Genomic DNA, 43298 nt, shown 5'->3' with positions numbered 1-43298 from the left:
GTTCGGCACGGTCTGGGGGATCATGGAAGCGCTGCAAAGCATCGGTCTGACCGGTTCGGCCAGCCTTGAGGCAGTCGCCGGCCCCATTGGTCACGCGCTGGTTGCCACCGGCGTCGGCATCGCCGTCGCTGTGCCTGCGGTCCTGATCTACAACTTCTTTCTGCGCCGCCTCAAGCTGGCCGTTGCCGACATGGACGACTTCGCTCACGACTTCGACGCCCTCGCCCAGCGCAGTGCCTTTGCCGTATCCCGTCAACCTATCGCCAGCAAGCAAGGCCATGCCGTGCGGGAGGCAAGCTAATGTCGTTCTCCACTCAAGACAGCGATGAAGTGCTCAGCGAAATGAACGTCACGCCGCTGGTGGACGTGATGCTCGTGCTGCTGGTGGTGTTCATCGTCACCACGCCGCTGATGACCAACGCGATCAAGGTCAACCTGCCCAAGACCGATTCGGTCGCCCCGGCCGAGAAGAAGGACCCGGTGGTGGTCAGCGTCGATCAGAGCGGCAAGTTCTTTCTCGCCAAATCGGAAATCGCCCCCGAACTGCTGGAGAAAAGCCTGCAGGACGAAAAGGCCAAGGACCCGGACATCCGCGTCCAGTTGCAGGCCGACACCGACGTCAACTACGGCCAGGTGGCCAAGGCAATGGCGTCCATCGAGCGGTCGGGCATCACGAAGATTTCCGTCATGACGGCCAAATGAATTGAGGGTTTCGCCCGGCGAAACCCTCTGACCCGCCTCTCCTGAAACGGTTGTCCGTGGGCTGAAAAGCCCTTGGAGGGGAGCGGCTTGCTGGAAAACAACGCAGTGGAACTCCCGCACGGCACAACCGCGCAGGAACAGAGGGCTCACAAGGCCATTTCAATAATGTCTGGACCAAGTCGGAAATAACCATGCTGATGAATCTTCCCGGATACACCCTCAAGCCACTGGCCCTCGCGGTCCGCCGTCACCCTCGCGCGCTGCTGTGCGTCCTGGCGATGGGCATGAGCGGTGCCCATGCGGCTGACGCTGTCGAAGCAGACACCGCCACCGAGTCCGTATCCGCTGCCGCCGTCGTGCCAGCCACGACTCAGTTGCAACGCGTTGAAGTGACCGGTTCGGCGATTCGCCGGGTCGACGCCGAAACCGCCGTGCCAATCACTATCCTGCGGGCCGATGACCTGAAGAAACAGGGCGTGACCACCACCCAGGAAATGGTCCAGCGCATTACCGGCAGTCAGTCGATCAATAACAGCGCAGGCTCAATCGGTGCAGGCACAGGTGGCGCATCCTTCGCTGACATGCGCGGCATTGGTCCCAATAAGACACTGGTGCTGCTCAACGGACGCCGTCTGGCCAACAACGCTATATCAGGCGTCGGCTCGCCGAACGGCAGCGCGATCGACCTGAACATGATTCCGTTCGCTGCTATCGACCGGGTTGAAGTCTTGCGTGATGGCGCATCGGCGCTGTACGGCACCGACGCCATTGGCGGGGTGATCAACTTCATTACCAAGAAGACCCTCACCGATGGCTCCTTGACACTGGGCGGCGAAACCCCGACCCACAGTGGCGGCGGCGCGACCAAAGACATGAGCGCCAGCTGGGGCTTCGGTGATCTGGAAGAAGACCGCTTCAACGTGATGGGCGTGGTCAACTACAACAAGCAGCAGAACCTGGACGCCAATGACCGCTCGTTTGCACGTGATTTTGTACCAGGCCGCGGCCTCAACCAGACGTCCGGCACGGCGTACCCCGGCAACTATTTCCAGGGCGATAACTCTTCCAACCCGCTGGGCACTAACTGCTCCGGACCTAACCTGATCGCCCGCAATGGCATCTGCCGGTTCAGCACCCGCGAGTACATCGACCTGATTCCGCAGACCGAAAAGACTTCGTTCTTCGGCAAGGCCACCGGCAAGCTGGCCGACGACCACAACGTCAGCCTTGAATACTTCTGGGCGCGCAACAATAACCACACAGATATTGGTCCGGCACCGCTCACGGGCCTTTCTCTGGATTCGTCCTCGCCGTTTTATCCAGGCAACGGCATCACCCCGGCGCCGACTAATTTCACACTCGACCCCACGCAACCAGTCGACACCGCATGGCGCGAAACCGCAGCAGGACCTCGTGGTTCAAGTGACCAGAACACCAGCCAGCGCTTTCTGCTCAACTTCGACGGTCTGGTGGGCGGTTGGGATTACAACGTAGGTGCTTCCTACAACCAGAACAAGGTGCTGTCCACTCTGACCGATGGCTACGTCAGTGACGCGGCGATGATCAATGGCTTGGCCAACGGCGTGATCAACCCGTTCGGGCCGCAAACGGCGGCCGGTCAGGCGCTGATTGATGCCAACGAATACCACGGGCAATACTCCAGCGCCGTAGGCCGCGTGGCCGGAATCGACGGACGTATCAGTCGGGAGATTGGCGACTGGTTTGGCGCAGGCCCGGCTGGCTTGGCGCTGGGTGGCGAATACCGTAAAGAGAAGATGCATCAGCAGTACGAAGCCTTCGTCAACGACGTCAGCAGCCTGGGCGCAGACGCGGCGGGCAGCGTATCGGGTGAGCGCAGCGTGAAAGCCGAATACGCCGAGTTGAACGTGCCGGTGCTGGACAGCCTGGAATTGAGCGCAGCGGTTCGTCACGACAAGTACAGCGACTTCGGCAGCACCACAAACCCCAAATACTCGTTCCGCTATCAGCCAGTCAAGCAACTGGTGGTCCGTGGGGCCTACAGCGAAGGCTTCCGTGCGCCGTCGCTCTATGAGCTGTACGCGCCACGCAGCACGACGTTCAGCCAGGGTTATTACAACGACCCTGTGTTGTGTGCGGGCGGCACCGTGCAGCCCGGCGGCAACGCCGGCCGTGACTGTGCGCAACAGTTCCTCAATAACAGCGGCGGCAACACCGAACTGGCGCCGGAAAAAGCCCGTAACGTGACGCTGGGCTTCGTGTACCAGCCGGTCAGCAACCTCTCTATGGGCCTGGATTTTTGGTGGATTCACATTTCCAACCAGATTCAGTCGTTCCCCGAGTCGGCCGTCTTCGATGACCCGAGCACTTATGCCGATCGCTACGTGCGCAATGCTGACGGTTCTATCGCCAACATCGTGACCGGCAACGCCAACCTGGGGATCGTCAAGACCAGCGGTGTGGACGTCAGCCTCGATTATCGCTTTCCGAACACGCCTTATGGCCAGTTCGGTCTGGGCATGACCGGCACTTACGTGACCCGTTATGACTTCCAGAACATCATCGACGGCCCGTACACCGACAAGGTCGGCGACTTCCAGGGTGACGGTGTGATCGCACGCTGGAAGCACGTGCTGGTAGGTTCCTGGTCGTTGGGCAATACCCGCGCATCCATCACCAACCGCTTCACCACCGGCTACAACGATTACGACCGCACCACTAACGCACGGGTCGCCTCGTATGCGCTGTGGGACCTGTCGGTCGGGCACACTTTCGACAAGGTGCTGGACGTCGATGCGGGCCTGCGCAATATGTTTGACCGCAATCCGCCGTTCTCAAACCAGGCCTACAACTTCCAGTCCGGCTACGACCCACGTTACGCCGACCCGCTGGGCCGCACGCTGTTCGCACGCATGACGTATCACTTCTGAGGGTGAAGACGCGACCCACACCCGCTCCGTGGGTCGCGTCTGGTTTGCGAGCTCGCCCCCTCCGGCCACAGGTTCATCCACCTTCCCCGGCCGGAGGTCTTTTTCGCCGCATGGCGTCATAAGTGCGCACGAGGATAGCCCCATCATGTCGCGTCAAACCCGTTTTCTGCGACGCCTGCTGCTGAGCGTTGCGGTGTTGTGCACCTGCTGGCAGGTCGCGCTGGCCACGCCGACTCATGCCTTGACTGTCTATGGCGAAGCACCCAAATACCCGGCTGGCTTCAAGCACTTCGATTACGTCAGGCCGGACGCCCCCAAAGGAGGAACACTGACCCGCTCAGCCGAAGAAATCGGCCAGTTCAACTACCTCAACCCTTACGTCGATCAAGGCATCGGTGTCGTGCAGGTGGACACTTGGGTCAACTCGCCGCTGGCGTATCGGTCGCTCGACGAGCCGTATACGGTCTACGGACTGATCGCTGAAAAGATGGAAGTGGCCCCGGACGGTCTGTGGGTTCGTTTCTACCTCAACCCCAAAGCACGCTTTGACGACGGCCAGCCGGTCACTGCCGAGGACGTGCGCTACACCTTCGAATTGATGACCACCAAGGCCAGTTTCAGCTATCGCCCGATGTTCGCCGATGTGAAGGACGTGACCCTTGAAGGGCCGCTGCAAATTCGTTTCGACTTCAAGAACAACCTCAACCGCATGCTGGCCCTCGACATCGCCAGCCTGCACATCCTGCCGCAGCACTGGTGGAAAACCCGGGACTTCGCCAACGGCGGCGGTTTCGAGCCACCGCTGGGCAACGGGCCGTACCGCGTCGCCAAGGTCGATGCCGGACGCAGCGTGGTCTTCGAACGGGTCAAGGACTGGTGGGGCAAGGACCTGCCGGTCAGTCGCGGCCTGTACAACTTCGACACCCTGACCGTGAATTTCTACGGCGACACGGAAATCGCCCGGCAACTGCTGCAGGCCGGGGCGTTCGATTACAACCGGGAGTTTTCTTCGTCGGGCTTTACGGTGGGCTACAGCGGCCCGGCCATTGATGACGGGCGCTTGCAGAAAAACATCCTGGCCACCCAACGGCCTGTGGCTGCGCAGGGTTTTGTGTTCAATCAGGACAACCCGATCTTCAAGGACCGCCGCGTGCGACAGGCGCTGTCGATGCTGTGGGACTTCGACTGGATCAATCGCAGGGTGATGCGCAGTTTCTACCTGCGCCAGCAAAGCTATTTTCCGAAAAGCGAAATGGCTGCTACCGCACTGCCGGACGAAGCAGAGCTGAAGATTCTCGAGCCTTTGCGCGGCCAGGTCCCGGACGAGGTGTTCACCCAGGTCTATCAGCCGCCCAAGACCGATGGCAGCGGCTACATCCGCGACAAGCAGGTGCAGGCCCTCAAGCTGCTGGCCGAAGCGGGATGGCACCCCAGGAACAACAAGCTGGTCAATGCAGCGGGCGAGCCGATGGCGTTCAGCTTTCTCGACGGCCAGGGTGGCTTTGACCGTTTGATCCTGCCGTACAAGCGCACGCTGGCGCAGATCGGCATTACGCTGGATTTCCTGCGCATCGACTCGGCGCAGTACATCAACCGTCTCAATGCCCGCGACTACGACATGATCGTGGTCACCTTCCCGAAGAGCGGCAATCCGCTGATCTCGCCGGGCCGGGATCTGTACAACCTGTACGGCTCGCAAAGCGCCACCGAAGTCGGCAGTTCCAACGCGATGGTGCTGCGCAACCCGGCTGTCGACACCCTGATCGACGGACTGGTGGCCGCCAACAGCCGCAACGACATGGTGCATTACGCCCGTGCGCTGGATCGGGTGCTGCAGTGGGGTTACTACATGATCCCCAACTACTTCTCCAAGGGCACGCCGCTGGTGTACGCCAACCGTTTCGGCAGGCCCGACACCGCGCCTGTCTACGACGTCGGCCTGGAAACCTGGTGGCAGATCAGCCCGACAGCGCTCACCAACGCACAAGCCGCCGAGCTGAACGGCAAGACCCTCGCAGCGAAGGAGCATTGAGATGCTGGCATACGTAATACGACGCCTGCTGCTGATTATTCCTACGCTGCTGGCCATTCTGATTGTGAACTTCCTGATCGTGCAGGCCGCGCCCGGCGGGCCGGTAGAACAGGCTATCGCACGCATTCAGGGCTTCAGCCCCAACGGCGTAGGAGGTGGTGGCGGCGAAGTGGCCTCCAACGGCACCGCCAGCCGCAGCACACGCGGTCTGGACCCGGCGCTGATCGAGTCGATCAAAGAGCATTACGGTTTCGATAAACCGATGCACGAACGCCTGTGGCTGATGCTCAAGAACTACGCGCAACTGGACTTCGGCAACAGCTTCTTTCGCGGTGCGCCGGTGACCGAGTTGATCGCGCAGAAGCTCCCGGTGTCGCTGTCACTCGGGCTCTGGGCGACGCTGATCACTTACCTGATTTCCATTCCGCTAGGGATTCGCAAGGCAGTACGGCACGGCAGCGCGTTCGATGTGTGGAGCAGCACGCTGGTGATCATCGGCTACGCCACGCCTGCGTTTCTGTTCGCGATTCTGCTGATCGTGGTGTTTGCCGGTGGCAGTTATTTGAGCTGGTTTCCGGCGCAAGGGTTGTTCTCGGAAAACGCCGACAGCCTTGGCACCTGGGGCAAAGTGAAGGACTACCTGTGGCACTTGGTGCTGCCGGTCACGTCGCTGGTGATCGGCGGCTTTGCGACGCTGACCATCCTGACCAAAAACAGCTTTCTCAACGAGATCAGCCGCCAGTACGTGGTCACGGCGCGGGCCAAGGGGTTGACGGAACATCGCGTGCTGTACGGCCACGTGTTCCGCAACGCCATGCTGCTGGTCATCGCGGGAATTCCGCAGGCGCTGATCGAGGTGTTCTTCGCCGGTTCGCTGCTGATCGAAACCATTTTCGGCCTCGACGGGCTTGGGCGCATGAGCTACGAGGCGGCGGTGTCGCGGGACTACCCCGTGGTGTTCGGCACGCTGTTTCTGTTCACCCTGTTCGGCCTGCTGATCAAACTGGTGGGCGACCTGTGCTACATGCTGGTCGATCCGCGCATCGATTTTTCCGCGAGGAGCGCCTGATGTTCGAGTTCTCTCCCCAGAGCCAGCGACGCATGGCGCTGTTCAAGGCCAACCGGCGCGGCTGGTGGTCGTTGTGGGTCTTCGTCGGCCTGATGCTGGTGTGCCTGTGCGGCGAGCTGATCGCCAATGACAAGCCGTTGCTGCTCAGCTATGACGGCGAGCTATATTACCCGGCGTTTCACACCTACATGGAAACCGATTTCGGCGGCGAGCTGCCCTTCGAACCGGATTACAGCAGCGACTATGTGCGCCAACTGATCGCGGCGAAGAACGGCTGGATGATGTTCGCGCCGATTCCGTTCAGCTACGACACCATCAACTACGACCTGGAAGCGCCCTCGCCCAGCCCGCCCGACGGCCGCAACTGGCTGGGCACCGACGAACAGGCGCGTGATGTGCTGGCGCGGGTGCTGTTCGGCGCACGGATTTCGATTCTGTTTGCGTTGCTGCTGACCGCGATCAGCACCGTGATCGGGGTCTGCGCCGGGGCGATTCAGGGTTACTACGGCGGCATGACCGACCTGATCGGCCAGCGCATTCAGGAGATATGGTCGGGTTTACCCGTGCTGTACCTGCTAATCATTCTGTCGGGCTTCGTGTCGCCCAACTTTTGGTGGCTGCTGGGGATCATGGCGCTGTTCTCCTGGCTGTCGCTGGTGGACGTGGTGCGCGCCGAATTCCTGCGCGGCCGCAATCTGGAATACGTCAAAGCAGCCCGCGCGCTGGGCCTGACCGATGCCGCGCTGATGTGGCGGCACATCCTGCCCAACGCCATGACCAGCACCCTCACCTATTTGCCCTTCATCGTGACGGGGTCCATCGCCACCCTAACCGCGCTGGATTTTCTCGGCTTCGGCATGCCTGCGGGCAGCGCCTCGCTGGGTGAACTGATCGGCGAGGCCAAGCGCAATCTGCAAGCCCCGTGGCTGGGCCTGACCGCCTTCGTTGCGCTAGCACTGATCCTGTCCCTGTTGGTGTTCATCGGTGAAGCCTGCCGTGACGCGTTCGATCCCCGGAGCTGACATGCACGACAACCTGATTGAAATACGTGATCTGCGCGTTGCCTTCAACGGCCAAGAAGTGGTGCATGGCGTGAGCCTCGACATCCGGCGCGGGGAATGCCTGGCGCTGGTGGGCGAATCCGGCTCGGGCAAATCCGTGACGGCGCATTCGATCCTGCGCCTGTTACCGGGCAAGACGGTCAGCACCCAGGGCTCGATTCGCTACGACGGGCTGGATCTGGTCAGCGCCAGCGACAAGCAACTGCGCAGCCTGCGCGGCAACCGGGTGGCGATGATCTTTCAGGAGCCCATGAGCTCGCTGAACCCGCTGCACACGGTCGAGAAGCAGATTGGCGAAATCCTCGTCACCCACAAGGGCCTGAAGGGCAAAGCCGCCTTGAGTCGTACCGTTGAACTGTTGGAGCTGGTGGGCATTCGGGATCCGCTGTCGCGCCTCAACGCCTATCCGCATCAACTGTCAGGCGGGCAACGCCAACGCATCATGATCGCGATGGCCCTGGCCAACGAGCCGGACCTGTTAATCGCGGACGAGCCGACTACGGCGCTGGACGTGACCGTGCAGGTGAAGATCCTGGAGCTGCTCAAGTCCCTGCAACAGCGGCTGAACATGTCGCTGCTGCTGATCAGCCACGACCTCAACCTGGTGCGCCGCATCGCACAGCGGGTCTGCGTGATGCGTGAGGGCGAGATCGTTGAACAGGCTGACTGCGAGACCCTGTTCGATAGCCCGCAACACCCTTACAGCCAGTTACTGATCAACGCCGAACCCGACGGCGAGCCGGTGCCATCGACGCACAGCAACACGCTGCTGTCGGTACTGGATTTGAAGGTCTGGTTTCCGTTGGCGAAATCCTGGTTCAGGCGCGAGCCGCAGTATGTGAAGGCCGTGGATGGCGTGAGTTTCGAGCTGCTCAAGGGCAAGACGCTGGGCATCGTCGGCGAATCGGGATCGGGCAAATCGACCCTGGGTCAGGCCATTCTGCGGCTGGTGGATTCGGAAGGCAGCATTCGCTTCGGCAACAAGGAACTGAGCCTGCACAGCCAGCACTTGATGCGTCCGTTGCGTCGTCAGTTGCAGGTGGTGTTTCAGGACCCGTTCGGCAGCCTGAGCCCGCGCATGACCGTGGCGCAGATCATCGCCGAAGGGTTGGTCACGCATGGTATCGGTACGGCCAAGGAGCGTGAGCAAACGGTTATCCGCGTGCTGGGCGAAGTGGGGCTGGACCCGGCCAGTCGTCATCGCTATCCACACGAGTTTTCCGGCGGGCAACGCCAGCGTATTTCCATTGCCCGCGCACTGGTGATGGAGCCGGACCTGATCCTGCTGGACGAGCCGACCTCGGCGCTGGACCGCACCGTGCAGAAACAGATCGTCGCACTGTTGCGTGACCTGCAGGTTCGTCACGGGCTGACGTACCTGTTCATCAGCCATGACCTGGCAGTGGTACACGCCCTGGCGCATGACCTGATTGTTATCAAGGACGGCAAGGTGGTCGAACAAGGACCCTCACGCGAAATATTCGCCGCACCGCAGCAGGCTTACACCCAGGAGTTGCTGCGCTCATCAGGGCTGGTGTTCGCTTGAGGGCAACTTGCGGGCGCACCCATCGTGCCCGCGCTCTGATCCTCATAGAGAAATACGGTGCCGCCCGTGGGAGCGGACCGGGCGGCGCTCCGCTTGTCCGCGAATACTGCGTTTCTGGCGCTGTATCTCTTTCGGATGTACTCGCTTTCGCGGACAAGTCCGCTCCCACGGCCACAACGGTGCATCTTCAGATACATTGGCCGAACACAACGATCTCAAGCACACCGACCATGCCCGCGCTCTAAGTCACATGGGGTCAGTGGCGCAGCAGCTTGCGAAGGGGGACGCCGTCTTTCATGACTGGGGATTTGATCACGATGTAGCTGAAATACTTGGAAATGCCGATGTTCTTGTCGAGCAGCTCTTCGATCACTTCCTGATAGTGCTGGATGCTGCGGGTCATGAAGCGCACCAGGTAGTCGTAGCCACCGCTGATCAAGTGACACTCCAGCACTTCGTCCACATGGCGGATGTTGGCTTCGAACTTGGCGAAGTCTTCGCGTTTGTGGTCGCTGAGGGAGATTTCAGTGAATACCGTGACCGACTCGGTGATCTTCGCCAGATTCAGGTGCGCTTTGTAGCTGGAGATGTAACCCGCCGACTCCAGACGTTTAACGCGTTGCAGGCAGGGGCTCGCTGAAAGCCCGACGGCATCGGCGAGGCTGACGTTGGTCATGCGCCCGTCTTTCTGGAGCTCTACCAGGATATTGATATCAATCCGATCCAGTTTGACCAAGCCTTCCATTACCTACCTCGTGTTGTGCCGTTCACAGTGCCTACCTTCTAGCAAAATCAGCGCCGTAAGGACAGCTGATGCTGAGCGACAAGGTCGGCCATGCTGTTGATGCAGAGGTCGGCAGTGCATGGCTGGCGATGCTGCGCCCGGTTTCGGCGAATCAGGCAAAGTCCGCCCCCTTCCAGTGCAATGGCTGGCGGACGAGACACCATCAGGGTTTCAACAGCATCCAGGCCCATCTCGGCCAGCCATTGCGGGTCGTCCAGTGGATGGGTCGTCAGCGACAACAGACTGTCGGGCTCAAGCCCCAACCGCTCGCACAATAGCCCGCGATCCTGCAGATCACGGTCAGCATAGACCAGCAAACGGTAAAACTTGCGCAAGTACAGCATGGCACCCGGCGCATCCTCGAACAGCGTCCAGGCCGGCACTGAGCGCGCGAAGGTCATGCCCTCCTCCCAACTGGTCTTGATGCCCAGCCGCTCAGCCAACTGACGATGCGCAAAACATAACAGGCCGCTGAAACCCAGCTCGTCGAAACGCGGATAAAGGGTGCCAATGACGGTGTTGAACTCGGCAAGCGCATGCTCCCTGTCGGGTGCGCCGGACACGTTTTCCAGCAACGGCTGCAACGCCGTCCACACGCCGGAGTCCCGATCCACCAGAACTTCATCACAATCGATCAGCAGTGCGCGGTAATCAATAAGCCCCATGGCAGGCAACGTCTCCTTTCCAACGGCAGAACCTCAATGCCCGGACGCTGCGTCTTGCGACACAACGACCGGACCTGGGCTCAGTTGGATTTCAATACTCGTGCCAGCGCGGCGTCGAGAATGGTCATTGCTTCATCAATCTGTTGCTCGGTGGTCACCAGCGGTGCCAGGAAACGCAGCACGTTGCGGTACACGCCGCACTTGATCACCAGCAGGCCGCCGATGCGTGCCTGATCAATGACTTTCGAGTTGAGGTCGGCATCCGGACTGCGCTCGGCGTCGCTCTTGACGAATTCCATCGCGAGCATGAAGCCGGTGCCACGCACATCACCGATCACGCTGTAACGCTCTTTGAGCTTGAGCAGGCCGGCACGCAGGTGCTGACCCAACTGCTCGCCACGTGCCAGCAGGTTGTCCTGTTCGTAGGTGTCGATCACCGCCAGCGCAGCGGCGCAGGACAGCGCATTACCCCCGTAGGTCCCGCCCAGACCGCCCGGAAGCGGTGCATCCATGATGTTGGCACGACCCACCACACCCGACAGCGGCATGCCACCCGCCAGGCTCTTAGCGACGGTGACCAGATCGGGCTGGATACCGGCGTGCTCGAAACCGAACCATTTGCCGGTACGACCGAAACCGGTCTGGATTTCATCCAGAATCAGTACGATGCCGTGTTGCTCGGTCAGGGTGCGCAGCGCTTTGAGGAACTCGACCGGTGCGGTCAGAAAACCACCATCGCCCTGCACAGGCTCGATGAGAATCGCCGCCACGCGGTCAGGCGCAACCTGAGTTGCCAGCAGTTCGTGCAGTGCGGCCAGCGCCATATCACTGGTGACACCACGATAAGCGTTCGGGTATGGCGTGTGGAAAATCTCGGGGGCCATCGGGCCGAAGTTCTGTTTGTACGGCTGGCTCATGCCGGTCAGCGTGGTGCCCAGAAGCGTACGGCCGTGAAAACCGCCACGAAACGAAATCACGGCCGGACGGTTGGTGTGAGCCCGGGCGATCTTCACCGCGTTTTCGACCGCTTCTGCACCCGAGGTGAAGAACACCGCCTTGTGGTCGATACCGCTCTGACCGGCCACCAGCAGACTCAGGCGTTTGGCCAGGTCAACGTAAGGCTGGTACGACGCGACCTGAAAGCACGCATGAGTGACCTTTTCCAGTTGTCCCTGAATGGCCTTAACCACGTTCGGGTGGTTGTGGCCGATATTCAACACGCCGATACCGCCCACGAAGTCCAGGTAACGCTTGCCGTCGACATCCCACAGCTCGGAACCCTGCGCACGGTCGATCACCAACGGGTGAGCCGTGACGATGCCACGCGGCACGAACTGATCACGCTGACGGAGCAGATGAGGTGTTTCGTCGACTTTGCTGTTCATGGTTTTACCTATAGTGAGCCAGGCAACCGGCGGGTGGCTGCGATGCTGTTCAGGTTAAGCGTTCGGCGAAATGATCTACGCCGAACTTCGCCTCTCAGAAATCCATATCCACTGTTTTTTACCGTGCAAACGGCAGATTCCTTCAAGCCCTCAAAGGCCCGGTTAATCTGCCGCAAAACGCCCTTTTTCAGTGTGCAGACCGCTTGAGAACGGGTGTTTCGACAGATCGTGCTTCGCGGTTGCGGCAAGATGGAACCCCACTCTCATCCTCAGGAAAAGCCCATGCCCGCCTTCCTTTACAAAGCTGATCCTGCACGCGCCGAACGCTGGCGAGTGTTGTTCGCCGAGCACGCGCCGGATATCGAATGGCGGGAATGGCCGAATATCGGGAACCCTGACGACGTTCATTACCTGGGCGCGTGGCTGGCACCGGACGATCTGCAACAGGTGCTGCCGAACTTGAAAGTGCTGTTCGCCCTGTCGGCGGGCGTCGATCAACTGGACCTGAGCCGCATCCCGAAGTCGCTGCCCGTGGTGCGGTTGCTGGATCCGGGGATCAGCCGAGGCATGTGCGAATACGCGACCTTTGCCGTGCTCAGCCTGCACCGCGACATGCTGCGCTATCGGCAACAGCAGGTCGAAGGACACTGGAAGGCGCATCCACTGATTCCTGCGCACAAGCGTCGTGTCGGCGTCATGGGGCTGGGCCTGCAAGCGCAGCAGATTCTGTCGAGCCTCAAGCCGTTCGGTTTCGAGCTGTCCGGCTGGGCACGCAGCGAATATCGCATCGAGGGCGTGACCTGCCATGCGGGGGAGGAACACCTGCCGACCTTTCTTGGCCAGTGCGATATTTTGCTGTGCGTGCTGCCATTAACCGGGCAAACCGAAGGCATCCTCAATCGCACGCTGTTTGCGCAACTGCCCCAAGGCGCTGCACTGATCAATATGGGACGTGGCAGGCATCTGGTGGAAAACGATCTGCTGGCAGCGCTGGACAGCGGCCAACTCAGCGCGGCGGTGGTGGATGTTCTGCAGCAGGAACCCGCGCCTGTGGATCATCCTTTCTGGGGCCATCCGAATATCCTGATGACACCTCACGTAGCGGCCATGACCCAGCCGGAAAGCGCATTTCCAGGTCTGCTGGATAACATCGAACGTTTCGAGCGCGGCGAAGCCATGAACGGCCAGGTGGATCGCGGCCAGGGTTACTGAACGTTCAACCGCTTCGCTTACCGACAGGCAGAGAGGGTTTGCCTTACAATGGCGCTCGTTCAACCGAGAGCCTTGTCATGACCCGCACCGCCGCCCCGCGCAAACCCCGAGCACGCAGCCAGGCCAGGATCGACGCGATCCTGGACGCAGCCCGCGCGCTGCTTGCATCGGAAGGGGTCGCCAGCCTGTCGATCTACAGCGTGGCCGAACGAGCGGGCATTCCGCCTTCGTCGGTCTATCACTTTTTCGCCAGCGTACCTGCGCTGCTGGAAGCGCTGACCGCTGACATTCACGCAGCCTTTCGAGCGTCCTTGCAAGCTCCCATCGAACATGACTCGCTCGATAGCTGGCACGACCTGTCGCGGGTGGTCGAGATGCGCATGCTGGATATCTACAACGCCGACGCCGCCGCCCGCCAGTTGATCCTTGCGCAACACGGCCTGACCGAAATCAACCAGGCCGACCGCCAACACGACATCGAACTGGGTCACTTGATGCTGGAGGTGTTCAACCGCCACTTCCACCTCCCCGCACTGCCGGACGATGTGGATGTGTTCGCACTGGCGATGGAACTGGGCGACCGCGTGTATGCCCGCTCCGTCCAACTGCACGGCGAGATAACGCCGCGCATGGCGGTAGAGGGAATGCGGGTGTTTGATGCGTATGTGGGGTTGTATCTGCCGCCGTTTCTGGTGAAAAAAACTGTTTTGGTTGGTGATTGATTCTGCGTTCAGGTCATCGCTAGACAGGCCACGCGCAAACACATCATGTTAAAACGGAGCCTCTGACGCATGAGGCAATACAATTTCTTCACCCGCTCTTATATTTCTTATTGAAACAGCCCTGTAGTACCGCTCCTGTATGACAACCTCCATTTCACGCGTGCTCCGGTATGTCAGGCCGCCAGCGCCCATGAGGCCATAACGGTAAGCTCGACCACTGATTCTCGCGGGATAGTGGCTCATGTACACGCCATAAGTCTTTGGCTTAGCGCCAGTCGCAGTAGCGGCAACCTGCGCAAAATCATCTGCTATATGTCGAGTCAGCGATAAATAGAAGCCTCTACCCTCACTCAGGCCCGCTGAGCTGTTCATGAATGAGGAGTCAAGACCTCGCATGAGGAATGCGCCGTTCTCCTGCGTCGAACCGTGAAACCCTATCAATGTTTTTAGCTGATTGAACTCATCTGAAGACGGTCTCAGATCAGGCAGGGAGCGAGCTCTGGCGACTCCACTGCTCACTCTGGCGGATGACTCACCGACATGACTAAGCCGATCAATCATTTTCCCCCTATGCCTTGAACTTCGACCAACGATTTTAGCTAACAGACTTCTTACCCGCGCCCATCCGGAAGCATGGCCAGTGGGATCAACCTTGTTGACTGGATCCATCCCGCAGTACGCATACGTATTTACTCCTCCTTTGCCAAAAGGGCTAAGGCTGTCCGGGCTGTTGAATCGCATTAACTCCGGATTGAACGCACGGTAACCATTGCCCAACAGGTAATGTCCGGTCACCGGATCGCAGTGTTCACCATTGAAACCCATTAACGCGGGCAGGCCGCTCTCTGAGTGATGATGCCCATACGGCGTATAAACCGACGATTTCACTTTGGAGTCGGCTACTGTTTGCAGCACCGAGCGCTGTTGATCTGTCGCCAGAAGGTCGGTGGTACTCTCGTCGGCGATACGCTGTACCTGGGCGAGCAACATGCCCTCGCAGTGGAAAATACTGCGCTGCACAGCGCTTTCAATGAAAGTCGCCAAGCGTTTCTTCTGGTAAAAGCGCAGCACATCCGGCTGGGCAGCTGGAGTGCTGCTCGCCAGACGATCCAATGCGTCGTAGCGATAGCGGCATGAAGAGGCCATGTCGAGTCCTCCAGAAGAAATGAGCCACTAGCATGCTGCAAACTTTACGCGACGTGTACCTGACAGAACTGCCAGCTCCAGGCGTAAAAAACCCCGAAGGGTCTTCACCGTTCGGGGTCGGGTGTGGATGCATGTTCACAGCTTGGCGATCGACACCTCGGTGGATTTTACGAAGGCAATCACTTCGCTGCCCACGACCAGTTCCAACTCCTTGACCGAACGGGTGGTGATCACCGACGTCACAACGCCGGAAGCGGTCTGTACGTCGATTTCGGACAGTACGTCACCGTGAACGATTTCCTTGATGGTGCCTTTGAACTGGTTGCGAACGTTGATGGCTTTGATAGTCATGGCATGTCTTCCTGTGGGGATTTGGATTAGGTGGCCCAGCGCAGTTGCGTGGGCAAGGGTGAAGAAGGTTCGGGTTCAGGCGGCGAGCCGGGAATGGCCAGCACCTGATTGAGGACTTCGGTTTCCAGCGCCGCAAGACGATGCGAGCCACGTGCTCTGGGGCGTGGCAGATCGACCAGCAGGTCGAGGCCGATACGCCCTTCTTCGATCAGAATCACGCGGTCGGCAATGGCCACCGCTTCGCTGACATCGTGGGTGACCAGCAGTACGGTGAAGCCGTGCTGGTGCCAGAGTTTTTCGATCAGTTGCTGCATCTCGATGCGCGTCAACGCATCCAGTGCACCTAGCGGTTCATCAAGCAACAGCAGGCGCGGCTTGTGAATCAGGGCCCGCGCCAGTGCGACGCGCTGCTTCTGACCGCCAGACAGCGCCGCTGGCCATTCATGGGCACGCTCGGCCAGACCGACCGCTTCGAGGGCGTCGAGCGCCTGCCCACGCCAGTCGCCGGTCAGGCCGAGACCCACGTTGTCGATGATCTTTTTCCACGGCAGCAAGCGAGCTTCCTGAAACATCAGGCGGGTGTCTTCGCGGGCATCGCCAAGCGGTGCGGAGCCAGCCAGCAGTTCGCCCTGAGTCGGGCTGTCGAGCCCGGCCAGGAGGCGCAACAAGGTGCTTTTGCCACAGCCGCTGCGGCCCACGACGGCCACGAACTGCCCGGCCGGAATGTGCAGGTCGATGTCCTTGAGCACTTCACGCGAGCCGAACGCTTTCTTGATGTTCTGGATCGCCAGCGGAATACCACGCAGCAGGTGCGCCGGTTGTTGTTTCAGATTGCTCATGCGGCACCGCCTTTGCTGACTTGATAGGCCGGATGCCAGCGCAGGCAGACCCGTTCCAGACCCCGAGCCGCCAGATCGGCCAGTTTGCCGAGCACGGCGTACAGCACAATCGCCAGCACCACGATGTCGGTTTGCAGGAATTCACGGGCATTCATGGCCAGATAGCCAATGCCGGAGCTGGCCGAGATGGTTTCAGCCACGATCAGCGTCAGCCACATGAAGCCCAGCGCGAAGCGCACACCGACCAGAATCGACGGCATGGCCCCGGGCAGGATCACGTGGCGGAACAGGCTGAAACCGGACAGACCGTAGCTGCGCGACATTTCTACCAGCGCCGGGTCGATGTTGCGAATGCCGTGGTAGGTGTTCAGGTAGATCGGAAACAGCGTGCCCAGCGCCACCAGAAATATCTTGGCCGTCTCATCGATGCCGAACCACAGGATCACCAGCGGAATCAGCGCCAGATGCGGCACGTTGCGAATCATCTGCACCGAGCTGTCCAGAAGGCGCTCGCCCCACGCGCTCAGGCCGGTAATAAAACCTAGCGCCAGGCCGATACCGCCGCCGATGGCAAAACCGAGGCCGGCGCGCCAGCCGCTGATGGCCAGGTGGGTCCAGATTTCACCGCTGGACACCAGCGTTACACCCGCCTCAATGACCGCGCTGGGTGCCGGAAGAATGCGCGTGGACAGCCAGCCGGCGCTGACCGACAACTGCCAGACCGCCAACAGCAGAACAGGCAGCGCCCAGGGGGCCAGTCGATGGATGATGCGTTGCGAAGCGCTTAGGCTCATGGAGTGGTCTCCTCGAAGGGCCTGTCAATCACTGTGCTTGAGCAACAGCAGCGGGTGGCGTCCAGACCACGTCAGCAATGCTGAGCGGCTTGGGGATCAACTTGAGCTGGTAAAAGGTGTCGGCAATCTTCTGTTGAGCCGCGACCACGGGCGGCGTGATGAACAGCGCGCCGTACCCCTGACGCTTGACCGAGGTCAGCGTGATGTCGGCTGGCAGCCCGAGCAATGGCGCAACCTGCTTGGTCACTTCGTCAGGGTTGGCCTTGGACCACTCGCCCACCGCGCGCACTTCTTCGATCAACGCCTGAATCACCTTCGGGTTTTTCTGCGCGTAGGGTTTGGTCGCAAGGTAGAACTGATGGTTGTCGACAATGCCGGAACCGTCTCTCAGCGTGCGCGCCTGCAGTTGCTTCTCGGCAGCAGCCTGGTAAGGGTCCCAGATGACCCAGGCATCGACACTGCCACGCTCGAAGGCGGCGCGGGCGTCGGCTGGCGGCAGGAATACGGTTTGAATATCGGAATACTTCAGGCCAGCGTCTTCCAGCGCACGGACCAGCAGGTAATGCACGTTGGAGCCCTTGTTGAGGACGACTTTCTTGCCTTTGAGGTCCTTGACCGACGTGATCGGCGAGTCCTTGGGCACCAGAATCGCTTCGCTGGTCGGCGCGGGCGGTTCATAGGCGACGTACAGCAGATCGGCACCTGCCGCCTGCGCGAACACCGGAGGCGTTTCGCCGGTGACGCCGAAGTCGATTGAGCCGACGTTCAAGCCTTCGAGCAACTGCGGGCCGCCGGGGAATTCGGTCCATTGCACTTTGACGCCCTGCTCCGCCAGGCGCTTTTCAAGCGAGCCCTTGGCCTTGAGCAACACCAGCGTGCCGTATTTTTGATAACCGATGCGCAGGTCCTCGGCCTGAGCCTGGCTCAAGGCACCGAACGTAACAGCAGCAGCCAACAGAGCGGCCAAACCTCGACGCAAACTCACAGTGCGCATGGCGCGCTCCTCTACCGGGTATGGGTTGGCGGAAACCGCCGGAATGAGGGAGACAGTAACAGCGATTTTTTATATCTATAAATCTCATTTATTCATTTGGTTATTCCATACGGAGATATACAGAGCGCTGCTTTGAGAGCAGCATGAATCTGAACATACCGTATCGCTTCATCGTCGGACGCGGAGCGTTCTGAGAGGCGTTACCACGCAGAGCATGGGAACGATCGTGCCCACTCCGCGTGGGCAGGCAGCCCGTGACGCTCTGCGTCACTTTCCTGAGTGAACGCAGTAGCAACGAACATGACCTTCCTCAAACACCGCCCATAAAAAAGGGCCGATCAATCGGCCCGAATACCCCACGCTTGGTGAATCTGGAATCAACGGTTCGGCTGAGGCGTCAGGCGCAGGTATGGCGTAACGGCCTTGTAGCCTTTTGGAAAGCGCCGTTTTATCTCTTCCTCGTCCTTGATCGACGGCACGATCACCACATCCTCACCGTCCACCCAATTGGCGGGCGTGGCGACTTTGTAGTTGTCAGTCAGTTGCAGAGAGTCGATCACGCGCAGAATTTCGTGGAAGTTACGCCCGGTGCTGGCCGGATACGTGATAGTCAGGCGCACCTTCTTGTTCGGATCGATCACGAACAACGAGCGCACCGTCAGCGTATCGCTGGCATTGGGATGAATGAGGTCATACAGATCGGATACTTTGCGGTCAGCGTCCGCCAGGATCGGAAAGTTGACCTGGGTGTTCTGGGTGGTGTTGATGTCGTCGATCCATTTGACATGCGAGTCGACAGGGTCCACCGACAGCGCAATGGCTTTGACGCCGCGCTTGGCAAACTCGTCTTTCAATTTGGCGGTGAACCCCAGCTCTGTGGTGCACACCGGCGTGAAGTCTGCTGGGTGAGAGAACAACACACCCCAGTTGTCGCCCAGCCATTCATGGAAGCGTATGCGGCCCTCACTGGATTCCTGTTCGAAGTCAGGGGCGATATCGCCAAGTCGCAGTGTCATGGTGTGGCTCCTTGTCTTGTTCGATTGAGTCTTTCAGTTAAGACCTACTGTGCCTGCGGGTGAAGTAAATTAAAAAGAATGGATATAGCGGTGGTTAGATCAATAAAGAATATAAAAATACAGGTAAAAGAAACCCCGCACGGGGCGGGGTCTCTTTGACGCTCAATACACTTACATGAAGTTGTAGGTGTAGTTGAAGATCAGACGGGTCTGATCGGTGTCAGCAGTTGTTGCGCTGTCGCCGCGGAAAGTACCGTGACGCAGAGTAGTGCCGAAGCCCTTGAGTGGACCGCTCTGGATGACGTAGTCAACACGCATGTCGCGTTCCCACTCGGAGTGAGAGTCACGAGCACGGTTCACGTCACGGATATCATCACCGCTCAGGTAGGCAATCGCAGCTTTCAGACCTGGAACACCAACCTTGGCGAAGTCGAACGAGTACTGACCAAACGTGGTGTTTTCACCCGCGCGGTTGAAGCCGTTGATCATCGAGTCAGTGAAAAGGTAGAAGCTGGAGCCGCCGTTACCCTCCAGGCTGCCAACGCCGTTGTTTTTACGAACGTTGCCTTGGCCGAGGTAAACCATGCCGCCGTCGTCGCCTACCTGCTGGTGACCAACCATAAGTGCGTGGCCGCCCAGAGTGTAGGTGAACATGGCAGACCAGGTCTGGTTATCAACTTCGCCCGGAGTCTTGGCATAGCCACCGTTGTTGCTGAAGCTATAGCCAGAGGTGTTGCTGCTGTTCTTGCCATCAGCGCTGCTGTTGAAATAACGCAGGTCAGTCTTGAAGGACTGGTTGTCGTTGATCTGGTAGACGTGAACCAGACCCAGGAAGTGCTGCTTGTAGAAGTCTTCCAGGTTGGCGTAGTAGTACTGCAGGGTCAGATCTTTGGTGACTTTCCAGTCGGCACCGGCAAAGCGGAACTCGTCACTGGTCTTGGCGGCACCGGCTACGGACAAGTCAGTCCAGTTGCTCGAAGCACGGCCAATGGATTTGCTCAGCTGACCAGCAGTGAAGGTCACATTGTCCAGATCCTTGGAGGTCACGATGCCGCCTTGGAAGGCTTGCGGCAACAGACGGCCATCGTTGCTGACCAGAATCGGCAGGTTAGGCGCGAGAGCGTTACCCACTTTCAGCTCGGTCTTGGAGAAGCGGATCTTGGCGTTGGCGCCGGCACGGCTCCAGTCGCTGACAGAAGAACCGTCAGTGTCGGTCGGAACAACGGTGTTAGCCGTGTTGGCGTTGTGGTGCTGAATGCCACCACCCAGATGCAGCCCCATTACTGCCTGTACATCAAGACCGAAACCAACGGTGCCTTGAGTGTAGCCCGACAGGTAGTCGAACTTCAGGCCGGTAGCGGTTTCACGCTGGTCCGAAGCACTAACGCCTTCACGAAGGTCGTTGTTGAAATACAGAGTACGAGAACTGATAGACGCTTTACTGTCTTCGATGAAACCAGCTGCACCGGCCTGTTGCGCCAATACACCAACGGTTACGGCCAGGGCCAGGGTGGACTTCTTCATTGCAACGCTCCTCGTGAATCTAATTTTTTATTTCCACAGTGCCGGGCATTTTTGCCCTGACCCGTGGATTCGCGCAGGTGACAGGCCCGACCCTGAGGTCAATGGTTTCTGTACACCCCGACTGCATGACTAGACCGCGCATGTCGGTGGCTGGACGGTAGTGAAAACCCTGAAGATCAGAAAGGAATCAATTAAGCCCCAATCAATAACTTTTCGGCATATGTCACAACTCGTGTCAATCACGACGTCACGGAGTGTATCGACCTCATTCACTAATTCACAAAGTATATTTTGCGACCGTTCGTCAGATCGTTCTGTTTCGTGCAACCAAAAGGCCAGTTCAAGACCCGCCAGTCACGCCCAACCCAAAGAAAGCCTTTAGCCATCTCAGCTAAAACCCTTACAGATCGGGAGCTTCGGAGAGAATAGGGAGCAAATGTTACAGTTGTCACCGCTCTGCAGACGCGCCCACGCCTGCTTCAAATATTTCATGAAGAATGATTTTTAAGGTGCCCACAGCTCCATTTTTGCCCTTTGATACGCCCTCGACACAGGCGCATGGGTGAACAAATACGGTGTTTTACTGTCGTGCGCCGATCCTGTGAGCCAGTTGGCAGATGCAGAATAGACGTGAATGTGCAGATTGCCCGCTCCGCTTTCTCTAAAAAGAGACAAACCGTTTCTAAGCTAATGCACAAAAGTTATTTATTTGTAGATTCTTAGATCATTTAGTCTCCGAACTCAGCCACTTTCCCGGCCCGCCTGATTCGGAGCTTCACCATGAAACTGCATTTTTCCCTGCGTCTGCTCACAGCGCTGTCGCTGACAGGCGCGGCCTTCTTCGCCCAGGCGGCCGACTTCACCGTGGCCTATCAAACCACCGTTGACCCGGCCAAGGTGGCCCAGTCCGATAATGCGTATGAAAAAGCCACCGGCTCGAAAATCGCCTGGCGCAAGTTCGAGAACGGTGCGGACGTCATTACCGCGATGGCCTCCGGCGATGTGCAGATTGGCTACCTCGGCTCAAGCCCGTTCACCGCAGCCGCTACACGCAAGCTGCCGGTGGAAACCTTCCTGATCGCCACCCAGATAGGGGCCGCAGAAGCGTTGGTCGCACGCGACGGCTCGGGCATCAATTCGCCGCAAGACCTGATCGGCAAGAAAATCGCCGTGCCATTCGTTTCCACCGGCCACTACAGTCTGCTGGCCGCGCTCAAGCACTGGAACATCGACCCGGCCAAGGTGACGATCCTGAATCTCGGTCCGCCTGCCATCGCCGCAGCATGGAAGCGCGGCGACATTGACGCCACTTACGTGTGGGACCCGGCCCTGGGTGTTGCCAAGGAAACCGGCAAGGTGCTCATTACCTCCGGTGAACTGGCCAAGGTCGGTGCGCCGACATTCGATGCCTGGATCGTGCGCAAGGATTTTGCTGCCCAGCACCCCGAGGTGGTCAGTGCCTTCGCCAACGTCACGCTCGACGCTTACGCGCGCTATCGCCAGGACCCGAAAGCCTGGATCGCCGATGCCTCCAACATCGACAAGCTGACTCGACTTTCCGGGGCCAAGGCGGCGGACATTCCAGACCTGTTGCAAGGCAATGTCTATCCATTGGCTGCTGAACAGACAGCGCTGCTGGACGCCCCCACCATCGAAGCGGTGACCAAGACGGCCGCTTTCCTCAAAGAACAGGGCAAGGTCGATGCGGTGCTGCCTGACTACTCGCCTTACGTCACGGCCACGTTCATCGCCCACTGATCAATCCTGAAGGAGCCAAGGGTCATGGCCTTACTGAAGCTGGAGCGCATCGGCGCACAGTATCCGGGCGCAGCACACCCCGTACTGACCAACATCAACCTGAGCCTGGGGCCGGATCAACTGTTAGTGGCGCTGGGCCCTTCCGGCAGCGGCAAGACGTCGCTGTTGAACCTGATTGCAGGCTTCATCAAGCCTGACAGCGGACGCATCACACTGGACGGCACGCCTGTCGAAGGTCCCGGTGCCGAGCGCGGCGTCGTGTTCCAGGACGATGCGTTGTTGCCGTGGCAAAACGTGCTGGCCAACGTTGCCTTTGGCCTGGAGCTGGCAGGCGTCGGTCGGGCCGAACGGGAAGCGAAGGCGCGCGAAATGCTTGCATTGGTGGACCTGAGCGGCTTTGAGCAGAGGCGTATCTGGGCGCTTTCCGGCGGACAACGCCAGCGCGTCGGTCTGGCGCGGGCGCTGGCCGCAGATCCTCGGGTGCTGTTGATGGACGAGCCATTCGGCGCGCTGGACGCCTTCACACGTGAAAGCATGCAGGAGTTGCTGCTGCAGGTCTGGCGGCGCACGGCCAAGCCGGTGTTCCTGATTACCCACGATATAGAAGAGGCCGTGTTCCTGGCCACGGACCTGATCCTGCTGGCGCCCGATCCGGGTCGCATCGCCGAACATTTGCGCCTGGACTTCGGCCAACGCTACAGCGCAGGCGAATCGGCGAGGGCGATCAAATCCGATCCACGCTTCATTGAAACCCGCGAGCATGTGCTGGCCAGCGTCTTCTCCCAACGTGTGCGGGAGCAGCACGCATGAACAGTTATGAACTGAGCGACCCGGTTAAACCCCGTGCCCCGGTCCGCAAGCCGCGCCTGTACCTGAGCACCCGGGCCATCAGCGTCGCCACATTGGTGGGGCTTCTGACCCTGTGGTGGGCCGTGACCGCAGCCCAGTGGATCGACCCCCTGTTTTTGCCGCCGCCCTCGGCCGTACTGGAAAAAGCCTGGCTGCTGCTGACCAAGGGCTACATGGATTCCACGCTATGGCAGCACCTGGGCGCCAGTCTGCAACGTATCGGGCTGGGCCTGGGGGCAGCGATTCTGACGGCGATTCCGGTGGGGATCGCCATCGGGCATAACCGTATTGCCCAAGGCATTCTCGATCCGCTGATCGAGTTCTACCGCCCTATTCCACCGTTGGCTTATCTGCCGCTGATCGTGATCTGGTTCGGCATCGGCGAGTTTTCCAAAGTGCTGCTGATTTATCTGGCGATCTTCGCGCCCATCGCGATTGCCACCGCAACCGGCGTGCGCACGGTCGATCCCGCCCGAGTCCGCGCCGCGCAATCGCTGGGTGCCACGCGCTGGCAACTGATCCGCTACGTCATTTTGCCCAGCGCACTGCCGGACATCCTCACCGGCGTTCGCATCGGGCTGGGTGTGGGCTGGTCGACACTGGTCGCCGCCGAGCTCATCGCCGCCACCAGCGGGCTGGGCTTCATGGTGCAGTCGGCCGCGCAGTTTCTGGTCACTGATGTGGTGGTACTGGGGATTCTGGTGATCGCCATCATTGCCTTCGTGATGGAGCTGAGCCTTCGAGCGCTGCAACGCAGGCTGGTGCCCTGGCACGGTCAACATCATTGATGTCGGCAGGTAATTGCACACTGACCACGCCGACAGCTCGGCGCTTTAAAGAAAGAGATCGGCCATGAGTTTGCACATCACACCCCTCAGCTTCGCCCTCGGCGCGCAAATCAGCGGTATAGACCTGAGCCGCGACCTGAACGGCGAACAACGCCATCACGTCGAGCAGGCATTGCTTGAACATCACGTGCTGTTCTTTCGTGACCAGCCGCTGACGCCTCGACAGCAGGCACGCTTTGCGGCGAATTTTGGTGATCTGCACATTCACCCGATTTACCCGAATGTGCCGGAGCAGCCGGAAGTGCTGATTCTGGACACCGCCGTGACCGATGTGCGGGACAACGCCGTCTGGCACACCGACGTCACGTTCCTGCCGACGCCAGCAATGGGTGCAGTACTGAGCGCCCGACAGTTGCCGCCTTTCGGTGGCGACACGTTGTGGGCAAGCGGCATTGCGGCCTATGACGCGCTGTCGGAGCCGCTGAAGCGCCTGCTGAACGGGCTGACTGCAACCCATGACTTTACCCGTTCGTTTCCGCTGGAGCGCTTTGGCAGCACACCGCAAGATCTGGTGCGCTGGGAAGAGGCACGGCGCAAGAACCCGCCGCTGTCGCATCCGGTCGTTCGCACGCATCCGGTCAGTGGTCGTCAGTCGTTGTTCGTCAACGAAGGCTTCACGACACGGATCAATGAGCTGGAACCTTCCGAGAGTGAGGCGATTCTGAAGCTGCTGTTCAGCCACGCCACCCGACCGGAATTCACCCTGCGTTGGCGCTGGCAGGAAAACGACGTGGCGTTCTGGGACAACCGCTCAACGCAACACTACGCAGTGGACGATTACCGCCCCCAGCGCAGGGTCATGCACCGAGCGACGATTCTCGGGGACGTGCCGGTGTAAGGCATAAAGTGCATCAGCTTGGGGTGACGCGCCGTTTCGATGCTCAAATTGAGTGCATAAATCAGAGCGCCAGTTGCATGATCGGGGCGGCTGAACGAAAAGATTCGACAAGTCCGGGTTCTTCAAACCCGCTAAACGGCGCTTTTCAGACCCTTGAGCAGGTTTTATCACTTCTTTTGCAAAAACTGGCACGCGGCCTGCAATAGGTACTACATCACCTGTTTTGGGGACCTTGGTACAGGCAGGCCGGGGAATCCCCTCTTTTATTCCTCCCGGAGACTGACCTCCAGTCTCCAGCGCCCGTCCACCTTCTCAGTGCGCCAGTCGCCATGAAGTGGACGGGCTGCCAGGAGCGTCAGCACCAACCCCTTCTCTCCTCGTTCCAGCTTCCAGCGCGCAACCTTGCTGTCGAACCGCAATTGGCCGCTCCACGGCCGTCCCGAAGCATCGAGCCTGAGCACTACTGCGCCGTCCACCGTGCCGCCCTCATAGCGGGGCTCTTCGTCGAACCACAACGCCAGGCCCGTCGGCAGCTCTTCAATCTGCTCCAGTTCAACCGGCACCGGTTGCTGCAAACGACCAATGATTGTGCCGACGGTAAAGCCGACAATCGCCATCGAACCAAGAACACGCGGCCATAGCTTCGGTCTGGGGTCCTCTTCGGGGGTAGAATGCAACCCGTCCTTTTGTTCGGAGCCGTGCATGTTTCACGTCATCCTTTTTCAACCAGAAATTCCGCCGAATACCGGCAATGTCATCAGGCTGTGCGCCAACAGTGGCTGCACCCTGCATTTGATCGAACCCTTGGGTTTCGAGCTGGACGATAAACGCCTGCGCCGGGCGGGCCTCGACTATCACGAGTATGCCACGCTGCAGACGCATGCCGACTTGGCCAGTTGTCTGGAAAAACTCGGTAACCCACGGCTGTTCGCCTTCACCACCAAGGGTTCACGGCCGTTTCATGACGTCAGTTTCCAGCCGGGCGACGCTTTTCTGTTCGGCCCGGAAAGCCGGGGCCTGCCTGCCGAGATTCTCGACTCGCTGAGCGGCGACCACCGCCTGCGCCTGCCCATGCGCGAAGGCTGCCGCAGCCTGAACCTGTCCAATACCGTGGCCGTGGCCGTCTACGAGGCGTGGCGACAGCATGGGTTTGCGTAACGCTTGAATCGGACGCGGAGCCTCCAGAGAGGCGTTACCACGATGGAGCGTGGGAACGATCCACAGCGTGCATCACTTCACGCAGCAGGCATGCACAAAAAAGCGCCCCGAAAGGCGCTTTTTCATTCAGCCGTAACGCTTACTGAACAGTCGGCGTTTCGCCAGCTTCCTGCATGCGTTGCAGTTCCTGTGCGTACAGCGCGTCGAAGTTCACCGGGGCCAGCATCAGCGCAGGGAACGAGCCGCGGACAACCAGGTTGTCGATGGCTTCGCGAGCGTAAGGGAACAGGATGTTCGGGCAGAAAGCGCCCAGGGTGTGGCTCATCGAACCGTCGTCCAGGCCCTTGATCAGGAAGATACCGGCCTGCTGCACTTCAACGATGAACGCAACTTCGTCGCCGTTGTTGACGGTCACGGACAGGGTCAGCACCACTTCGTAGAAATCGCCTTCCAGCGGCTTCTGACGGGTGTTGAGGTCCAGGCTGACGGTCGGCGTCCACTCCTGGCGGAAGATCGCCGGGCTTTTCGGTGCTTCGAAAGACAGGTCGCGAACATAGAGACGCTGCAGGGAGAATTGCGGAGCGTTTTCTTCTTCGTTGGCCACGGCGCCGTTGTTCGGTTGATCGGTCATTTCGGATCCTTCTCAAATAAAGCGATTAAGTTGGGGAATCAGCCCAGCAATGCGTCGAGCTTGCCAGCGCGTTCCAGAGCGAACAGATCATCGCAGCCACCGACATGAGTCGAGCCGATCCAGATCTGCGGTACCGAGGTGCGACCGGCCTTCTTGGTCATCTCGGCACGAACCTGCGGCTTGCCATCGACCCTGATTTCCTCGAAGGCCACACTCTTGCTCTGCAACAACTGCTTGGCACGTATGCAATACGGGCAGTAGTCGCTGGAATAGACGATGACTTGGGCCATTTTCATTTCACCAAAGGAAGGTTGTCGCCGCGCCAGCTGGAGATGCCGCCGGACAGCTTGGCCGCCTTGAAGCCGGTCTTGAGCAGTTCACGGGCGGTGCTGCCTGCATGCTGCCCCATTGCGTCGACGATGATCAACGTCTTGTCCTTGTATTTCTGCAGTTCTGCGGTGCGGGTCAGCACTTTGTCCTGCGGAAAGTTCAGGGAGCCGACGATGTGGCCGTTGGCGAAGTCCTTCTTGGAGCGCACGTCGATCACCACGCCCTGGTCGCTGTTGACCAGTGCGGTCAGCTCGCGAGTGCTCAGGCTCGCGCCGCCTTTGCTCAGTTCATAAGCGATCAGCAGTCCCAACAGAATGACGAAGGCACCGGTGATCAAATAGTGGTTAGTAGCGAATTCAAGCAGATGAGCAACCATCGGTAGGTTCCAGGGCGTTAAAATGTCGGCCAGTATACACAGCACCCAAGGTGGGCCAAAGTCCGTACGGCAGTGACGCCGTTTGAACTTGTCCTTAAAATGCCGATCCCTTGTTCTTTACTTCAACCAGCCTCGAGTGGGTTCTATGACTGCCACCCCAAAACCTCTGGTCCTTATCATCCTGGACGGCTTCGGACACAGCGAACACCGTGAAGGCAACGCGATTCTGGCCGCGAAGATGCCGGTCATGGATCGCCTCTACAAGACCATGCCCAATGGCCTGATTTCAGGCTCCGGCATGGATGTCGGTCTGCCGGACGGGCAGATGGGCAACTCTGAAGTCGGCCACATGAACCTGGGTGCCGGCCGCGTGGTGTATCAGGATTTCACTCGAGTGACCAAGGCGATCCGCGACGGCGAGTTCTTCGAGAACCCGACCATCTGCGCCGCCGTGGACAAGGCGGTTGCCGCTGGCAAGGCTGTACACATCATGGGCCTGCTGTCCGATGGCGGCGTTCATAGCCACCAGGATCATTTGGTCGCAATGGCCGAGCTGGCCGTCAAGCGCGGTGCCGAGAAGATTTACCTGCACGCGTTCCTGGATGGCCGCGACACACCACCGCGCAGCGCGAAGAAATCCCTTGAGTTGATGGACGAAACCTTCGCTCGCCTGGGCAAAGGCCGCACGGCCACGATCATCGGCCGTTACTTCGCGATGGACCGTGACAATCGTTGGGATCGCGTTTCCAGCGCTTATAACCTCATCGTCGACAGCGCGGCACAATTCCAGGCAGACAGCGGCGTTGCAGGGCTTGAGGCCGCTTACGCTCGCGATGAAAACGACGAATTCGTCAAAGCCACTCGCATCGGAGAGCCTGCCAAGGTTGAAGATGGCGACGCGGTGGTATTCATGAACTTCCGCGCCGACCGTGCTCGCGAATTGACCCGCGTATTCGTCGAGGACGATTTCAAAGACTTCGAGCGCGCCCGCCAGCCGAAGGTCAACTACGTCATGCTGACCCAGTACGCCGCCAGCATCCCGGCGCCGTCTGCGTTTGCAGCAGGCAGCCTGACGAATGTGCTGGGAGAGTACCTGGCCAACAACGGCAAGACCCAGTTGCGCATTGCCGAAACCGAGAAATACGCCCACGTCACCTTTTTCTTCTCTGGCGGCCGCGAAGAACCGTTCCCGGGTGAAGAGCGCATCCTGATTCCGTCGCCGAAAGTGGCCACCTACGACCTGCAGCCGGAAATGAGCGCGCCGGAAGTGACCGACAAGATTGTTGACGCCATTGAGCATCAGCGTTACGACGTGATCGTTGTGAACTACGCCAACGGCGACATGGTTGGCCACAGCGGCATCATGGAAGCGGCTATCAAAGCGGTTGAGTGCCTGGACGTCTGTGTCGGCCGAATCACTGAAGCGCTGGAAAAGGTCGGTGGCGAAGCATTGATCACCGCAGACCACGGCAACGTCGAACAGATGACCGACGACCACACCGGCCAGGCCCACACTGCACACACCTCCGAACCCGTGCCGTTCGTGTACGTTGGCAAACGCCAGCTGAAAGTCCGCGAAGGCGGCGTTTTGGCTGACGTTGCGCCGACCATGCTGCACCTGCTGGGCATGGACAAGCCGCAAGAGATGACGGGCCACTCGATCCTCATAAACGAGTAATCCGCTAAAAACCGGCACATAGCCATCAGGCAGTGCCGGTTTTTTGTGTTACAGGTCCTAAAGCAGTACACGCGGGACGTTTTTTTTGTACACCATGCCGGGCATACTAGGCCTGACATTTTTTCTCACAATTCCTCGGTATCGCCCACCCTCATGCTTCGCGCCTTGATCGCCCTTGTTCTGATCTGCCTGCTCAATCCGGCGTTTGCCGAAGACGAGCGTGTGCAAACCCAAAAACAGATTGATGCTGCGCGTCAGGATGTGGCCGAGTTGCAGAAAGTCCTGAACAAGCTTCAGGAAGAACGCACAGGCGTCCAGAAGGACCTGCGCACCACTGAAACGGAAATGGGCAAGCTGGAAAAGCAGGTCGAGGTCCTGCAAAAGGAACTAAAAAAGACCGAAGCCGAGCTGACAAAGCTCGACAATGAGAAAAAAAAACTGAATAGCGCCAAAGTCGAGCAGCAGCGCCTTATCGCCATCCAGGCCCGCGCCGCCTACCAGAGTGGCCGCCAGGAATACCTCAAGCTTCTGCTCAACCAGCAACACCCCGAAAAATTCGCCCGCACCCTGACCTATTACGACTACCTGAGCCAGGCCCGCCTGGAGCAGTTGCGCAACTTCAATGAAACCCTGCGCCAGTTGGCAAACGTCGGCAAAGACATCGACCTGCAACAGGCGCAACTGCTGGTTCAGAAGAGCAACCTTGACAGCCAGACCGAAGAGCTGGCCAAGGTTCGCCAGGAACGTCAGCAGGCGTTGGCTAAACTCAATCAGGACTACAAGGCCCGCGATCAGAAGATGCAGGCCCGTCAGCAGGACCAGGCCGATCTGGCCAAGGTGCTGAAGACCATCGAAGAGACGTTGGCCCGGCAGGCCCGCGAAGCCGAAGAGGCACGTCAGAAAGCGCTATTGGCGGCCAAGGAAGCGGAAGAGAAACGTCAACGTGAAGCCGAGGCGGTCGCTCGCAACAACGACACAAAGAGCAGCAGCAAGGACGATGAACCCGCTCCGCGCCGCCCGGTCAAAAGCCCCGGCGCGCTGGTTTCCAGTGCCGGTGTTTCGTACGGCGGACCTTTTGCCGAGGCCAAAGGAAAACTTCCTTGGCCCATCGATGGTCGACTGCTTGCACGTTTCGGTGAAGCGCGTGGTGATGATGCGCGGACCAAATGGGACGGCGTCATGATCAGCGCATCGGCCGGGAGCCAGGTACATGCGGTGCACGGAGGGCGGGTTGTATTCGCCGACTGGTTGCGCGGCGCCGGGCTTCTGGTCATTCTCGACCACGGTAATGGCTATTTGAGCCTGTATGGACACAATCAGAGCCTGCTCAAGTCGGCAGGCGACATTGTAAAAGCCGGTGAAGCGATTTCCACCGTAGGCAACAGCGGCGGTCAGGACACATCAGCGTTGTACTTTGCTATTCGTCAGCAGGGTCGCCCCAGCGATCCAGCCCAATGGTGCCGCACTCAAGGATAAGTCGGCACCAATACCCGTAGGAGCTCGTTAGACATGCTGCATTTGTCCCGCCTCACCTCGCTGGCCCTGGCGATTGCCATCGTTATCGGTGCGCCTCTGGCGCAAGCTGCCGAAAAAACCACGCCAGCCACGACAGCAGCAGTTGCTCCGGCCAATGCCACCGCCAAGCCCCCGTTGCCGCTTGAGGAGCTGCGCACGTTTGCCGAGGTCATGGATCGGGTGAAAGCTGCCTACGTCGAGCCGGTGGATGACAAGACTCTGCTGGAAAACGCCATCAAGGGCATGCTTAGCAACCTTGATCCGCACTCCGCTTACCTGGGCCCGGAAGACTTCCAGGAGCTGCAGGAAAGCACCAGCGGCGAGTTCGGCGGCCTGGGCATCGAAGTCGGTGTGGAAGATGGCCTCGTGAAAGTGGTTTCGCCCATCGACGACACACCTGCCTCCAAGGCGGGTATCGAAGCTGGCGACCTGATCGTCAAGATCAACGGCGCGCCGACGCAGGGCCAGACCATGCAGGACGCGGTCGACAAGATGCGCGGCAAGATCGGCGAGAAAATCACCCTGACTCTGGTACGCGACGGCGGCACGCCGTTCGACGTGACGCTGGCGCGCGCGACCATTCAGGTCAAGAGCGTCAAGGCGCAGATGCTTGAAAATGGCTACGGTTATATCCGCATCACCCAGTTCCAGGTCAAGACCGGCGATGAAGTGGGCAAGGCGCTGGCCAAGCTGCGCAAAGACAACGGCAAGAAGATGAGCGGCCTGATTCTGGACCTGCGCAACAACCCTGGCGGCGTATTGCAGTCGGCGGTGCAGGTGGCGGATCACTTCCTCACCAAAGGCCTGATTGTCTACACCAAGGGCCGTATCGCCAACTCCGAGCTGCGTTTCTCGGCCGACCCGGCAGACGCCAGCGAAGGCGTGCCTTTGGTCGTCCTGATCAACGGCGGTAGCGCCTCGGCGTCGGAAATCGTCGCCGGTGCCTTGCAGGACCAGAAACGCGGCATCCTGATGGGCACCGACAGCTTCGGCAAAGGCTCGGTGCAAACCGTGCTGCCACTGAACAACGACCGTGCGCTCAAGATCACCACGGCGCTGTACTACACGCCGAACGGTCGCTCGATTCAGGCGCAGGGCATCAACCCGGACATCGTGGTGCGTCGCGCCAAGGTCACTAACGAAGTCGATGGCGAAAACTACAAGGAAGCCGACCTGCTCGGCCACTTGGGCAACGGCAACGGCGGCGCAGACAAACCGACCCTCAAGGGCGGTGCAGCAGCCAAGGCACGTCCGCAGGACGATGATTTCCAGCTTAGCCAGGCACTCAGCCTGCTCAAAGGGTTGAGCATTACGCGCGGCAACTGACGGATGCGTATTCTCAGTTTCATGCTGCTGGCGTTCTCGCTGGCTGGTGCTGCCCACGCAGCGCCAGCCGAGTCTGGAACACAACCTGCAAAAGCCTACCTCAGCCTGATCATCGATGACCTGGGTCAGAATCCGGACCGCGACAGCCGCACCCTGGCGCTGCCCGGCCCGGTCACACTGGCGATCATGCCCGATACACCCCACGCCACCGAATTCGCCCGCCAAGCCCATCGCGCGCGCAAGACGGTCATGCTGCACATGCCGATGGACCCCGCCACCGGCCCTTATGCCTGGCACCCCGAACTGCCCTTGCCGGAACTTGAAAGCCGCCTGAATGCTGCCCTGCTCAAAGTGCCGTACGCAGCCGGCATCAACAACCACATGGGCAGCCGCATGACGGCCGAACCCGTTGCAATGGCGTGGCTGATGGAAGAATTGCAGCGCCGCCATATGTTCTTCGTCGACAGCCGCACCAGCGCCAAGACCGTTGCCGCCGCCCAGGCGCAACGTATTGGTCTGGCCAGCGTGTCTCGCGATGTGTTCCTGGACGATGAGCGCACTGCCGAGGCCATCACCCGGCAGCTACAGACGGCAATCAAGCTGGCGCACAAGCAGGGCTCGGCCGTGGTCATCGGCCACCCCTACCCCGTCACACTGGATGTGCTTGAGCGCGAATTGCCCAAGCTCAAAGCACAAGGCGTGGAGTGGATCGAACTGCGGGAGATGATCAGCCAACGCGGCAACAAGGCTATGGCCGGTCATGGCAAAGACGGGACCTATCGCTAGGCTCTACAGGTAACGGTCACGGATCTTTTTCAGCAGGCCTTCGTCACGCATCGTGTCGAGTGCCCGCTGCAAGCGATCAACCACCTCTTGCGGCGTATCCTTGTTCAAGGCCAGGTAAAGCTCGGCGGTGTGAAAACGCAATACCGTCTTGAGGTCGTTGATGCCTTCCTGCTTGGCCAGATAAAGGCCCACGGGGTCAGCAGTGGCCCAAAGGTCAATCTGCCCGCTCACCAGTTTGCGAGCGTTGTCCTGATCACGCAGCATCACCACCGGATCAAGCCCATTGAGCGTCAAGTACTCGGCGACCGCGTCGCCCTTGTACGCACCAATCTGATAACCCTTGGCCTGCTCCAGGCTCGACAGCGTCACCGTGCTGTTGGCGGGCGCGAGCAAGACCCAGTCTACCGGCCCGATAGGCCCGACCCATTTGAAGAGTTTTTCCCGCTCCGGCGTGCGGACGGTGGAGAACACCCCATAACCGTGCTTTTCCAGCGCAAGCTTATAGACCCGCTCCCAAGGAAAGCGCAGGGTCAGGTTGTAGCCCACACCGGCACGCTTGAACATCTCACGAACCGCATCGACCGCAATCCCGTTGATGTTGCTGTCCTGAGCGAAATTCTTGCCATCAACCGCCATGTTGTAAGGCGGGTAATTTTCGGTCAGCAGAACGACTGAATAGGCTGAAGAATCGCCGCCTCGGGCGACCTCGCTGAGCAGAACACCCGCTCCGATCAGTGCAAGAAAAAGACGTTTGAACATGTTCCGGCACTCGATCCTTGACGACGCATGCAGAGTGCCGCGAACCCGATGCAGTGTCTAGCCCGGTGCTCTTCGATGTAGCTTATAAGCAATAGTGCAAAGCACAGACGCGGCCCTGAACGAAAACGAGCATTGTTCCGTTCAAGCCATTGGCTCGAAAAAACAACGCTCGTTACGGCCCAACCACTCAGCGCATCACGATCCCGCGGCTGGCCATGTAGGCCTTGGCTTCAGGCACCGTGTATTCGCCGAAGTGGAAAATACTCGCGGCCAGTACGGCACTGGCGTGGCCTTCAAGCACGCCAGCGGCCAGATGCTCAAGGTTGCCCACACCGCCCGAGGCGATTACCGGAATGCCCAGCGCATCGCTGATGGCGCGGGTGACGCCCAGGTCGAAGCCATTCTTCATGCCGTCCTGATCCATGCTGGTCAGCAGGATTTCGCCAGCGCCCAGGTCTTCCATCTTTTTCGCCCAGAGCACCGCATCCAGCCCGGTAGGCTTGCGCCCGCCGTGGGTGAAAATTTCCCAGCGCGGCGTTTCGCCCGGCCCGGAAACTTTCTTGGCGTCGATGGCAACCACGATGCACTGCGAACCAAAACGGGCGGCGGCTTCGCCAACGAACTCGGGATTGAAGACAGCGGCGGTGTTGATCGACACCTTGTCGGCACCGGCATTGAGCAGGTTGCGGATGTCCTGCACGGTACGCACGCCGCCACCCACGGTCAGCGGGATGAACACCTGGCTGGCCATACGCTCGACGGTGTGCAGTGTGGTGTCACGGCCATCGACGCTGGCCGTGATGTCCAGAAAGGTGATTTCGTCGGCACCCTGCTCATCGTAGCGACGAGCGATCTCCACCGGATCACCTGCATCCCGGATGTTCTCGAACTTGACGCCCTTGACCACTCGACCGTTGTCGACGTCCAGGCAAGGGATGATGCGTTTGGCTAAGGCCACAGGATCATTCTCCGGTTAATTGAAGCAGCGCAGGCTTATTCAGCGGTATGGCTTAGCGCTGTTCCAGATCACACAAGGCCTGAGCCTCGGCGACATCCAGCGTGCCTTCGTAGATGGCGCGACCGGTGATAGCACCGATGATGCCCGGCGCTTTGGCATCCAGCAGCGCCTTGATGTCACCCAGATTATGAATGCCGCCCGACGCGATGACCGGAATTCGCGTTGCAGCCGCCAGCGCAGCGGTGAACGGGATATTGCAGCCCTGCATCATGCCGTCTTTGGCGATGTCGGTGTACACGATGGCCGACACGCCGTCGGCTTCAAAGCGCTTGGCCAGGTCGATGACCTGCACTGAGCTGACTTCAGCCCAGCCGTCGGTCGCGACGAAACCGTCTTTGGCGTCCAGACCGACAATCACTTTGCCAGGGAACGCACGGCAGGCTTCTGCCACGAACTCAGGCTCCTTGACGGCCTTGGTGCCGATGATCACGTAGCTCACGCCCGCCTTGACGTAGTGCTCGATGGTTTCCAGCGACCGAATACCGCCGCCAATCTGGATCGGCAGGTTCGGGTAACGACGCGCGATGGCCGTCACCACGTCGCCGTTGACCGGCTGACCTTCGAACGCACCGTTGAGGTCGACCAGATGCAGACGGCGGCAACCACCCTCGACCCACTTGGCGGCCATCGCCACCGGGTCATCGGAGAACACCGTGGAATCTTCCATGCGGCCTTGACGCAGGCGTACACAGGCGCCGTCTTTAAGGTCGATAGCGGGGATAATCAGCATCGGGAAACCTACTTGTCCGGAAATTAGTTTTTCTCGAGCGCCCACAGGTCACTTTCGATGCTCTCGAACCTCTCCTTGAGGTGCTGCTGAACATCGAAAATGGCTCGATTGTAGTAATGCGGGGCAATCTCGCGCGTGAACAGCTCAAGCACCTCGGCCACCTCAAACGACCCCAGCTCCAGCTCGAAGCGCTCTGCAAACAGGCGCTTGAGCTTGTCGATCGCCTGCTGCTCGTGCTCGGGCGAGAGGGTCAGGATGGGTGGCTTGGTCTTGGCTTTGCTCATGTCGATTACCAGCGACCGTCCCACGCAGCGAAGTTCTGCAGCAGCTGCAGGCCGTGCGTATGGCTCTTCTCGGGGTGGAACTGCACGGCAAAGCGCGAACCGTCGGCCAGCGCTGCGGCGAAGTCGAGGCCGTAACGACCACGGCCCACCACCTGACGCGGGTTGACGGCGTCGATGTAGTAGCTGTGGACGAAATAGAAGCGCGCCAGATCGGGAATGTCATGCCACAGTGGGTGATCGACCGATTGCGTGACCTGATTCCAGCCCATGTGCGGCACTTTCAAGTGCTCGCCGTCTTCATGCAGGTCCTTGCCGAAGAACTTCACCTGGCCCGGAAACATGCCGATGCAATCCACGCCGTCGCTCTCTTCGCTGCTGTCGAGCAAGGCCTGCATGCCGACACAGATACCGAGAAACGGGCGGTCCTTGCTGACTTCCTGCACCAGCGAATCAAAACCCAGACGGCGGATTTCGGCCATGCAGTCGCGAATCGCGCCCACGCCCGGAAACACCACACGGTCGGCTTCACGAATCACATCGGCGTCGCTGGTGATCAGCACACGGCCTGCGCCAACGTGCTCCAGGGCCTTGGCGACCGAGTGCAGGTTACCCATGCCGTAATCGATGACCGCAAATGTCTGCATCAGAGCACACCCTTGGTGGAAGGCATCTGCCCGGCCATGCGCTCATCCAGCTCGACCGCCATGCGCAGGGCACGGCCGAAGGCCTTGAAGACCGTCTCGATCTGGTGGTGAGTGTTGTGGCCACGCAGGTTGTCGATGTGCAGCGTCACGTTGGCGTGGTTGACGAAGCCCTGGAAGAATTCCTGGAACAGGTCGACGTCGAAGCCACCGACAGTGGCGCGGGTATACGGGACGTGCATCTGCAGGCCCGGACGACCCGAAAAGTCGATGACCACACGCGACAGCGCTTCATCGAGCGGCACGTAGGCATGGCCGTAACGGCGAATGCCTTTCTTGTCGCCGATGGCCTGGCTGAACGCCTGCCCCACCGTGATACCGACGTCTTCCACCGTATGGTGGTCGTCGATTTCCAGGTCGCCCTTGCATTCGATGTCCAGGTCGATCAGCCCGTGTCGGGCGATCTGGTCGAGCATGTGCTCAAGGAAAGGCACACCGATATCGAATCGGGCCTTTCCGGTGCCATCCAGGTTGATCGAGGCTTTGATCTGGGTTTCCAGAGTATTGCGCTCGACGTAAGCCTTACGTTCGGCCATCACCAGCTCCGCAAAATCATTGGGCGAAAAAGGCGATCATTATAGGCCCAGAACGGCCCCGCATGAAGCAAACAGACGACAGACAGGGGATTTACTGCGCTTCGTCCTTTTGCGCCTCGCAACAGACGCTGGACCGTGGGAGCGGACTTGTCCGCGAATGCCGTATTTCAGTCGGTGAATCTTTATCCGATTCTCCGGCCTTTTCGCGGACAAATCCGCTCCCACAAAACTGATTTCTTCCAATGAGTGACGTATTTTTGGCCAAGAGGCGGCTTTGTATCGAAAACGGCGCGCCTCTGCCTGGAGAAGAAATCAGCTGAAAAGGCCTGCAATCGCATCGCAGACCTTGTCGATATTCCCCTCGTTCAGCCCGGCCAGGCACATGCGGCCGCTGCGGATCAGGTAAACGCCGTGGGTGTCTTTCAGCTCGTCGACCTGTGCCGGCGTCAGGCCGGTGTAGCTGAACATGCCGTTCTGCCGAAGGATGAAGCTGAAGTCGTGCTGCGGGACCTTCTGCGCCAGCACCGCCACCAGACGGGTCCGCATGTCGAGGATGCGCTGACGCATCACTTCAACTTCAGTCAGCCACTGATCACGCAATTGCGGTGAATTGAGCACGCGGGCAACCACCTGAGCGCCATAGGCAGGCGGGCTGGAATAGTTGCGGCGCACCGTGGCCTTGAGCTGACCCAGTACGTTGATGGCCGAGGCGCTGTCTTCGCAGACCACCGACAGCCCGCCTACGCGTTCGCCGTACAGCGAGAAAATCTTCGAAAACGAGTTGCTGATAAACGCAGTAACGCCAGCATCCGTCATTGCACGGATCGCGTAGGCGTCTTCGTCCATGCCCTTGCCGAAACCTTGATAGGCGATGTCGAGAAACGGAATCAGCTGACGAGCCTTGACCACCTCGACCACTTGATCCCACTGCGCAACGGACAGATCCGCGCCCGTCGGGTTGTGGCAGCACGGGTGCAGCAACACGATGCTGCGTGCAGGCAATTGCTGCAACGCATCCAGCATGGCATCGAACTTCACGCCGCCCGTTTGCGCATCGAAATAGGGATAGGTATTGACCTTGAAACCCGCGCCGCCAAACAGCGCGTTATGGTTTTCCCAGGTCGGATCACTGACCCATACCTGCGAATCCGGGAACGCATATTTGAGGAAGTCAGCACCCACTTTCAACGCGCCGGAGCCACCCACGGTCTGAATCGTGGCGACACGCCCGGCCAGCACGGCAGGATTGTCGGCACCAAACAGCAAGGTCTGTACCGCCTGACGATAAGGCGCGAGGCCTTCCATCGGCAGGTACAACGAAGCGACCTGCTCACCTTCGGCCAGTTGCTGCTGCGCGCTTGCCGCTGCGTCCAGACGCGGAATGCGACCCTGTGCGTCGTAATACAGACCGATGCTGAGGTTGACCTTGTCGGCGCGGGGATCCTTGCCGAAGGTTTCCATCAACGAAAGGATCGGATCACCGGCGTACGACTCCACATGGGCTAGCATGCAAACAACTCCTTAAAGAATGAAATCAGGCCGGGGAAGAGTCGGGCCTGTGGTTCTGCTACGGGATATTACCCCCCGCCCGGCTCTCTCGTCTTGCCACACAACCCCGAAAACCGGGCAAAAAAAAGCGCGTACACCGAAGTGCACGCGCTTTTCAGGACTCGCAGACTGTTAGTGGAACAGTACGGCGGTCTTTTGCAACGTGACCCAGACGCCCCACGCCAGCGGGATGCCCACTGCCAGCCAGGCGGCGATCACCAGCGGCTTGCTGCCGGCCGATGCTTTCCATTCCAGCGAAGTGGTCGCGTCAGCGCCCTTGTCGTGGCCGATGGCTTGTTCAGCCGCCAGCTCCGCGTCGGTCATGAAGTACTTGTCGGCAACCGGACGAATCAACAGGTTGCAGATGAAGCCCAGTACCAGCAGACCGGCAAGGATGTACAAGGTGATGTCGTAGGCATCGGCACGAGCAACACCGTGGCTGAGTTGGTACTCACGCAGGTAGTTGACCAGTACCGGACCCAGTACACCGGCCGCAGCCCAGGCAGTCAGCAGACGACCGTGGATCGCACCGACCATCTGCGTACCGAACAAGTCGGCCAGATAGGCAGGCACGGTGGCGAAACCGCCGCCGTACATCGACAACACGACGCAGAACGCAGCAACGAACAGCGCGATGCTGCCCATGTGGCCCAGTGTCGGCACCGATGCGTACAGCACGAAGCCCAGTGCGAAGAACACGAAATACGTGGCTTTACGACCGATGTAGTCCGAGCACGAGGCCCAGAAGAAGCGACCACCGATGTTGAACAGGCTCAACAGACCGGTGAAGCCCGCAGCGATGGCGGCAATGGCTTTCAGTTGGTCAGCGCTGAGCTGGCTGAACGTCAAGTCGTTACCCAGCAGCCTGCCGGCGAACACTTCCTGCAACAGTGGCGAGGCCATGCCCAGGATGCCGATACCGGCCGAAACGTTCAGGCACAGCACCAGCCAGACCAGACGGAATTGCGGTGTCTTCCAGGCCACGCTGACGTGAACGTGACGGTTGGTGATCATCGCGTTCTTGGCCTTGGCCGCCGGAGCGGTCCAGCCTTCAGGTTTCCAGCCGGTCGGTGGAACGCGGTAGCCCAGTGCGCCGCCAATCATGAAGATGAAGTAAATCACCGCCATCACGACAAAGCTCTGCCACACACCCACGCTATCAGCCGAAGCGAAGTGGCCCATCAGGAAGGTCGCCAGAGGTGCCCCCACCATCGCGCCGCCGCCGAAGCCCATGATCGCCATGCCGGTCGCCATGCCGCGCTTGTCCGGGAACCACTTGATCAGGGTCGACACCGGCGAGATATAGCCAAGCCCCAGACCGATACCCCCAATGACACCCGAGCCCAGCCACATCAGCCAGATCTGGTGGGTATAAATACCCAACGCAGAAATCAGCAGACCGCCACACCAGCACAGTGCCGATACGACACCGGCCTTGCGTGGACCTGCGTGCTCCAGCCAGCCACCCCAGATGGCAGCCGAGCAGCCCAGGAAGATAAAGAACAGGGTGTAGATCCAGCCCAGCATGGAAATCTGCCAGTCACAGGTCGATGCAAACATCTGTGCAAAGAAGCCCATGTCCGGTGTGCACGCGACGGGTGCCGAAACACCGACCGCTTTCGACAACGGCAACCAGAAAACCGAAAAGCCGTAAGCCATACCAATACAAAGATGGATGGCCAGTGCGGCGGGTGGAACAAGCCAGCGGTTGAAACCGGGCTTGGCGATAATGCGCTCTTTGGACAAGAACGCAGGCTGAACGGCAGCGCCGCCCAATGCTGTGCTTGTGCTCATTATAATTACCCCAATGTGTGAAGCATGCAGATGGTCCCGCTGACCCGCCACAGACTCCGTGCCGAGCGGCCATGTCTGTTTTATCGGCAGGTTGTTCAGATACGTGACAAAAAGACGCACCTGAGCCAGCAGATGCGGAGACTATCACTTACTGATGGCCAATAAGCATCTTGTTACAGTGTTTTTATTATTAATATCACGTACTTAATCCACGTTATCTATGACCCCATAGATGCAGTCAATTAAACATCAGGAGAAGCAGCATGCCGGTCTTAGTTGGGCTATTAAGTTCGCCCACTTTTCAGGATCAGGAAGACCTGCACAAGATATATCGTGACGCGCCAGAGGACTTACTGCCGCCTTTCACCAGCGCGACCCATTTGATCGACAGCGCACTGGCCGAAGGCACCTTGGTGGTGGGGCGTTTCAATGACCGATTGCTGGGCGCAGCGCGACTCGACCGAAGTGAGGCTGTCTGGCAGCTGTCTTATCTGTGCGTGCGCAAACCGACCCGTCGACGCGGCGTTGCCGAGCGAATAGTCTCCCACGTGCAGAAACTGGCCCGGGAAGCAGGTTGCGAACTACGCTTGCTGGCAACCGTCGAGCGTCCCGAAGTCCTCGCTCTGGCGGCCAAGCTTTCCGTGCCGCTGGACGCCGCAACGCCCTGAATGATCGGGCGTCATCCAGCCATGAAGGCATCCGAAGCCCGAGACCCTCCTCAGAGCGGTATACTCGTGGGCTATTTTTGAACATCGACACAAGGACTCGCCCATGAAAGCGTTCGGCAAAATCCTGGGGCTGTTTATTCTCGGGCTGTTGCTGATCATCGTGGCTCTTGGCTTTGCCTTGACCCATCTGTTTGATCCCAACGACTACAAAGACGAGATTCGGCAGTTGGCACGCGAAAAGGCTAACGTCGAGCTGACGCTCAATGGCGATATCGGCTGGAGCCTGTTTCCCTGGCTTGGGCTGGAGCTGCATGACGCCCACGTGGCGACCCTGACTGCGCCGGATCAGCCCTTTGCCGACGTGCAAATGCTGGGTTTGTCCGTTCGAGTCCTGCCGTTGCTGCGCAAACAGGTGCAGATGAGCGATATCCGCGTCGAAGGCCTGAACCTGATGCTGCATCGCGATGAGCAGGGTCACGGCAACTGGGAAGACATCGGCAAGCCGCCTGCCGTTGCGTCCACCGACGGGAAACCGGATGCCACACCCACGCCGACGCCGGAAACACCAAAACCTGAACGCACTGCGCAACCCCTCAGGCTCGACATCGACAGCCTGACCGTCAATAACGCCCGCGTGGATTACAGCGACGCCCGAAAAGGTCAGACCTTCACCGCCGAAAGCATTCAGCTAAGCACCGGCCCCATTCGCGAAGCGTCCGACATCCCGATCAAGCTGACGGCCTTCCTGAGCACCAACCAGCCCGTCGTGCGCGCCAAGACCGAACTGGTCGGCGCACTGCGCATGGACCGCGTGCTCAAGCGCTACCAATTCGAAGACATGCGCCTGTCCGGCGAAGTCGCTGGCGAGCCGCTCAACGGCAAGATCGTGACCTTCTCGGCCCAAGGCCAGTTGCTGGTGGACCTGGCGGCCAACATTGCCGAATGGAACAGCCTGAAGATCTCGGCCAACCAGTTGCGCGCGTTGGGTGAGTTGCGCGCGCGTGACCTGGACAAGACGCCACAGATCAGCGGCGGCCTGTCCGTCGCCCAGCTCGATGTGCGCAATTTCTTCGACAACATTGGGCAGCCACTGCCGCCCATGAGTGAAGGCGCGCTGAGCAAAGTTGAAATGGTCACGCGCCTCAGCGGTACACCGGCCAGCGTGGTGCTGGATGGTCTGAACCTGAAAGTCGACGACAGCACCTTCACCGGTCGCATCGCGATAGACGATTTCGCCAAGCAGGCCCTGCGCGTTCAGCTTAAAGGTGACACCTTCGACGCCGACCGCTATCGCCCGGCTGAAAGCGAGGAAAGCAAAGGTGCCAAGGCTGCGCGTAAGTCCGAAGTGCAGAGCGGTGAAGCTGCCGCTGTCGCAGGGGATTCGCCGCTGCCCGAACAGCCCACCAAGGCTGCCTGGAGCACAGCAAAACTGTTACCGCTGGAGCGGCTGCGCACGCTGGATGTCGACGCAGACGTCAGCCTCGGCAAGCTGACCCTGAACAAACTGCCCATCGACAATGCCGTGCTCAAGACTCAGGCATTAGGCGGGGTCATCAAGCTCGATACGCTCAGCGGCAACTTGTACAACGGTAACTTCGAGGTCAAAGGCAACCTGGATGCGCGCCCCGACCTGCCGACCATCAGTGTGCAAACGCGCACCTCCAAAGTGCCGGTGGACCGTGTCCTGGAAAGCCAGGGCCAGACACCGCCCGTGCGCGGCCTGATGACGCTGAACAGCAGCCTGACCGGCCAGGGCAACAGTGAGAAAGCGCTGATTGACAGCCTCAATGGCACGGCCAGTTTCGCGCTCACCAATGGCGTGCTGGTCAACGCCAACCTCGAACAGCAGCTGTGCAAGGGCATTTCGACGCTCAACCGCAAACCGCTGACCGGTGAACCCCGCGCTAAGGACACGCCGTTCCAGCAACTGGATGGCAATCTGGTGATCCGTAACGGTGTCGCGAGCAACCCGGACCTGAAAGTGCGCATCCCCGGCCTGACCGTCAACGGCAACGGCGATGTGGACCTGCGCGTGCTGGGCATGAATTATCGCGTCGGCATCATCATTGAAGGCGACAAGAGCGACATGCCGGACCCGGCTTGCGAGGTCAATCCGCGTTATGCCGGTATCGAGTGGCCGGTGCAGTGTCGCGGCCCATTGGAACTGGGTGCAAAAGCCTGCCGCCTGGACAAGGAAGGCGTCGGTCAGATCGCCGCGAAACTGGCTGGCGACCGGATCAGCGAAAAACTTGAAGACAAGCTCGACGAGAAACTGGGCGACAAAGTCAGCCCCGAACTCAAAGACGCGCTCAAGGGATTGTTCAAGCGCTAGAAAAGCAAGGCGGCGCAATGTCCCTGACACAGCGCCGCCTCACAGCAAACAAAGGACTGTAGGGGCGCGCTTGCCCGCGACAGC

The 43298-nt window shown here is 59.7% G+C and carries 42 protein-coding genes; 20 read left to right on the top strand and 22 right to left on the bottom strand.

From position 1 onward, the window contains the following. The 7 genes from ALP40_RS24985 to ALP40_RS24955 form a co-directional block, all read left to right on the top strand. A partial coding sequence (locus tag ALP40_RS24985; protein ID WP_147478356.1) for a MotA/TolQ/ExbB proton channel family protein occupies positions 1-301 on the top strand: 301 nt, incomplete at its 5' end. Beyond that, the gene (locus tag ALP40_RS24980; RefSeq protein WP_004880470.1) at positions 301-702 is read left to right on the top strand and encodes a biopolymer transporter ExbD; all 402 of its coding nucleotides are present in this window, start codon (positions 301-303) and stop codon (positions 700-702) included. The genes ALP40_RS24985 and ALP40_RS24980, both read left to right, overlap by 1 nt. Before the next feature lie 191 nt (positions 703-893). After that, complete coding sequence (locus ALP40_RS24975) at positions 894-3611, top strand: TonB-dependent receptor (RefSeq protein ID WP_183136089.1); 2718 nt, start codon at positions 894-896, stop codon at positions 3609-3611. A gap of 145 nt (positions 3612-3756) precedes the next feature. Further along, on the top strand, positions 3757-5643 hold the full coding sequence (locus tag ALP40_RS24970) for an extracellular solute-binding protein (RefSeq protein ID WP_122210802.1): 1887 nt from the start codon (positions 3757-3759) through the stop codon (positions 5641-5643). Between the two features lies 1 nt (position 5644). Continuing rightward, positions 5645-6712 carry a microcin C ABC transporter permease YejB gene (locus ALP40_RS24965; protein ID WP_122210801.1) on the top strand — a complete coding sequence of 356 codons (1068 nt, stop codon included), beginning with the start codon at positions 5645-5647 and terminating at the stop codon, positions 6710-6712. Further along, positions 6712-7734 (top strand): ABC transporter permease, encoded by a 1023-nt coding sequence (locus tag ALP40_RS24960; RefSeq protein ID WP_122210800.1) that lies wholly within the window; start codon positions 6712-6714, stop codon positions 7732-7734. The genes ALP40_RS24965 and ALP40_RS24960 overlap by 1 nt, the downstream gene beginning before the upstream one ends. A gap of 1 nt (position 7735) precedes the next feature. Next, positions 7736-9319, top strand: a complete 1584-nt coding sequence (locus ALP40_RS24955; protein ID WP_122210799.1) for an ABC transporter ATP-binding protein — start codon at positions 7736-7738, stop codon at positions 9317-9319. Between the two features lie 256 nt (positions 9320-9575). Here the strand turns inward: ALP40_RS24955 and ALP40_RS24950 are convergent, their stop codons facing one another. The 3 genes from ALP40_RS24950 to gabT all read right to left on the bottom strand — a co-directional run bounded on the left by ALP40_RS24950 (position 9576) and on the right by gabT (position 12153). After that, a complete protein-coding gene (locus tag ALP40_RS24950; RefSeq protein WP_002555947.1) occupies positions 9576-10064 on the bottom strand; it encodes an Lrp/AsnC family transcriptional regulator in 489 nt (162 codons plus the stop codon). A 47-nt stretch (positions 10065-10111) separates the two neighbouring features. Beyond that, positions 10112-10768, bottom strand: a complete 657-nt coding sequence (locus ALP40_RS24945; protein WP_122210798.1) for an HAD family hydrolase — start codon at positions 10766-10768, stop codon at positions 10112-10114. Between the two features lie 80 nt (positions 10769-10848). Further along, positions 10849-12153: a 4-aminobutyrate--2-oxoglutarate transaminase gene (gene gabT / locus ALP40_RS24940; RefSeq protein WP_122210797.1), complete on the bottom strand. Its 1305-nt coding sequence runs from the start codon at positions 12151-12153 to the stop codon at positions 10849-10851. A gap of 282 nt (positions 12154-12435) precedes the next feature. On the opposite strand from gabT, the gene ALP40_RS24935 reads away from it, so the two are divergent. Both ALP40_RS24935 and ALP40_RS24930 read left to right on the top strand, forming a co-directional pair. After that, positions 12436-13365 carry a glyoxylate/hydroxypyruvate reductase A gene (locus ALP40_RS24935; RefSeq protein WP_122210796.1) on the top strand — a complete coding sequence of 310 codons (930 nt, stop codon included), beginning with the start codon at positions 12436-12438 and terminating at the stop codon, positions 13363-13365. A 77-nt stretch (positions 13366-13442) separates the two neighbouring features. Continuing rightward, positions 13443-14087: a TetR/AcrR family transcriptional regulator gene (locus ALP40_RS24930; protein ID WP_122210795.1), complete on the top strand. Its 645-nt coding sequence runs from the start codon at positions 13443-13445 to the stop codon at positions 14085-14087. Positions 14088-14135: 48 nt separating this feature from the next. Here ALP40_RS24930 and ALP40_RS24925 read toward each other — a convergent pair whose 3' ends face one another. From ALP40_RS24925 to ALP40_RS24895, 7 genes are all read right to left on the bottom strand, one after another. Next, positions 14136-15233 carry an RHS repeat-associated core domain-containing protein gene (locus ALP40_RS24925; RefSeq protein WP_122210794.1) on the bottom strand — a complete coding sequence of 366 codons (1098 nt, stop codon included), beginning with the start codon at positions 15231-15233 and terminating at the stop codon, positions 14136-14138. 135 nt (positions 15234-15368) lie between these two features. Further along, complete coding sequence (locus ALP40_RS24920) at positions 15369-15584, bottom strand: molybdopterin-binding protein (protein WP_002555770.1); 216 nt, start codon at positions 15582-15584, stop codon at positions 15369-15371. Between the two features lie 26 nt (positions 15585-15610). Further along, positions 15611-16423, bottom strand: coding sequence for an aliphatic sulfonates ABC transporter ATP-binding protein (ssuB, locus tag ALP40_RS24915; RefSeq protein ID WP_122210793.1), 813 nt, complete (start codon positions 16421-16423; stop codon positions 15611-15613). Next, entirely contained in the window at positions 16420-17217 is a 798-nt protein-coding gene (gene ssuC / locus ALP40_RS24910; RefSeq protein WP_122210792.1) for an aliphatic sulfonate ABC transporter permease SsuC, read from the bottom strand. Before ssuC ends, ssuB begins: the two co-directional genes overlap by 4 nt. A gap of 28 nt (positions 17218-17245) precedes the next feature. After that, a complete protein-coding gene (locus ALP40_RS24905; protein WP_122210791.1) occupies positions 17246-18211 on the bottom strand; it encodes a sulfonate ABC transporter substrate-binding protein in 966 nt (321 codons plus the stop codon). A gap of 377 nt (positions 18212-18588) precedes the next feature. Further along, on the bottom strand, positions 18589-19227 hold the full coding sequence (locus tag ALP40_RS24900; RefSeq protein WP_122210790.1) for a peroxiredoxin: 639 nt from the start codon (positions 19225-19227) through the stop codon (positions 18589-18591). Positions 19228-19398: 171 nt separating this feature from the next. Then, entirely contained in the window at positions 19399-20751 is a 1353-nt protein-coding gene (locus ALP40_RS24895) for an OprD family porin (protein ID WP_122210789.1), read from the bottom strand. Positions 20752-21531: 780 nt separating this feature from the next. On the opposite strand from ALP40_RS24895, the gene tauA reads away from it, so the two are divergent. The 4 genes from tauA to tauD all read left to right on the top strand — a co-directional run bounded on the left by tauA (position 21532) and on the right by tauD (position 25044). Next, positions 21532-22509 carry a taurine ABC transporter substrate-binding protein gene (gene tauA, locus ALP40_RS24890; protein WP_122210788.1) on the top strand — a complete coding sequence of 326 codons (978 nt, stop codon included), beginning with the start codon at positions 21532-21534 and terminating at the stop codon, positions 22507-22509. Between the two features lie 24 nt (positions 22510-22533). After that, complete coding sequence (gene tauB / locus ALP40_RS24885) at positions 22534-23319, top strand: taurine ABC transporter ATP-binding subunit (RefSeq protein WP_122210787.1); 786 nt, start codon at positions 22534-22536, stop codon at positions 23317-23319. Then, positions 23316-24146, top strand: a complete 831-nt coding sequence (tauC, locus tag ALP40_RS24880; RefSeq protein WP_122210786.1) for a taurine ABC transporter permease TauC — start codon at positions 23316-23318, stop codon at positions 24144-24146. Before tauB ends, tauC begins: the two co-directional genes overlap by 4 nt. A gap of 64 nt (positions 24147-24210) precedes the next feature. Further along, positions 24211-25044 carry a taurine dioxygenase gene (gene tauD, locus ALP40_RS24875; protein ID WP_122210785.1) on the top strand — a complete coding sequence of 278 codons (834 nt, stop codon included), beginning with the start codon at positions 24211-24213 and terminating at the stop codon, positions 25042-25044. 263 nt (positions 25045-25307) lie between these two features. Here the strand turns inward: tauD and ALP40_RS24870 are convergent, their stop codons facing one another. After that, on the bottom strand, positions 25308-25748 hold the full coding sequence (locus tag ALP40_RS24870) for a hypothetical protein (protein WP_122210784.1): 441 nt from the start codon (positions 25746-25748) through the stop codon (positions 25308-25310). Between ALP40_RS24870 and trmL the strand changes: the two genes are divergently transcribed. Beyond that, the gene (gene trmL, locus ALP40_RS24865) at positions 25747-26202 is read left to right on the top strand and encodes a tRNA (uridine(34)/cytosine(34)/5-carboxymethylaminomethyluridine(34)-2'-O)-methyltransferase TrmL (RefSeq protein WP_122210783.1); all 456 of its coding nucleotides are present in this window, start codon (positions 25747-25749) and stop codon (positions 26200-26202) included. The genes ALP40_RS24870 and trmL overlap by 2 nt on opposite strands. Positions 26203-26341: 139 nt before the next feature. Here trmL and secB read toward each other — a convergent pair whose 3' ends face one another. Genes secB through ALP40_RS24850 form a run of 3 tightly spaced genes read right to left on the bottom strand, consistent with a single transcriptional unit; the run spans position 26342 to position 27539 of the window. Further along, positions 26342-26833 carry a protein-export chaperone SecB gene (secB, locus tag ALP40_RS24860; protein ID WP_122210782.1) on the bottom strand — a complete coding sequence of 164 codons (492 nt, stop codon included), beginning with the start codon at positions 26831-26833 and terminating at the stop codon, positions 26342-26344. A gap of 38 nt (positions 26834-26871) precedes the next feature. Continuing rightward, entirely contained in the window at positions 26872-27123 is a 252-nt protein-coding gene (grxC, locus tag ALP40_RS24855) for a glutaredoxin 3 (protein ID WP_029243875.1), read from the bottom strand. Between the two features lie 2 nt (positions 27124-27125). Beyond that, on the bottom strand, positions 27126-27539 hold the full coding sequence (locus ALP40_RS24850; RefSeq protein ID WP_024685360.1) for a rhodanese-like domain-containing protein: 414 nt from the start codon (positions 27537-27539) through the stop codon (positions 27126-27128). A 145-nt stretch (positions 27540-27684) separates the two neighbouring features. Between ALP40_RS24850 and gpmI the strand changes: the two genes are divergently transcribed. From gpmI to ALP40_RS24830, 4 genes are all read left to right on the top strand, one after another. Beyond that, positions 27685-29217: a 2,3-bisphosphoglycerate-independent phosphoglycerate mutase gene (gene gpmI / locus ALP40_RS24845; RefSeq protein WP_122210781.1), complete on the top strand. Its 1533-nt coding sequence runs from the start codon at positions 27685-27687 to the stop codon at positions 29215-29217. Between the two features lie 153 nt (positions 29218-29370). Next, positions 29371-30693: a murein hydrolase activator EnvC gene (locus ALP40_RS24840; RefSeq protein ID WP_122210780.1), complete on the top strand. Its 1323-nt coding sequence runs from the start codon at positions 29371-29373 to the stop codon at positions 30691-30693. Between the two features lie 33 nt (positions 30694-30726). Continuing rightward, positions 30727-32058: a S41 family peptidase gene (locus tag ALP40_RS24835; RefSeq protein WP_122210779.1), complete on the top strand. Its 1332-nt coding sequence runs from the start codon at positions 30727-30729 to the stop codon at positions 32056-32058. Positions 32059-32061: 3 nt separating this feature from the next. Beyond that, on the top strand, positions 32062-32844 hold the full coding sequence (locus ALP40_RS24830) for a divergent polysaccharide deacetylase family protein (protein WP_122210778.1): 783 nt from the start codon (positions 32062-32064) through the stop codon (positions 32842-32844). Between the two features lie 3 nt (positions 32845-32847). On the opposite strand, the gene ALP40_RS24825 is transcribed toward ALP40_RS24830, so the two are convergent. From ALP40_RS24825 to ALP40_RS24790, 8 genes are all read right to left on the bottom strand, one after another. Then, positions 32848-33603: an ABC transporter substrate-binding protein gene (locus ALP40_RS24825; RefSeq protein WP_122210777.1), complete on the bottom strand. Its 756-nt coding sequence runs from the start codon at positions 33601-33603 to the stop codon at positions 32848-32850. Between the two features lie 187 nt (positions 33604-33790). Beyond that, entirely contained in the window at positions 33791-34561 is a 771-nt protein-coding gene (gene hisF, locus ALP40_RS24820) for an imidazole glycerol phosphate synthase subunit HisF (RefSeq protein ID WP_122210776.1), read from the bottom strand. Positions 34562-34613: 52 nt separating this feature from the next. Then, positions 34614-35351 carry a 1-(5-phosphoribosyl)-5-[(5-phosphoribosylamino)methylideneamino]imidazole-4-carboxamide isomerase gene (hisA, locus tag ALP40_RS24815; protein ID WP_029243878.1) on the bottom strand — a complete coding sequence of 246 codons (738 nt, stop codon included), beginning with the start codon at positions 35349-35351 and terminating at the stop codon, positions 34614-34616. Between the two features lie 23 nt (positions 35352-35374). After that, a complete protein-coding gene (locus tag ALP40_RS24810) occupies positions 35375-35635 on the bottom strand; it encodes a DUF2164 domain-containing protein (protein ID WP_122210775.1) in 261 nt (86 codons plus the stop codon). Positions 35636-35640: 5 nt separating this feature from the next. Then, the gene (gene hisH / locus ALP40_RS24805; RefSeq protein WP_122210774.1) at positions 35641-36279 is read right to left on the bottom strand and encodes an imidazole glycerol phosphate synthase subunit HisH; all 639 of its coding nucleotides are present in this window, start codon (positions 36277-36279) and stop codon (positions 35641-35643) included. Then, complete coding sequence (gene hisB, locus ALP40_RS24800; RefSeq protein WP_004883084.1) at positions 36279-36872, bottom strand: imidazoleglycerol-phosphate dehydratase HisB; 594 nt, start codon at positions 36870-36872, stop codon at positions 36279-36281. The genes hisH and hisB overlap by 1 nt, the downstream gene beginning before the upstream one ends. 312 nt (positions 36873-37184) lie before the next feature. Then, positions 37185-38381, bottom strand: coding sequence for an amino acid aminotransferase (locus ALP40_RS24795; RefSeq protein ID WP_122210773.1), 1197 nt, complete (start codon positions 38379-38381; stop codon positions 37185-37187). 171 nt (positions 38382-38552) lie between these two features. Further along, positions 38553-40214 (bottom strand): OFA family MFS transporter, encoded by a 1662-nt coding sequence (locus ALP40_RS24790; protein ID WP_122210772.1) that lies wholly within the window; start codon positions 40212-40214, stop codon positions 38553-38555. Positions 40215-40477: 263 nt separating this feature from the next. Between ALP40_RS24790 and ALP40_RS24785 the strand changes: the two genes are divergently transcribed. Next, on the top strand, positions 40478-40882 hold the full coding sequence (locus ALP40_RS24785; protein WP_122210771.1) for an acetyl-CoA sensor PanZ family protein: 405 nt from the start codon (positions 40478-40480) through the stop codon (positions 40880-40882). 103 nt (positions 40883-40985) lie between these two features. Beyond that, complete coding sequence (locus tag ALP40_RS24780) at positions 40986-43214, top strand: AsmA family protein (protein WP_122210770.1); 2229 nt, start codon at positions 40986-40988, stop codon at positions 43212-43214. The last annotated feature ends 84 nt before the right edge of the window (positions 43215-43298 follow it).

Source organism: Pseudomonas viridiflava (genome assembly GCF_003702045.1).
Lineage (GTDB): Bacteria > Pseudomonadota > Gammaproteobacteria > Pseudomonadales > Pseudomonadaceae > Aquipseudomonas > Aquipseudomonas viridiflava_C.
This window is presented reverse-complemented; position numbering and strand designations above follow the sequence as displayed.

What these genes read in the sequence shown, in the direction of transcription:
- ALP40_RS24935 (WP_122210796.1), top strand. Translation starts at nt 12,436, where the DNA reads ATGCCCGCCTTCCTTTACAAAGCTGATCCTGCACGCGCCGAACGCTGG.
- ALP40_RS24850 (WP_024685360.1), bottom strand. Translation starts at nt 27,539, where the DNA reads ATGGTTGCTCATCTGCTTGAATTCGCTACTAACCACTATTTGATCACC.
- grxC (WP_029243875.1), bottom strand. Translation starts at nt 27,123, where the DNA reads ATGGCCCAAGTCATCGTCTATTCCAGCGACTACTGCCCGTATTGCATA.
- ALP40_RS24965 (WP_122210801.1), top strand. Translation starts at nt 5,645, where the DNA reads ATGCTGGCATACGTAATACGACGCCTGCTGCTGATTATTCCTACGCTG.
- ALP40_RS24895 (WP_122210789.1), bottom strand. Translation starts at nt 20,751, where the DNA reads ATGAAGAAGTCCACCCTGGCCCTGGCCGTAACCGTTGGTGTATTGGCG.
- ssuC (WP_122210792.1), bottom strand. Translation starts at nt 17,217, where the DNA reads ATGAGCCTAAGCGCTTCGCAACGCATCATCCATCGACTGGCCCCCTGG.
- ALP40_RS24905 (WP_122210791.1), bottom strand. Translation starts at nt 18,211, where the DNA reads ATGCGCACTGTGAGTTTGCGTCGAGGTTTGGCCGCTCTGTTGGCTGCT.
- ALP40_RS24950 (WP_002555947.1), bottom strand. Translation starts at nt 10,064, where the DNA reads ATGGAAGGCTTGGTCAAACTGGATCGGATTGATATCAATATCCTGGTA.
- tauA (WP_122210788.1), top strand. Translation starts at nt 21,532, where the DNA reads ATGAAACTGCATTTTTCCCTGCGTCTGCTCACAGCGCTGTCGCTGACA.
- hisB (WP_004883084.1), bottom strand. Translation starts at nt 36,872, where the DNA reads ATGGCCGAACGTAAGGCTTACGTCGAGCGCAATACTCTGGAAACCCAG.
- ALP40_RS24945 (WP_122210798.1), bottom strand. Translation starts at nt 10,768, where the DNA reads ATGGGGCTTATTGATTACCGCGCACTGCTGATCGATTGTGATGAAGTT.
- trmL (WP_122210783.1), top strand. Translation starts at nt 25,747, where the DNA reads ATGTTTCACGTCATCCTTTTTCAACCAGAAATTCCGCCGAATACCGGC.
- hisA (WP_029243878.1), bottom strand. Translation starts at nt 35,351, where the DNA reads ATGCTGATTATCCCCGCTATCGACCTTAAAGACGGCGCCTGTGTACGC.
- secB (WP_122210782.1), bottom strand. Translation starts at nt 26,833, where the DNA reads ATGACCGATCAACCGAACAACGGCGCCGTGGCCAACGAAGAAGAAAAC.
- hisH (WP_122210774.1), bottom strand. Translation starts at nt 36,279, where the DNA reads ATGCAGACATTTGCGGTCATCGATTACGGCATGGGTAACCTGCACTCG.
- ALP40_RS24840 (WP_122210780.1), top strand. Translation starts at nt 29,371, where the DNA reads ATGCTTCGCGCCTTGATCGCCCTTGTTCTGATCTGCCTGCTCAATCCG.
- ALP40_RS24980 (WP_004880470.1), top strand. Translation starts at nt 301, where the DNA reads ATGTCGTTCTCCACTCAAGACAGCGATGAAGTGCTCAGCGAAATGAAC.
- ALP40_RS24900 (WP_122210790.1), bottom strand. Translation starts at nt 19,227, where the DNA reads ATGACACTGCGACTTGGCGATATCGCCCCTGACTTCGAACAGGAATCC.
- ALP40_RS24870 (WP_122210784.1), bottom strand. Translation starts at nt 25,748, where the DNA reads ATGCACGGCTCCGAACAAAAGGACGGGTTGCATTCTACCCCCGAAGAG.
- gabT (WP_122210797.1), bottom strand. Translation starts at nt 12,153, where the DNA reads ATGAACAGCAAAGTCGACGAAACACCTCATCTGCTCCGTCAGCGTGAT.
- ALP40_RS24835 (WP_122210779.1), top strand. Translation starts at nt 30,727, where the DNA reads ATGCTGCATTTGTCCCGCCTCACCTCGCTGGCCCTGGCGATTGCCATC.
- ALP40_RS24960 (WP_122210800.1), top strand. Translation starts at nt 6,712, where the DNA reads ATGTTCGAGTTCTCTCCCCAGAGCCAGCGACGCATGGCGCTGTTCAAG.
- ssuB (WP_122210793.1), bottom strand. Translation starts at nt 16,423, where the DNA reads ATGAGCAATCTGAAACAACAACCGGCGCACCTGCTGCGTGGTATTCCG.
- ALP40_RS24790 (WP_122210772.1), bottom strand. Translation starts at nt 40,214, where the DNA reads ATGAGCACAAGCACAGCATTGGGCGGCGCTGCCGTTCAGCCTGCGTTC.
- ALP40_RS24955 (WP_122210799.1), top strand. Translation starts at nt 7,736, where the DNA reads ATGCACGACAACCTGATTGAAATACGTGATCTGCGCGTTGCCTTCAAC.
- ALP40_RS24930 (WP_122210795.1), top strand. Translation starts at nt 13,443, where the DNA reads ATGACCCGCACCGCCGCCCCGCGCAAACCCCGAGCACGCAGCCAGGCC.
- ALP40_RS24970 (WP_122210802.1), top strand. Translation starts at nt 3,757, where the DNA reads ATGTCGCGTCAAACCCGTTTTCTGCGACGCCTGCTGCTGAGCGTTGCG.
- tauC (WP_122210786.1), top strand. Translation starts at nt 23,316, where the DNA reads ATGAACAGTTATGAACTGAGCGACCCGGTTAAACCCCGTGCCCCGGTC.
- tauB (WP_122210787.1), top strand. Translation starts at nt 22,534, where the DNA reads ATGGCCTTACTGAAGCTGGAGCGCATCGGCGCACAGTATCCGGGCGCA.
- ALP40_RS24920 (WP_002555770.1), bottom strand. Translation starts at nt 15,584, where the DNA reads ATGACTATCAAAGCCATCAACGTTCGCAACCAGTTCAAAGGCACCATC.
- ALP40_RS24925 (WP_122210794.1), bottom strand. Translation starts at nt 15,233, where the DNA reads ATGGCCTCTTCATGCCGCTATCGCTACGACGCATTGGATCGTCTGGCG.
- ALP40_RS24810 (WP_122210775.1), bottom strand. Translation starts at nt 35,635, where the DNA reads ATGAGCAAAGCCAAGACCAAGCCACCCATCCTGACCCTCTCGCCCGAG.
- ALP40_RS24780 (WP_122210770.1), top strand. Translation starts at nt 40,986, where the DNA reads ATGAAAGCGTTCGGCAAAATCCTGGGGCTGTTTATTCTCGGGCTGTTG.
- ALP40_RS24825 (WP_122210777.1), bottom strand. Translation starts at nt 33,603, where the DNA reads ATGTTCAAACGTCTTTTTCTTGCACTGATCGGAGCGGGTGTTCTGCTC.
- gpmI (WP_122210781.1), top strand. Translation starts at nt 27,685, where the DNA reads ATGACTGCCACCCCAAAACCTCTGGTCCTTATCATCCTGGACGGCTTC.
- ALP40_RS24795 (WP_122210773.1), bottom strand. Translation starts at nt 38,381, where the DNA reads ATGCTAGCCCATGTGGAGTCGTACGCCGGTGATCCGATCCTTTCGTTG.
- ALP40_RS24975 (WP_183136089.1), top strand. Translation starts at nt 894, where the DNA reads ATGCTGATGAATCTTCCCGGATACACCCTCAAGCCACTGGCCCTCGCG.
- tauD (WP_122210785.1), top strand. Translation starts at nt 24,211, where the DNA reads ATGAGTTTGCACATCACACCCCTCAGCTTCGCCCTCGGCGCGCAAATC.
- ALP40_RS24785 (WP_122210771.1), top strand. Translation starts at nt 40,478, where the DNA reads ATGCCGGTCTTAGTTGGGCTATTAAGTTCGCCCACTTTTCAGGATCAG.
- ALP40_RS24830 (WP_122210778.1), top strand. Translation starts at nt 32,062, where the DNA reads ATGCGTATTCTCAGTTTCATGCTGCTGGCGTTCTCGCTGGCTGGTGCT.